This window comes from Streptomyces sp. OR43, assembly GCF_008042275.1.
Lineage (GTDB): Bacteria > Actinomycetota > Actinomycetes > Streptomycetales > Streptomycetaceae > Streptomyces.
Window position 1 is genome coordinate 815,026 of the sequence record NZ_RDBK01000043.1, and the last position, 46,384, is coordinate 861,409.

The following is a 46,384-nucleotide window of genomic DNA, read 5'->3' on the forward strand; positions in this document are numbered from 1 at the left end:
GCGCGCCGCTTCCTCGCAGGCCCGGGGCTTCGGATACTTCGCCGCCAAGGTGCATCCGGACGTCCGGGTCCTCGACGAGGGCGGCAGCATGCTGCACGACCGGATCGACGCGGCCCGGCGGGCCGGTGCCAGTGCGCTGATCTGCTTCGCGCCGCCGCCCGCGCGTCGAACTCCTCCAGCCTCGCCTGTGCGTCGGGCAGGTCGTCGCACATGGCCTCCAGCAGTACCCGCCCCAGCAGCATCGGCGCGCAGGCGGTGTCGAAGGCGAGCCCCGTTCCCACGGCGGCGGGGATCAGCAGATCGCTGTACGCGGCCACCGGCGCGAACGCGGAGTCCGCGACCGAGACCACGGCCAGCCCCTGGTCCCCCGCGTGGGCGAGTGCGTCCACGACCTCGCGCGGGTGGCGCGGCAGCGCGAAGCAGATCAGCGCACTGGCACCGGCCCGCCGGGCCGCGTCGATCCGGTCGTGCAGCATGCTGCCGCCCTCGTCGAGGACCCGGACGTCCGGATGCACCTTGGCGGCGAAGTATCCGAAGCCCCGGGCCTGCGAGGAAGCGGCGCGCAGCCCGAGCACGAGCAGGGGCCGCGAGGCGGCGAGGAGCCGGCCGGCCCGTTCGACGGGCCCCGGGTCGGCGAGCAGTTCGGCGAGGTGGCGCAGGTTCTCGATCTCGCCGAGCACCGCCTGCTGGTACTCGTTGTACGTGTCCTCCCCGTCGCCCTCGGCGGGCCCGGCCGGGGCGACCTCGCGCAGGTGCTTGCGCAGCGCGGGGTAGCCGTCGAACCCGAGGGCGACGGCGAACCGGGTGACGGAGGGCTGGCTGACCCCGGCCAGTTCGGCCAGTTCCACGCTGGAGAGGAACGGGGCGTCGCCGGCCCTGCGCACCATCGAGTGCGCGATGCGCCGCTGCGTGGGCGTGAGCCTGCGCCCCTCGAACAGCTGCTGCACCCGCGCGGCCGGGCTGCTCCCGCTCATGCTGTCCCCTCGGTAGACCGGCCGTGCCGGGATCCGGCACCGCCGAATCCATTCAGCCAGCAAGCCGTCTGCATGTCCATATGCAGCCGCTCCGTGGACCGGGTAGCCGGCCCACCCCTCAGGGGAAACAGGGGGGCTAGCCCCACTGACCCGGCCGCTCCCGCTTCGTACCGTGGAACCATGGACGCACCCGACACCGAGCTCAAGAAGGAGCTCAAGGCCACGCTGGAGGCCCGCAGCGAGCTGGGGGCCGAGTACGACTCCGCGCTCGTCGATTCGTTTCTCGAGAAGGTCGAACAGCGTCTCGACGGCACGCTCGACCGCCGGGTCCGGCGCCATCTCGCCGAACAGCAGATCAGCGTCGCGCGCGGGGCCCGCGCCCCGCAGCTGCCCCTGGGGAACTTCGGTGAGCGCTTCGGGTTCGGGATCATCTCCCTGATCCTGGCGATCCCGCTGTCCGCCATCGGTGTCGCGAACGCGGGGATCGAGGGGCTCGTCGTGGCCTGGCTCGGCATCGTCGGCGTCAACGTCGTCCAGGCCGCGCACAGCGGGCGGGTGTTCAGGCGCCGGGAGAACGAGCGGCGGACGACGTCCGACTGGGAGGACTGAGCGTCTCAGGCCTGGCGGGTCGGCAGCACGACGACCTGGCGCAGGTTGATGTGGCGTGCGCGGCTGGTCGTGTACGCGATCAGGTCGGCGATCTCGTCACTGGAAAGCCCGCCGAGCGCGTCGAACATGCCGTCCAGCTGACCGCTGAGTTCCGCGTTGTCGACATGGCCGGCCAGTTCGGAGTCGGTGAGGCCGGGCTCGATGTTCGTGACGCGGACGTCGCGCGGGCCGAGTTCGGTGCGCAGCGAGGCCGACAGGTAGGTGAGCGCGGCCTTCGTGGCCCCGTACACGGCGTAGTTGGGGAACGTGACGTGCGCGCCGATCGACGAGATGTTGACGAGATCGGCGGTGCGGCCCCCGGCGGCGGCCGCCACCAGGTCGGCCGTGAAGGCCCGGATGATGCGCAGGACACCCGTCACGTTCGTGTCGAGCATCCGCTGCCATTCGTCGGCGCGCCCCGCGTCCACCGGGTTCGGCAGCATCACACCGGCCGCGTTGACCACCAGGTCCACCGGGCCGAACTCCGTACGCACCCGCTCGGCGGCGGCGTCCACGGACGCCTGGTCGGTGACGTCGGTGACCACGACGAGTGCCTGACCGCCGTCGGCGGTGATCTTCCCCGCGAGTTCCGTCAGCCGGTCCTCGCGGCGGGCCAGCAGCGCGACCCGTACCCCGTGGGCGGCGAGCAGCTGTGCCGTCGCGTTCCCCATGCCGCTGGCGGCTCCGGTGATGACGGCGGTGCGGCCTGCGAGCGTTGCGTACGTCATGTCCGAACTCCTCGGTGCTGTCGTCCTCCGGGGTGCTTCCCCGGCCCGGCCCCCACTCTGTGACGGCGCGCGGCGGCTACCCAGGGGTGCGTCTTTCCTGGGTCCGCCAGTACCAGGCTGGGAACCGGCCGGTCTTCTACGATCGGCGGCATGGACGGCGACCTCGGAGACTTCCTCCGCTCACGACGTGCCCGAATCCGGCCCGAGGACGTGGGGCTGAACTCCTACGGCCGCAGGCGCGTCCCCGGGCTCCGGCGCGAGGAGGTCGCGCAGCTCGCCGGGGTCAGCGTCGACTACTACATCCGGCTGGAACAGGGCCGGGGCCCGAGCGTCTCGGACGCCGTGCTGGACGCGATAGCCCGGGTGCTCCGGCTGGACGGGACGGAGCACGCCTACCTGCGCACGGTGGCCCGCCCCGCACCACGCAAGGCCGCTCCGCCCGCCGCGCAGCGGGTACGGCCGGGGCTGCGGCTGCTCCTGGACACGCTCGACCCGGCGCCCGCCTTCGTCCTGGGCCGCCGGATGGACGTCCTGGCGTGGAACGCGCTGGGTGACGCGGTCGTCGGCTTCTCCCGGATGGCCGCCGCCGAACGGAACATGCCGCGGCAGACGTTCCTGGAACCGGCGGCGCGGGAGCTGTACCCGGACTGGCCGGCCGTGGCGGCGGAGACGGTCGCGTATCTGCGCCTGGACGCGGGACTTCACCCCGACGACAAGCAGCTCGCCACCCTGGTCGGCGAACTGTCCATGAAGAGCGAGGACTTCCGCCGGCTGTGGGCGGACCACCAGGTGAAGGCGAAGACGTACGGCGTGAAGCGGATCGACCACCCGGTCGTGGGCGGACTGACGCTTCCGTACGAGACGCTCGGCGTGCCCGGCGACCCGGACCAGTCGCTGGTGGTCTACACCCCGGAGCCCGGTTCGGAGACGGCGGAGCGCATCGCCCTGCTGGCGAGCTGGGCGGCCGCACCGCGGACGGGGGAAGGGGAGGACGGGAGTCAGGAGGACGCGCGCGGTCTTCGCGCATAGATGTGTCGCGGGGACCGCCGCACCCCCGGTTTCCCAGGGGGCGGGACGACGGCGGTCCCCGCGAAGGACGCGATCCGGGTCAGGGCCGGATCTCGCATCCGGGCGACGGTGGAGGTCCGGGAGCCGCTCCGTAGTCCGTGTCGCCGTTCGGGTGCCGGCGGGTTTCCCTGCCGACACCCACTAATCTGCCCGAGCCGTGTTAAGCCGGTGCTGCGGCCACGTGTCGCGCTCGTACCGTTTTCGCGAAGCGCGCGTTCCGTTCCCGGGCCGCGCGTCCGGCCGCACGCCGGGGCCTTCCGTCCCGGGCCCCGCGTCCGGCGCTACGGCTGCGCGGGCGTGGCCGAGGCGTCCTTGGCGAGGAACGCCAGGAGGTCCTGCCGACTGACGACGCCCTTCGGCTTGCCCTCCACGAGCACGATCGCGGCGTCGGCCGCGCCCGTGCCGCCGAGCACCGCCATCAGGTCCTCGACCGGTTCGCCGGAGCCGACCTGCGGCAGCGGCGGCGACATGTGCTTCTCCAGCGGGTCGGTGAGCGAGGCCTGCTGGGCGAAGAGCGCGTTCAGCAGCTCCCGCTCGACGACCGAGCCGATGACCTCGGCGGCCATCACGTCCGGGTGTCCGGCCCCGGGCTTCACGATCGGCATCTGCGAGACGCCGTACTCGCGCAGCACGTCGATCGCCTCGCCGACGGTCTCCTCCGGGTGCATGTGGACGAGCGTCGGGATCGGGCCCGCCTTGTAGTCGAGGACGTCGGCGACCCGGGCGGACGGTCCGGTGTCCTCCAGGAAGCCGTAGTCCGCCATCCACTCGTCGTTGAAGATCTTCGAAAGGTAGCCGCGGCCGCTGTCCGGCAGCAGGACGACGACCACGTCGTCGGGTCCGAGCCGCTTCGCGACCTCCAGGGCGCCCACGACGGCCATGCCGCAGGAACCGCCGACCAGCAGCCCTTCCTCCTTGGCGAGGCGGCGGGTCATCTGGAAGGAGTCCTTGTCGGACACGGCGACGATCTCGTCGGTGACCGTCCGGTCGTACGCCGACGGCCAGAAGTCCTCGCCGACGCCCTCGACCAGATACGGCCGGCCGGAGCCGCCGGAGTAGACCGAGCCCTCCGGGTCCGCGCCGACGACCTTGACGGCGCCGCCGCTGGCTTCCTTCAGGTAGCGGCCGGTGCCGCTGATCGTGCCGCCGGTGCCGACCCCCGCCACGAAGTGCGTGATCTTCCCGTCCGTCTGCTCCCACAGTTCGGGACCGGTGGTCTCGTAGTGGGAGCGCGGGTTGTTCGGGTTGGAGTACTGGTCGGGCTTCCAGGCTCCGGGCGTCTCACGGACCAGCCGGTCCGAGACGTTGTAGTACGAGTCCGGGTGCTCCGGGTCCACCGCCGTCGGGCAGACGACGACCTCGGCACCGTAGGCGCGCAGCACGTTGATCTTGTCCGTGGACACCTTGTCCGGGCAGACGAAGACGCACTTGTAGCCCTTCTGCTGCGCGACGATCGCCAGGCCCACGCCCGTGTTGCCGCTGGTCGGCTCGACGATCGTGCCGCCGGGCTGCAGCTCGCCGCTCTGTTCGGCCGCCTCGATCATGCGCAGGGCGATCCGGTCCTTGACCGATCCGCCGGGGTTGAAGTACTCGACCTTGGCCAGGACCGTCGCCTGGATGCCGGCCGTCACACTGCGCAGCCTCACCAGCGGGGTATTGCCTACGAGACTGATCATCGAATCGTGGAATTGCACCGTGTACTCCGGGGTCTCCGAGATGGTGCCGCAAGAGTATGCGTACGGGCACGAGATTGGGCGAAGCGATTGAACGACGGCCACTTGGGGGCAGTTAGCACTGTGTACGGCGGTAGGGCAGTACGGCAAGGAGGAGGTGGACCGGACTGTGTCGAGAGCGAGGGTGGCACGGCGGATCGCGGCGGGCGCGGCCTACGGCGGTGGCAGCATCGGGCTGCTGGGCGCCGCGGCGGTGGGCGTCCTGCTGGCGGAGGTCCAGCTGGCGAAGCGGCAGGTGGGAGGCGGCACCGCACCGGTGCCGCCGAGCGCGGACGGGCGGTACGGGGTGGCGTTCACCGGCCCCGCGGACCCGCTGAGGTTCGGGCTGCTCGGGGACTCCACGGCGGCCGGGCAGGGGGTGCGCCGGGCCGGGCAGACTCCGGGGGCGCTGCTCGCCTCGGGGCTCGCGGCGGTGTCGGAGCGGCCGGTGGATCTGCGGAACGTCGCGCAGCCGGGGGCCAGGTCGGACGATCTGGAACGGCAGGTCTCGCTGCTGCTCGCGGACCCGGCCCGGGTGCCGGACGTCTGCGTGATCATGATCGGCGCCAATGACGTGACGCACCGGATGCCCGCCACCCAGTCGGTGCGCTGTCTCACGACGGCGGTGCGCCGGCTGCGTACGGCGGGGGCCGAGGTCGTCGTGGGCACCTGCCCGGACCTGGGCACGATCGAGCCGGTCTACCAGCCGCTGCGGTGGATGGCCCGCCGCGTGAGCAGGCAGCTGGCGGCGGCGCAGACGATCGGTTCGGTGGAGCAGGGCGGGCGCACGGTGTCGCTGGGCGACCTGCTGGGCCCTGAGTTCGAGGCGAACCCGCGGGAGCTGTTCGGCCCGGACAACTACCACCCGTCGGCGGAGGGGTACGCGACGGCGGCGATGGCGCTCCTGCCGACGCTCTGCGCGGTGCTCGGCCTGTGGCCGGAGACCGACCGGCTGGACGGGGCACGCCGCGAGGACATGCTGCCGGTGGCCAAGGCGGCCTCCCAGGCGGCCAAGGAGGCCGGTACGGAGGTCACGGGGGCCCGGGCGCCCTGGGCACTCCTCAAGCACCGCAGGCGGCGGCGCCTGCCCGCGCCGACGGAGCCGCACCCGCACCCGGAGATGCACGGCGAGGCGGGCGGCTCGACGCGGGTGGAACGGCGCCCCGGCACCGGCACCGGCACGGACACCGCGCCGCGGCACGCCTGAGATGCGCCGCGCGGGGCTGCGGGATGCGCCGTGCGGCACGCCTGCGGATGCGAGGCGCGGGGCCCCCGCAGGACGCGCCGTGCGGGGCCCGCAGGAGGCACCGTGCCGGGCCCGCAGGACGCGCCGTGCGGGGCCCGCAGGAGGCACCGTGCCGGGTCCGCAGGACGCGCCGTGCGGGGCCCGCGCCCTGCTCGCGCCCGGCCCACCGCCAACGAACTGAGCGGTTGCTTAGAAAAGAGGCCCGCATCACACGCCCTGTCGGGTGACCTCAGCAGTACGTCCGGGTAACTTCCAGAGCAGTCCTGCCAGACAGCCTTCCAGCCCTCATGGAGCCGCGTGATGCCCGAAGCCGTGATCGTCTCTGCTGCCCGTTCGCCCATCGGCCGGGCCTTCAAGGGTTCGCTGAAGGACCTGCGCGCGGACGACCTGACCGCCACGATCATCCAGACCGCCCTCGCCAAGGTCCCCGAGCTGGACCCGAGGGACATCGACGACCTGATGCTCGGCTGCGGCCTCCCCGGCGGCGAGCAGGGCAACAACCTGGGCCGCATCATCGCCGTACAGATGGGGATGGACCACCTTCCCGGCTGTACGGTCACGCGCTACTGCTCGTCCTCCCTGCAGACCAGCCGCATGGCGCTGCACGCCATCAAGGCCGGCGAGGGCGACGTCTTCATCTCCGCCGGTGTGGAGATGGTGTCCCGCTTCGCGAAGGGCAACTCCGACAGCCTGCCGGACACCCGCAACCCGCTCTTCGCCGACGCCGAGGCCCGCACCGCGGCCCGTGCCGAGGAGTCCGGCGCGAGCTGGCACGACCCGCGCGAGGACGGCCTGGTCCCGGACGCGTACATCGCGATGGGGCAGACGGCGGAGAACCTGGCCCGGATCAAGGGCGTCACCCGTCAGGACATGGACGAGTTCGGCGTCCGCTCGCAGAACCTCGCCGAGGAAGCCCTGAAGAACGGCTTCTGGGAGCGCGAGATCACTCCGGTGACGACGCCGGACGGCACGGTGGTCTCCAAGGATGACGGCCCGCGTGCGGGTGTCTCCCTGGAGGGCGTGCAGGGCCTGAAGCCGGTCTTCCGCCCCGACGGCCTGGTCACCGCGGCCAACTGCTGCCCGCTCAACGACGGCGCCGCTGCGCTCGTGATCATGTCCGACACCAAGGCGCGCGAGCTCGGCCTGACCCCGCTGGCGCGGATCGTCTCCACCGGCGTCTCCGGCCTCTCCCCCGAGATCATGGGCTACGGACCGGTCGAGGCCAGCAAGCAGGCGCTGAAGCGGGCCGGACTGACGGTCGACGACATCGACCTGGCCGAGATCAACGAGGCGTTCGCCGCCCAGGTGATCCCGTCCTACCGCGACCTCGGCCTGCCGCTGGACAAGGTCAACGTCAACGGCGGCGCCATCGCCGTCGGCCACCCCTTCGGCATGACCGGCGCCCGGATCACCGGCACGCTGATCAACAGCCTGCAGTTCCACGACAAGCAGTTCGGCCTGGAGACCATGTGCGTGGGCGGCGGCCAGGGCATGGCGATGGTCATCGAGCGGCTGAGCTGAGCCGGGCCGGCCCCGGTCGTCGCGGGGCGGGCCGATGCACCGCGGGCCCGCCCCCGCAACCGCTCACCTTCTCGTTACGCTCCGGATCCGCCGGATCACCGGCCATCGGCGTCCGCCGGGCCCACACCGCCTTCCGGGCCCTTCGGCCGGACAAAGTGGCCGGTTCCGAGCCCCGACCGTGACCGAATCTCCCCCAGGATGTGACCTATCTCCTGGGGGAGAGTCATTCCCGCAGGTCACACCCGCATCAGGGTTAAACCCCGGGCCCAAAGACCTGTCCAATTCGTGACGTAATGCACTGACACAGGGCGCCGGTACAGGACAAGCTGATGTAGGAAGTCGGGGGATCGATTGAAACCGGGAGTATGTCAGTGAGCGCCATGCCTCTTGCCCTGTTGCTGACCACCGCCGCCGCCACGGCCGTGGGCGCTGCCGCTCTGCACGCCGCTCACGGGCTGCGTCAGCAGGTGGCCGCCCTGCGGAGGGAGCTGGCCGACGGCCGCGCCCACAGTGCGGCCGTACCCGCTCAGAGCCGTAACGAAGCCACCCCTGCCGCCGAAATACGCGCGGCGGTCGCCGAGGCGCTGGCCGAGGAGCGGGAGCGCGAGCTCGCCGAGGCCCGGGCCTTCTGGGCCACGCAGGAGGCGCGCGACGCCGCCGACGCCCCGTCCCTGCTGGGCGGCCTGGCCGGGCTGGGCGAGGACGCCCCGTTCTTCATGCCGCGCCAGAGCGACTTCGCGGGGCTGGAGCCGATGGACCTCGACGCCACGGAGGCGTTCGAGGAACTGACGGAGCTGGCCGAGCTGACGGAACTGGCCGACATGGCCGAGCTCCCGGAGACCGCCGAGTTCGCCGAGGACTCCCCCGAGCTGGCCGCGGCACGCCGCCGCCACCCCTCGCACCCCGACTTCGTGCCGGTGCAGACGCCCGTCGTCACCGACCACGAGCGCACGGTGAACCGCCTGGAGGAGCTGGCCGACAGCCGGACCGAGCTCTCGGACGTGCGCCCCGGCCCGCTGGGCACGCTCGACGTGTACGTCTTCGCCGACGGCACCACGCTCTGTATGACCCCCGGCCACCGCGAGACGGCCGAGCAGCTGGCCGCGTCACTGCGGGCCGGTGAGCACCCCGTGCTCCTGGGCGGTTCCGGCGTCTCCGGCGCGTACGCGCTGACGTTCTCGTGCGGCAAGGACAACGTCTACATACTGGCCGACCGCGTCATCGCGAGCTTCTAGCCCGCGGGACCGGTCTCCGGCTCCACTCCCGGTGCCCAGCGGCTCTCGCCGGCCGCTGCCCCAGGACAGTGCGCTCTCGGCGCGCCCCTGACGAACGCCCGCGCGTGCCCCCTACGCGAAAGCCCGCGCGGCCGCTTCCTCGACGAACTGCACGGCCTCGTCCAGCTCCACGGACGGGGCCATTTCCAGTGCCACGGCCAGGTCCCGCCCCGCGACGGCGAGCTGGTCGCCGATGGCGAAGATCCCGGCGTCCGGCATGATCCGCGGCTCCCTGCCCGGCGCCTCGGCGCGCTGGGCCCGCACCGCCAGCTCCCGCGCCACGGCCAGCCCCTCGGCCGCCGCTCCCCGCTTCAGCCTGCTCTGCGGGGCGGCGCGCAGCCGGTCGGCGAATCGGTCCACGGCGGTGATCAGGGGCGTCGTATCGAGCACCCCGCGACCCTACGCGTACGGCCCGGCGAACAGGAAACGGCCCGCAGGCTCCGTCCTTCCGGAGCCTGCGGGCCGTCGCCGCGATCAGATCGGCGTGACTAGTCGTCGCCGCTGAGGATGGAGAGCAGACGCAGCATCTCCAGGTAGATCCACACCAGGGTCATGGTGAGGCCGAAGGCCGCCAGCCAGGACTCCTCGCGCGGAGCGCCGTACGCGATGCCGTCCTCGACCTGCTTGAAGTCCAGGGCCAGGAAGCACGCGCCGAGGATGATGCCGATGACACCGAAGAGGATGCCGAGACCGCCGCTGCGGAAGCCCAGGCCGTCACCGCCACCGAACGCGGCGAACAGCAGGTTGACCACCATCAGGAGCATGAAGCCCATGGCGGCGGCCATCACGAAGCCGTAGAACCGGCGGGTGACGCGGATCCAGCGCATCTTGTACGCAAGCAGTACACCGGCGAAGACACACATGGTGCCCATCACGGCCTGCATCACGACGCCCGGCGAGATGTACGTGCTCACCGCGCTGGAGATGACCCCGAGGAACACGCCCTCGAAGGCCGCGTACGCGATGATCAGCGCGGGGACGGGCTTGCGCTTGAAGGACTGGACGAGCGACAGCACGAAGGCGATGATCGCGGCGCCGATGGCGATGCCGTACGACTTGCCCAGGTTGGCCTCGTCGACCGGCAGCAGGGCCCACGCGAGCGCGGCGCCGAGCACGACCGTGCCCAGCGTCAGCGCCGTACGGGTGACGACGTCGTCGATCGTCATCACACCGGAGCGCGCCGGCGCCTGCGGGGCGCCGTACTGGGCGTCCGGCTGGGCGTACGGGTTGGTGGCGTACGGGTTCGGGGCGGTGCCCTGTGCGTACGGGTTGGCACCCGCTACGGGGGCCCCGGCCTGCGGTGACGCGTTGAAGCCCGCGTGACCGTTGTCGCGGCTGAAGCCCCGTCGCGAGAAGACCGGGTTGCTGCTCCTCATCTCACTCCTCCATGGCCACCCAGCGTGGCCTTGCCACAAGAGTAATGGGTAGGCAAAACAATCTCCCTAGTGCCAGGGGAGGATCTTTCCGCGATCGGCCGGCCGGCCCACGCTCACCCCGCCTCCCGCGCCGCACGCTCCACGCGGTCGCGATGGCCCGCCCACCACGCGGCGTCGCCGGGGGCCGTGTTGCGGCCCTTCTCCCGCTGGCCCGTGGCCCCGTCGACCAGCTCCCGTACGACGTCGGCGTGGCCCGCGTGGCGCTGGGTCTCGGCGACCATGTGGACGAGAACCCGGTGGAGGGTCAGTTCCTTGCCCTCTCCCCCGGGGAGCAGGCCCGTCGCGTCGAGGTCCAGCGCGTCGATCGTCGCGTCGGAGTGGGCCCACACCCGGCGGTAGCGCGTGATGATCCCGTCACGGGTCTCCTCGGCCGTCGCCCACAGGTCCGCGTTCGGCTCGGCGTCACCGGCGATCCAGAGCTCCGGCGCGTCGGCCGGACGTCCGAAGACGTCGCCGAAGTAGAAGCCCTCGGCTCCGGTGACGTGCTTGACCAGGCCCAGCAGATTGGTGCCCGTGGAGGTCATGGGCCGCCTGATGTCGTACTCCGGCAGTCCTTCCAGCTTCCACAGGAACGCTTCGCGGGCATCCTGCAGATACAGGTGCAGGTCCTTCTTGTAGCCGGTCTCCCGGTCTGCCTCGTGGCCCGTCCTGGTCATGACGCCACTCTGCCCGGGCACCCCGCCAGCGCCCAAGGGATTTTCTCCCCTGCCCCGGGTACGGGGAGAACCGCTCGCCACGCTCGCTTGACCTGGAGCGCGCTCCAGATCCCAGGATGGGCGGCATGGATACCAAAGACACCCGGATCGTCCTCGGCACCATGGACTTCGGCACCCGCGTCGCCCCGGACCGGGCCTTCGCGATCCTCGATTCGTTCGTCGCAGCCGGCGGTGTCTGGCTCGACACCGCGAACTGCTATTCCTTCTGGACCGACCCCGCCGGTGTCGGCGGCGCCAGTGAACGTGTCATCGGTGCGTGGCTGCGGGCCCGCCCGGGCGTGCGCGACACCGTGCGGATCGCGACGAAGGTCCGCCACAACCCGCTCGTCCCGCACGCGCCGGAAAGCGCCGAAGGGCTCTCGGCGCGCGCCGTTCGCTCCGGTGCGGAGGAGAGCCTGGGGCGTCTCGGAGTCGATCACGTCGACTTGCTCTGGGCTCACGCGGAGGACCGTGACGTTCCGCTGGAGGAGACGGTCGGGGCCTTCGGCGAACTCGTCGGCAAGGGAGTGGCCCTGCGGGTCGGGGCGGCGAACCACGCCGCCTGGCGCGTCGAGCGCGCCCGGTCGCTGGCCCGGGAGCAGGGCGTCGAACCGTGGACGTGCCTGCAACTGCGCCACTCGCTCGTCCAGCCGCGCCCGCTCACCCCCGTCGCGGAGGGCGGCCACCGCATGCTCACCGCCGAGGACCTCGACCTCGCGCGCGCGGAAGAGCTCGCCGTGTGGTCGTACAGCTCCCTGCTGTGGGGTTCCTACGTGCGCCCGGACAGGCCGCTTCCCACGACCTACGATCATCCTGGGACCACCCGGGTGCTCGCGGTCCTGGACGACATCGCCGGCGAACTCGCGGCTACGAAGAACCAGGTCGTCCTCGCGTGGCTGATGCTTCAGGGGATCGACCCCATCGTCGGCGCAAGCCGGGTGGAGCAGATCGAGGAGGCACTCGCCGCACGCCGTGTGCGGCTCGGTGCCGAGCACCTGGCACGCCTCACCGAAGCCCGGTAGCGGCGGTCACGGAAGGAGCACCATGACGGCCATCACCCCGGCCACGGCCGCCGACCGCACCGGCGTGTCCATCGACACCCTGCGCTACTACGAGCGCGAAGGGCTCATCGGCCCGATCCGGCGCTCAGCCGGCGGACGCAGGGAGTACACCGAGGACGACGTCTTCTGGATCGGTCTCGTCTCGTGCTTCCGCGAGGCCGGTCTCGGCATCGCGGACCTGCGGGGGTTCGTCGCCATCCTGCGCGCCGAACACCCTCCGCAGGAGCGCGTCGCCTTCCTGCGCGAGCGCCGTACCGCCCTGGAACAACAGGTGGCGGCACTCCACCGGGCCATGCAGGTCCTCGACGACAAGATCGCCTACTACAGCTGAGCCGGACGCCGGCAGCCGCTTAGTCCCGCGACCCGGCCGCCGACGCCTCGGCCAGGCGCTCGAACGTCTCGTTGAGCACCGCTCGGCGTTCGTCCTTGTACTCCGGCTTCGGCTCCAGGCCGTCGATCGTCGCCTCCCACACCCCCAGGAACGTCTTCTGCCAGCCCCGGATCACCTCGGGCGACGGGAGCGTCACACCGACCCAGCCCTGCCGGTCCAGGACGAGGAGCAGTTCCAGGTTGCAGGGGACGGTGACGCCCCAGTACTCGTCCGGTTCGAGCTCCACGGGGTCACCGGCCATCGCCTCCGTCACTTCGGCCACCAGCCGGCCGGCCAGGTCCCCGAGGTGGTCCGCCGCCGTGTCGCTGTCGAAGTTGCCCGCGCCCCATGTGCCCACTGTTCCGCCTCCGCGCCGTGCGTCGTCGATTCCGTACGCAGATCACAGCAGAGGGCACTGACAATCGCGGGGACGGCCGGTCAGGAGAACAGGTTCTCCGGGAAGTCCGTGAGGAACATCAGCAGCACCAGCGCCATGAGCAGCAGCGAGACGGCTCCCTCGGACAGCGCGGCGCGCGGGCTGCCCGCCAGGGTGGCCGTCCGGTGCGGGTCGGCCGGGTCGTAGCGGACCGTGACCCGTGCCCCCTCGTGGAATCGCTTGTTGCCGCTGTTCCGGAACTCGACCCACTCCCCGTTCTGCGCGGTGAACGCGAACACGTGCGAGGACCGCCGGTCGCCCGAGGAGCCCGTCGCCGTGTCGCGCTCGTCCACCCGGACGCAGCGCGCCGGGGCAGAGACGCCGGAGCGTGCGCCGCGCAGCTGCTGGACGGTCCGGCCCAGGGACCTGAGCGCCACCAGCGCGACGACACCGGTGAGTACGAGCGACGTGTCCATGGAGACCTTCTAACCGTTGCGCAGCCTGTCGACGAGGAAACCCACCGCACAGCCAACCACCAGGACCACCAGCTGCACCAGGAACGTGATGACGGTGAGATCACTTCCCTGGGACAGGAAGATCACCAGCTGGAGGACGACGGCGGGGGTGAACGCCGCGATGAAGTGCCGTACCTGCGACTCCCGTGACGCGCCCTGGTGCACGGCCGCCGCCGCCCACACGCCCAGCGCGACGCAGGCCGCGGACGGCAGGTGCAGCAGCAGGACGGTGCGGACCGGTGAGGCCATGGTGGAGACGTCGTCGCCCGTGATGACGTCCCAGACGAGCACGGCGAGGACCAGCTGCGTCACCAGCGTCACCACGATGCCGGCGGCCCAGGGCAGCATGAGGTTCATCAGCCGCGGCCGGTCGTGGGCGGGTGCGGCGTACCCGCGGTGTGCGTCGTATCTGGACATTCGGCTGCCTCTTCGTCGTCGCCCGGCGTTCGGGCGCTACTTCACCTGGATGCTGTCGACGATCTTCGTCCGGTCCGCGTCACTGAGCTTGCCCGCCTGGGCGTCGATGCGGACGGAGTAGATCTTTCCCTCGGAGTCGACGCCCGTGATGACCACGCCGTCGACCGTCGCGCCCTTCGGGGGCGACTGCGGCACACCCGTGCCGGTGTAGGTGAAGTCGATGCGCTTGGCATCCTTCGCCCCCTTGATGCCCGCGTCCTTCGTGCTCTTCACCTCGGTGGTCGCCATGAGGAGCGCCCGGCCGACCGAGGCGGCGTCGTCGCCGGTCGAGGCCTCGGCGAAGCCGCTCTGGATCGACACCTTCACCGTCGGCCGGCCCCCCTCGCTCCGCAGGGCCGCGGCGTCGTTGAGATTGCCGCGCTCCGCCTTGCTCTGCTCGGTGAGAACCGGCGGATAGGCGAGCGACACCGTGGGTCCCGCGAGCTTCTTCCAGCCGCTGGGCGCGGCGGGCGCGGCCGCGTCCGATCCCTTCTCCCCGCCGCAGGCGGCGAGCATCAGACCGGCGGTGAGGACGGCGGTCGTGACGGCGGCAGTCCGCACCGTCCGCCGGACGGAAAGCTTGGTCATGATCAGGTCTCCTTGTACCGGTGAATCACTTGGCACAGTAGCTGTACGGGAAGAACGAGCGCTGGCCTCCGGAAGGAGCCCCGAGGAACTCGGCCTTCGTCAGGCTCTTCTCCGACTCGGAGGTGGTGTAGGCGCCGTTGATGCCGGCGATCTCCAGGTTGATGTCGAGGCCGATCTCCTCGGACGAGGACGATCCGTCGTACTCCTGCTTGCTGACCTGGCCGTGGTTGAACGCGTAGTGGCCGAACGGGTCGCCCGCGCCGGGGTCCTTGGTCGGCACCGGCGTCCCGGTGAACAGGTAGGTGAAGGCGCTGTTCATACCCTGGCCGGAGAACATCTGGGCCTTGATGGCGTCGGACTCGGCCTGGGACATGTTCTTGTCGTCCAGGGGGACGGTGGTGGTGATGACCTGGGTGGTCGTCCCGCCGCCCTTCTTGTTGCCGTTCACGTCGCCCTTGAGACCGGCATTGGCCTCCGCCTTGCCCTCCAGGGTCCGCGTCATCGTGATGCTCTTCACCTTGCCGGTCTTGCTGTCGACCGTGACGGTGATGGCGCCCGCCGCCGACCCGGCGGCCTCCGCGCCCGCCTTGACCGGTCCGGCCTCGCCCTTCGCGTACGCACCGCCGGTGGCCTTGGCCTGGTACGTGTACGCGTCGGTGTTGTTGATGTGGTTCTGCGTCAGCGTGACTTCGTGCGACCCGGAGATCTTGACGCCGGCCTCGACGGTGGCGCCGGGCTTCGGGGCCGGGGTGGTCGTGCCGTCCGCGTTGGTCGTGTCGGGGGCGTTCATCCCCGCGCCGAACTGGAGACCGGCCTGGGCGGCGACTTCGAGGCTGATCTTCTGCGTGGTGATGTGCTTGTTGCCGAGCTTGTCCTCGATGTTCTTCTTGAGGCGGCTCTCCTTGGCCTTCGGCCCCTTGCCGAACCAGCTGGCGATCTCGGTGGACCCGCCGACGATCGGGCTGAGGTTGGAGAGCTTGTTCAGCCGGCTGAGCTTCTTGTACTCCTCCAGGTCCTTGCGGAACTGGTCCGCTTCCTCCTGGCTGTCGAAGACCCAGGTGTCGCCCGTGGTGACCGTGAGGCCGGCGCCGATCTCGACCTTGTCCTTGCCCACGTCACCGATCTTGATACCGGCCTTGGGCTTCTCCGTGCCCTTGACCGAGCCGGCGTCCGTGAAGGTGAGGGAGACCTGCTCGTCGTTGTCGTCGATCTTGCCGTCTTTGTTGACGTCCGTCTTGGCCTTGGTCGTCGTCTCCTCGAAACCGAACTCGCCACCGAACTCGATCCCGAGCGTCTCGAACGAGACCCCGAACTTGCCGCCCTGCGTGCCGGACTTGGTCACGGTGGCGCAGGTGAGGGGCTCGAACTCGGCGTTGGGATCGCCGCTCGCCTCGCCTTCCTTGCCGCCGCCGCAGCCCGCGCTGCCGCCGCCCACCGACGAGACGAGGCACTGGATCCGGTCGGTTATCCGCCCGCCGACGCCGGCCGCCGCCATACCGCCGATCAGGGCGACGACGACCAGAATCGTGCCGAGGTACTCGAACGCGGTGGCTCCCCGGTCACCCCATCTGCTGCTGGGTATGGGCTCCCGGTACCTCGTCCGCGGCATGGCTTGTCCTCCCGTATGGCCTTAGGGCAGGGAGGCTATGAGAGGTGCGGGTGTTCCGGCACGGGCCCGTGGGCCCAAATGCGGGGCCTCATTCCGGACGTACGAGCGAACGGCAGTGGGCCCAGTGGGTCCGGGCGGGCCCTGCGGAGATCTCGCGGAGCCGGACCGGACCCCGGCCCTACGGCGCCCGGTGCGGTGCACGGCGTACGGCGAGGACGGCCAGGTCGTCCTGTTGCACCCCGGCGGTGAACTCCCGCACATCGTCGACGAGCGAGCCGACCAGCCGGCCCGCGGTGATGTCGACGCGGCCGCCGAGACGTGCCTCGAGCGGATAGAAGTCGCCCTCGCGCGATCGGGCCTCGGTCAGGCCGTCGGTGCACAGCAGCAGGGTGGCCCCGGCGGGAAAGGCGAACCAGCCCACCGTGCGCGGTGCGTCGACCAGACTCGCCAGGCCCAGCGGCACGTGTTGGTCCTCCTCGCCGACGACGGTGACGGCGCCCTCGTGCAGCAGGTAGGGCGGGATGTGGCCGCACCCCACGACCTGGGTGTCGGTGCCCGCGCCCACGCCCAGGACCAGCGCGGTGACGAACCGTTCGGGCTCGCCGCGCTGTCCGGCGTAGTCGTTGTGCCGGACGACCGCCGCTTCCAGCGCGTCGACGAGCGCGGTCACCGTCGGCTCGCGGTGGGCCGCCTCCCGGAAGGCGCCCACCACGTCGATGGCCATCCCGATGGCGGCCAGGCCCTTGCCCTGGACATCACCGATCAGGATCCGGGTGCCCCAGGCCGTGGCCACCACGTCGTAGATGTCGCCGCCGACGAGTTTGTCCTCCTGCAAGGGCTCGTAGACGCCGTCCACCAGAACGTCGTCGGTGAGCAGCGGCAACGGCCGCAGGATCTGCCGCTGCATCGCCGCCGCGGTGGACCGCAGCCGCACCAGGGCGCCCTCACGCATGACGCGCACCCGGGCGCCGTAGACGGCCAGCGTGCCGAAGCCCAGGGCGAACACCGCCAGAATCAACCGGTCGAGGATCCGCTCCCCGGGCTGGAAGACCAGCGGCTCGATGACGACGAGGATCACCCACGCGGAGACCATCGCCGTCTGGCGCGGGCTGCACAGGGCGGCGGCGAACGCCGGGAGGTACACGAGCAGCCCGAGGAGGAGCACCGCGGTCCCGGTCAGCAGGCCGAAGACGACAACCACGGCCGTCGCCGCCAGGGTGGCCAGGACGACGCCGCGGGTGGAAGGCGTACGGATGGCGGTGCCGTCGCCGCTGTCCGACGCGGTCTGCGCCGAGGACCTCGCCGCGCGCAGCGGACCGGACATGCGGGCATCCTCCAGCGGCGATGGGCTCGCGCATGCGTGTACATGCGCGGAACGGGACGGGGCCCTCGATCATCCCTGCCCGTCACGGGACCGCGGGGAGGCTGGCCGTCACCCGGCCGAAGTGCGCCCGCACGGAGGGGAGAGCCCGGATCGCTCCTGGCCCGTGCCCGCCGCGGCGGGCGTTCCGAGGGGCGGATCCGGTGCGAGGAATCTCGGACGGCGGACCGCCGGAGGCCGGCCCGCCTCCCCTGGACGAGCCGCGCGGTGGTGCCCGGAACCGGACTCGAACCGGTACGCCCCCGAGGGGCAGCGAGGTTTAAGCTCGCCGTGTCTGCATTCCACCATCCGGGCTTGGCGCGCGGCTCCGCGTTGGCACATGACCCTATCCGGGGGCTCCCCCCGGCCGGACGGACAGTGGCTCGATGTTGTCTTATTTTATTGATCGCTTGAGGGTCCGTCAGCACACGTGGGAGGCATAGTCACATGGCTGGGCGGGGTGGCGGGTGCGGCGGACGCGTATCCGAATTGACGGAAAGTCGCCGCACCCACACAGCCGATTCGCCAGGGGCGCGCCACGGATCGCCAGGGGCGCGCCACCCCTACCGGGGAAGGCCGTCGTTGACGCACCGCAGCACCGGGTGCGCGCCCAGTGCCTCCGGGTGGGCCAGGACCGCACCTGTGATCATGAACACCCTGCTCTCCCCCGGCAGCAACGTGACGAGCATCTCGTCCACCTCGGCCGCCGGGTCGAGCCGGTCGGGGAAGAGCGCGAGGTCCCGCAGGAGGGTGCGGGCCGTCACCTCGACGCGGTAGCCGGGCGCCTCGGCCCCGCTCTCCGTCACCGTGACGTCGTACCGGGCCGGCGGCAGCGCGAGGCGGGTGTCCTCCTCGTAGAACTCCACCGCCCGGGTGGAGCCGAGACGCGCGGCCAGGAGCTCGCGGGTCCGGTCGCCCGGCTCGGCGACCGACGGCGGCAGCGGGACCCGGGTGACCGCGCGGGCGGCCGTGCTCACGACCACCTCCTCCTCGGCCAGCACCGCCCCGTCCAGGCCGTGCCGGGTCAGCCGCAGCGTGCCGGTCCAGGGCTCCGGGGCGTCGTTGACGAGATGGACGGCGCCGTCGCGCACGGCGATCAGGCGGTCCGCGTACACGGCCCGCAGGGCGTACCAGAGGGGCTTGCGGCGGCCGTCGCCGTCGACGGCCGACCAGGAGACGACCGGCCAGCAGTCGTTGAGCTGCCACACGATCGTGCCCATGCAGTACGGGGTGTGGGAGCGGAAGTGGCGGATGCCGAAAGCGACGGCGCGGGCCTGGTTGAGCTGGGTGAGCCAGTGCCAGTCGTCGAAGTCCGCACCGGGCCGCGGCAGGTGGTCGCCCAGGCCCCGGAGCAGCTTGGCGTTGCCGTCCTCGGCCTTCTGGTGGTGGGCCAGGAGCGGGGCGTCGGGGGTCAGCGGGCCGCTGACCGCGCGACGCAGGGTGGCGTACGCGGGCGGGCCCTGGAAGCCGAACTCGGCGACGAAACGGGGCACGCGGTCGGCGTAGGCGCGGTAGTCGGCCCGGTTCCACACGTCCCAGATGTGGATGGTGCCGTGCGCCGGGTCCTGCGGGTGGATGTCCTCGGTGCCGGAGTAGGGCGAGCCGGGCCAGTAGGGCCGGGTCGGGTCGGTTCCGGCGACGATCGCGGGGAGCAGCTCGTGGTAGTAGCCGTGGCCCCAGGTGCGGTCACCCAGTTCCTTCTGCCATCCCCAGTCGGCGTGGCCCTCCAGGTTCTCGTTGTTGCCGCACCACAGGACGAGGGAGGGGTGCGGGGAGAGGCGGGTGACGTTCTCCCGGGCCTCGGCAGCCACCTCGTCCCACAGCGGCTGTTCCTCGGGGTAGGCGGCGCAGGCGAAGGGGAAGTCCTGCCAGACCAGCAGGCCCCTCTCGTCGGCCAGTTCGTAGAAGTCGTCGCTCTCGTAGAGGCCGCCGCCCCAGACCCTGACCAGGTTGACGCCCGCCGCGACTGCCTGGTCGAGGCGGTCGGAGATCCGCTGCCGGGTGACGCGGGCGGGGAAGCAGTCCTCGGGGATCCAGTTGACGCCGCGTACGAAGACGGGTTCACCGTTGACGACGAACCGGAACGCGTCGCTTTCCAGCACGACCCCGCGGAAGCCGGTCCTGCCCTGCCAGACACGGGCGCCGAGGCGGACGGTGACGTCGTACAGGGGCTGCTCGCCGTGGCTGTGGGGCCACCAGAGCTCCGCCCCGGGGACGGAGAGGGTGACGGTGGCCCGGTTCTCGCCGGCGAGGACGGTGAACGGGGCGCGCTCGCCCGCGACCTCCACGACGGCTTCGAGTGCCTCCTGGCCGGACCGGTCGACGTCCAGCTCGGCGGTCAGGCGCGGCACCCCGTCCGCGTCCAGATCCGGCAGCAGCTTCACGGACGCGATGCGCGGCCCGCTCCAGGTCTCCAGCGCGACCGGCCGCCAGATGCCGGACGTGACCAGCGTGGGCCCCCAGTCCCAGCCGAAGTTGCACGCCATCTTGCGGATGAAGGCGTACGGCTCCGCATAGGCGCCGGGCCGGTCGCCCAGCCGGTCGCGCAGCTCCTCGGCATAGGTGTACGGGGCGGTGAACCGTACGTCGAGGGTGTTGGCGCCCTCGGCCAGCAGGGCGCGGACGGAGAAGCGGTAGCCGCGGTGCTGGTTGGCGGTGCGGCCCACCTCGATGCCGTTGAGCAGGACGGTGGCGACGGTGTCGAGGCCCTCGAAGCACAGGTCGGCGTGGTCGTGCTCGTCCGGCGTCCAGTCGAACGTGGTGCGGTACGTCCAGTCGGTGCGGCCGATCCAGGTCAGCCGGTTCTCGTTGTCGTCCAGGTACGGGTCGTCGATCAGCCCCGCCGCGAGCAGGTCGGTGTGGACGCAGCCGGGCACGGTGGCGGGGACGCCCCCTGTGGGGAGCCCCACGGGCACGGGGCCGTCCGCGCTGAGCGTCCAGCCGTCGTGCAGGGGCAGGTGGCGAAGGGTCACGCGGAGGTCCTTCCGCAGTCGGGGAGCTGGGCGCAGGCGACGAAGTGGTCCGGCTCGGTCTCGTACAGGTCGGTGTCCGGCGAACCCGCCTCGTGGAAGGCGCAGTGCTCCACCGGCTCGGGCGGGTCCCACGGGGTGTTGAGGCGGGGCACGGCGGCCAGCAGGGTGCGGGTGTAGGGGTGGAGCGGGTTGCCGAACACCTTCTGGGTGTCGCCGCGTTCGACGATCCGGCCGCGGCGCAGCACCACGGTCTTCTCCGCCAGGTAGGTGCCGAGCGCGAGGTCGTGGGTGATGTAGAGGACGCCGAGGCCGCGTTCCTTGAGGGCGGCCAGGAGGTTGAGGACGTCGATGCGGGTGGAGGCGTCGAGCATGCTGGTGATCTCGTCGGCGACCAGGAAGCTCAGGTCGAGCAGGAGGGCGCGGGCGATGAGGAGGCGTTGCAGCTGGCCGCCGCTGAGCTGGTGCGGGTAGCGGCCGAGCACCTGTCCGGGGTCCAGGCGGACGTCCCGTACGGCCTTCTCGACGCGGTCGGCCCACTCCTTGTCGGAGACGCCCGGGTGGTAGGCGCGGCGGATCATGTCGAAGACGCGGTCGGCCCGGAAGACGGGGTTGTAGCAGGAGAAGGGGTCCTGGAAGACGCCCTGGACGCGGCGGTAGAAGTCCTTGCCGGGACGGACGGGGCGGCCGTCCAGGGTGAGGCTGCCGGAGCTGACTCCGGTCAGGCCGAGGATCATCCGGCCGATGGTGGACTTCCCGCTGCCGCTCTCGCCGATGAGGGAGACGACCTCGCCGGGCTCGGCGGTGAAGGACACCCGGTCCACCGCGGTGACGGAACCGCCGCCGAAGGCTCCGGCGCGGTAGGTCTTGGTGACGTGGTCGAGGGTCAGCATCAGGCCTTCCAGCATGCGACGGAGTGACGGGGGGCGATCTCCACGACCGGGGGTTCCTCGGCGCACTGCTCGTCGGCGAGCGGGCAGCGGTCGCGGAAGCGGCAGCCGGCCGGGGGGTTCAGCAGGGAGGGCGGGGCGCCCGCGATGCCCTTGAGGGGCTTGTCGGCGTACCGGGCGCCGACCTCGGGGAGCGAGCCGAGCAGCAGCTTGGTGTACGGGTGGCGGGGCGCGGTCGTCAGGACCTTCGTGGGCGCCTTCTCGGCGAGCTTGCCCGCGTACATCACCATGATCGAGTCGGCGATGTGCGAGGTGAGACCGAGGTCGTGCGTCACGAAGATCATGCTGGTGACCAGGCCCTTGTCGCGCAGCCCGGTGAGCGCGCCGACGACGGCCCGCTGGGTGGAGACGTCCAGGGCCGAGGTGACCTCGTCGGCGATGAGGACGGACGGGTCGAGGAGGGTGGAGATCACCATGACGGTGCGCTGCTTCATGCCGCCGGACAGCTCGATCGGGTAGCGGTTCAGGACGTCGTGGTCCAGGCCCACCAGGTCGAGGCGGCGGTGCAGTTCGGGCGTGTCCACGCTGACGCCGCGGGAGGCGAGCAGCTCGCGGATCATGCGTCCGATGCGCCGGGTCGGGTTGAGTGCGCTCATCGAGTACTGCGGCACGAGCGATATCCGGTGGAAGCGGAAGGCGTTCATCGCGCGGTCGTCGGCGACCGGCACGTCGTCCCCGTCGAGGGTGACGGTGCCGCCCGCGTGCCGCATCCGGCCGTCGAGGCGGATCAGCGACTTGCCGAGCGTCGTCTTGCCGCAGCCCGACTCGCCCGCCAGGCCCAGGATCTCCCCGTCGGCCAGGTCGAACGAGACGCCGTCCAGGGCCCGGACCTCGCCGCGCAGGGTGCGGTAGTGGACCCGCAGGTCGGTCACGGTCAGGGTCATGTGCTCAGGGCCTCTCCGGGATCGGTCACGGTGGAAGTCATCTCTCAGGCCTCCCGGAGCTTCGGGTTGAAGACCTCGTCGAGGCCGACGTTGGCGACGTAGAGCGCGCCGACGATCGCGGTGATCCCGGCGCCCGGCGGGACGAACCACCACCACATGCCGAGTTGGAGCGCGCTCCACTGCTGGGCGCTCTGCAGCATCATCCCGAGCGAGACGCCCTCGGTGGGGCCGAGCCCGATGAAGTCGAGGGAGGAGGCGATCAGGACGGACCCGCCGAAGAGCAGGATGAACATCATGAAGAGGTACGAGCTCATGTTGGGCGCGATCTCGCGGAAGACGATCCGCCAGGTGCCGCTGCCGCTGAGCCGGGCCAGGTCCACGAACTCCCGGGTGCGCAGCGAGAACGTCTGCGCACGGATCGCGCGCGCCGCCCAGGGCCAGGAGGTGAGCCCGATGAACAGGCCCTGCACGGGAACCGAGCGGACGCCGAGGTAGGCGTTGATGATCAGCAGCACGGCGAGCGCGGGCAGCACCAGGACCACGTTGGTCAGCATGTTGAGGATCTCGTCGACCGCTCCGCCGCGGTAACCGGCCAGGAAGCCGACGAGCATGGCGATGACGGCGGCGATGGCCCCGCCGACGACCCCCACCAGGAAGGTGGCGCGCAGCCCGTGCACGAACTGGGCGTACACGTCCTGGCCGAAGGTGGTGGTGCCCATCCAGTACGTGCCGTCCGGCGGCGCGGCCTGCGGGCCCACGTACTCGTTCGGGTCGGCGTTGTCGAGCAGCGGCGGTCCGATGATGCCGGTGAGCAGGAGCAGCACGACGACGGTGAACCCGATGATGAGTTTCGGGTTGCGCACGGCGTAGTGGAGCGTCTCTCGGCCGGGGCGGGCCGCGGCCGCGGTGGGTGCGGCGGTCGGCGCGGCGGTCTCGGTGGCCGGTTCGGGCACGGTGCTCATGACTGGCCTCCTGCCATGCCGGTACGGGTCCGGGGGTCGACGACGACGTACACGATGTCGATGAGGAAGTTGGCGATCAGTACGCCGATGACGATGAACAGGAACGCGCCCTGGAGCAGGAAGAAGTCCTGGTTCTGGATCGCGGCCAGGATCAGCGAGCCGAGTCCTGGATAGGCGAAGACGATCTCGGTGACGAGGGCCCCGGCCACCAGGACGCCCAGTTGGAGGGCGAGTCCGGTGATCTGGGGCAGGACGGCGTTGCGGAAGGCGTAACGGCGGATGAGCCGCTGCGGTGCGCCGAGGGCCGACAAGTAGGAGGAGTAGTCGGACTCCAGCTCGTAGATGATCATGTTGCGCATGCCGATGGCCCAGCCGCCGAGCGCGACCAGGAAGAGCGAGAGGAACGGCAGCACCCAGTGCTGGAGCAGGTCCCAGACGAAGGCGCCGGACCAGCTCGGCTGGATGTCGAGGCTGTAGCCGCCGGAGAGCGGGAACCAGCCCGCCTTGGAGCCCAGCGCCCAGGCGAGGATGACGGCGATCCACATGTACGGCATCGCGGTCAGCAGGTAGCCCACCGGCAGCACGGTGTTGTCGAGCACCTTGCGGCGGGCGGCCAGCGCCCCGGCCCAGTTGCCGACGAACCAGCTGAGCAGGACCGACGGGATCATCAGCCCCAGCGTGTACGGGAGCGCGTCGAGCAGCACGTCGGCGACGGGCTTGGGGAACACCCAGATGGACAGCCCGAAGTCGCCCTGGAGCAGGGCGCCCCAGAAGTGCAGGTACTGCTGCCAGACGGGCTCGTCGAACCCGAACAGGTTGTTGTAGTAGGCGCGCATGGCCTCGACTGCCTCGGGCTGCGAGACCCGGGCCCTGGCCACCATGGCGGCGACGGGGTCGCCGGGCATGAAGCGCGGGATCATCCAGTTGACGGTGACGGCGACGACGAACGTCAGCGCGTAGATCAGAAGTTTGCGGGCGAAGTAGCGGCGCAAGGGAGCTCCCCGGAGAGAGCCCCGCCGTACGGGCGGCGGTCAGGGCTGCGTGCGCACGGCGGGGCGGTCATGGAATCGAGAACGGCCGGCACACGGCCGGCCGCCCCCACGGAACGGCCGGCACGGGGCCGGTCCTTCTCGGCGCGACCGGCGCGGAGCCGGTCCTTCTCGGAACGGCCGGCGCGGGGCCGGTCCTTCTCAGAACGGCCGTGTCACTTGACGGGCTTGATCTGGGTGAGCGCTTCGAAGCCGCCCATCTCCAGCCAGTTGCGCCACAGCGCCGGTGCGTACTTGGGCGCACCCGCGGCGTCCGACGGCCAGTTCGTCCAGCTTCCGGTGGTGGACTGGGCCCAGAGGCCGTTGTACCAGAGCGGAATGACCGGCATCTCCTTGAGCTGGATCGCCTGGATCTTCGAGATGACCTTCTTCATGCCCTCGGTGTCGTCCGTCTTCACCCCGCCGAGCTCCTGGACGAGCTTCCAGGCCTCCTCGTTCTCGTACCGGCCGAAGTTGACGGTGTTCTGCTGCTTCTGGACGGGCAGCTGGAACATGTACTCGTAGTACGTCCACGGGGTGCTGGAGAGCTGGCGCTCGTTGTTGACGACGAGGTCGAAGTTGCCCTTGCCGCGGGTCTCGTTGAGGGCGTTCGCGTCGGGGAACTCGGTGGTGATGCTGATGCCCGCGTCCTTGGCGGACGAGGCGATGACCTTGGCGGCCTCCATCCAGTCGGTCCAGCCGGTGGGCACGGCCAGCTTCAGACTGATCTTGGAGCCGTCCTTGTTCTCCACGAGGCCGTCGCCGTCGGTGTCCTTGTACCCGGCGTCCGCGAGGATCTGCTTGGCCTTGTCGGTGTCGAAGGAGAAGCCCTCACGGGAGACCAGGTCCTGGTCGACGAACTTGTCCCACTGCGGGAGCAGGCCCGTCGGGTTGGCGGGCTTGACCAGCTCCCCGTACACGCCCTTGACGATCTTCTCCGTGTCGACCGAGGCGGCGAGCGCCCGGCGGAAGGCCGCGTCGTTCATCGGCTTCTTCGTGGTGTTGGGCACCAGCCAGGCCGTGTTGGCGGAGAGCATGTAGGGCGGCTTGTCGTAGTACGAGACGACCTTCTTGCTCTTGATGAGCGAGGAGGCGCCGGGCAGGAAGTTGTTGCTGAGGTCCAGCTGGCCCTGACCCAGCTGACCGATGACCACCTCGTTGCTCGGGTTGGACACGTCGACGATGTAGCGGGGCGCGGGCTTCATGGAGAGCGCCTTGACGCCCCACCAGTCGTCGCGCCGCTGCCACACGACCCGGTCCTGGGAGTGGCTCTTGAGCGTGTACGCACCGGAGCCGACCGGCTTGTCGTTGACGCCGTCGAGGATCTCCTTCTCGGAGCGGGTGCTCCAGATGTGCTCCGGGACGATCGGCTGCCCGTAGAGGGTGAAGTCCCACTCCTGGTAGCGGGCCTGCTTGAAGGTGAAGCGGACCGTCGTGGCGTCCACCGCCTTCGCGTCCGACAGCCAGCTCCACAGGGTGTGGAAGGACGAGGCCTCGATCTTGCCGAGCCCGTAGGAGTACGCGACGTCCTTGGCGGTCAGCGGCTTGCCGTCCGACCAGGTGATGCCCGGACGGAGCTTCATCTCGTACGTCTTGTCGCCGGTCCAGCTGCCCGACTCCGCGAGCCAGGGCGTCAGCTTGCCCTCGTTGGGGTCGAAGTGGAACAGCGTCTCGTAGACCAGTCCCTTGGTGCCGGTGGCGTGGTCCCAGTTGTGCAGCGGGTTGTAGTTGGCCGGCGGCCCCCACTGCGTACCGGTGGTGTAGAGCGTCTCGTTGCGCGGGAGCGCGCCGCCCCCTTTGCCGCCCGTGCCGCCGGAGCCGCCCGCCGAGGAGCCGCCCCCCGTGCACGCGGTGGCGGCGAGTGCGATCACGGCGAGCGTGGCCGCGGTCCGTCCCCCGAATCCCGTGCCCATCGTCCCTCCTTCTCCCCGCCGTCCTTGCCGAGCGGAGTTACTGAACCGGGTAAGTGCCGTGAAGCTAAGGCCGCCCGGAGAGCATGTCAAGGGTGCGGGAGCGCTCCCATCCCTTTATTTTCAGGGCCAGTTGAGCGATCATCGCTCCAGGAGAAGAGCCGCACGCGAGAGGGCCGGAGTCCAAGGCGTTTCATGTAATACGAACCGGTTAAGCGAGGTCGCATTGCCCAGGCACCGCCCCACGATCGCCGATATAGCCCGCCGGGCCGGGGTTTCCAAGGTCGCGGTGTCCTACGCCCTCAACGACCGTCCGGGCGTCTCCGCCACGACCCGCGCCACCATCAAGGCCATCGCGCAGGAGATCGGCTGGCAGCCCAACAGTGCCGCCCGCGCCCTCACCCGCGCCCGGGCCGACACCGTGGGCCTCGCCCTCTGCCGGCCCGCCCGGCTGCTCGGCGTAGAGCCCTTCTTCATGGAGCTGATCAGCGGCATCGAGAGCGAACTCTCGCCGCGTGGCTGCGCCCTGCTCCTCCAGGTCGTCACCGATCCGGCGCAGGAACTGGAGGTCTACCGCCGCTGGTGGGGAGAGGGCCGGGTGGACGGCGTGTTCCTCGCCGATCTGCGCAGCCCCGACCCGCGCATCGAGGGCGTCGCCGAACTGGGCCTGCCGGCCGTGGTGATCGGCCACCCCTCGGCGGCCGGACCGCTCCCCTCCGTATGGTCGGACGAGTACACGGCGCTCCGGGACACGCTCACGTACCTGACCGCACTGGGCCACCGGTCCATCGCCCGGGTCGCCGGGCTTCCCGGCCTCAACCACACGGACCTGCGCGACCGGGCCCAGGCCGGGATCTGCGCCGAACTCGGGCTCGGCGAGCCCGTCATCGTCCACACCGACTACTCCGGCCAGGACGGGGCGCACGCGACGCGACGCCTGATCAGCTCGCCGCGACGGCCCACCGCCGTCGTCTACGACAACGACATCATGGCCGTCGCCGGTCTGTCCGTGGCCCAGGAGATGGGCCTGGACGTACCGGCCGACCTCTCTCTCGTCGCCTGGGACGACTCCCAGCTCTCCCGCGTGGTCCGCCCGCCGCTCACCGCACTGAGCCGCGACATCCCGGCATACGGGGGCCATGCCGCACGCATCCTGCTGTCCCTCGTCGCCGACGGCGCGGCGACGGGCTACGAGGACGCGGCGGCCCGGCTCGTCCCGCGCGGTTCCACGGCACCACCGCGGTAGGGGGCGGTGTCATACCGCAGGAGGACACCGGGCCCTGCGCGGTGCGACTCAAGGCTGCCCCCGGAACGGGCATCGGGAGTGACGACCGGCGGCCGGCCGGCGGAGAGGATGGAGCAGTGCCCCTGCCCCGGGCCCCCGCCGCCCGGCGTGGCCGCCGGGCGGGCCCCCGTCCCGTACGCACCCGACCCTGGAGTCTCCCGTGACCACCATGTCCACCGCTCACCGCGCCACCGCGGTGGCCGCCCGCGCCACGGAACTGTCGAAGGTCTACGGGGAGGGCGAGACCAAGGTGACCGCCCTGGACCGGGTCACCGTGGACTTCCCGCAGGGCGAGTTCACCGCGATCATGGGCCCGTCCGGCTCCGGCAAGTCCACGCTGATGCACTGCGTCGCCGGTCTCGACAGCTTCACCGGCGGTTCCGTGCGCATCGGCGAGACGGAGCTGGGGGCCCTCAAGGACAAGCAGCTCACCCAGCTGCGCCGGGACAAGATCGGGTTCATCTTCCAGGCGTTCAACCTGCTGCCGACGCTGACGGCGCTGGAGAACATCACGCTGCCGATGGACATCGCGGGCCGCAAGCCCGACCAGGCGTGGCTGCACAAGGTCATCGAGATGGTGGGCCTCGCCGACCGGCTGAAGCACCGCCCCACCGAGCTCTCCGGCGGCCAGCAGCAGCGCGTCGCGGTCGCCCGCGCCCTGGCCTCCCAGCCCGAGATCATCTTCGGCGACGAGCCCACCGGAAACCTGGACTCCCGCTCCGGCGCCGAAGTCCTCGGCTTCCTCCGCAACTCGGTGCGCGAACTGGGCCAGACCGTGGTGATGGTGACCCACGACCCGGCCGCCGCCTCCTACGCGGACCGGGTGATCTTCCTCGCGGACGGGGCGATCGTGGACCAGATGCTGCACCCCACCGCGGACGGGGTGCTGGACCGGATGAAGGCGTTCGACTCCAAGGGCCGCACCAGCTGAGCCCCGGCCCCTTCCCGGGCCCCGGGTCCTGTCCGCAGTTCCCGGCAGGACCTCGCCGCCACCCCATCCGGAACCCCTCCCCCTCCCAGGACTGACAGACATGTTCCGTACCGCCCTGCGCAATGTGCTCTCGCACAAGGCCAGGCTGCTGATGACCGTCCTCGCCGTGATGCTCGGCGTGGCCTTCGTCTCCGGCACCCTGGTCTTCACCGACACCCTCGGCAACGCCTTCCGCAACCAGTCGGCGAAGAGCTACGACGACATCGCCGTCGCCGTCACCACCTACGCCGACCCGCGCGACGAGAAGACCGCCGCCATCGACGCCGCCACCCTGAAGAAGATCCAGGACCTGGACGGCGTCGCCTCCGCCACCGGCCGCGTCGACGGCTTCGCCGGAGTGGCCGACCCCGACGGCAAGCTCATCGGCAACGGCTGGTCCAACACCGGGTCCAACTTCGCCCCCGGCAAGGACGGGCAGGACGCCCAGTACACCTTCACCGACGGCTCCGGACCGACCGCCGCCGACAGCGTCGCCCTGGACAAGGACACCGCGAAGAAGGGCGAGTACGAGGTCGGCGACAAGGTACGGGTCGCCACCAACGGGCCGGTGAAGGAGTACACCCTGTCCGGGGTCTTCACCACCGAGGACGGCGCGGTCAACGCCGGCGGCAGCCTGGTCCTGTTCGACACCCCCGTCGCCCAGCAGCTGTTCCTGCGGCCCGGCGAGTTCAAGGACGTCGCCGTCACCGCCGCACCCGGTGCCTCCGACGAGCAGCTGCTGGCCGCCGTCAAGCCGCTGCTGCCCGAGGACGCCGAGGCCAAGACCGGCCAGGTCCGCGCGGACGAGCAGGCCGACCAGACCGAGTCCGCCCTGAGCAGCCTCAACAAGCTGCTGCTCGCCTTCGCGGGCATCGCGCTCTTCGTCGGCGTCTTCCTGATCGCCAATACCTTCAGCATGCTGGTCGCCCAGCGCACCAAGGAGCTCGCGCTGCTGCGCGCCGTCGGCGCCTCGCGCCGCCAGGTCAAGCGCTCCGTCCTGCTCGAAGCGGCCGTCGTCGGCCTGATCGCGTCCGTCGTCGGCTTCGCGCTGGGCCTCGGCCTCGCCACCGGGCTGCGCTCCGCGATGAGCCTGATCGGCGGGAAGATCCCGGCCGGGCCCCTGGTCGTCGCGCCGGCCACCGTCATCGCCGCCTTCGGCGTCGGCGTCCTGATCACCGTGCTGGCCGCCTGGCTGCCCGCCCGCCGCGCCGCGAAGATCCCGCCCGTCGCGGCGATGAACAGCCAGTACGCCGTGGCCACGGTGAAGTCCCTGGTGCTGCGCAACTCGATCGGTGCCATCATCACCCTGCTCGGCGGGGCGGCGGTCGTGGGCGGCGCGGCACAGGCCGGGTCGAACGGCCAGCTCCTCATCGCGGGCGGCTCCTTCCTGGCCCTGATCGGCATCATCATCCTGATCCCACTGCTGTCCCGGCCGGTGATCGCCCTGGTGCGCCCGCTGCTGCGACGGCTGTTCGGGGTCTCCGGCAAGCTGGCCGCGCAGAACGCGGTCCGCAACCCGAGGCGTACAGGCGCCACCGCCTCCGCGCTGGCGATCGGCCTCACCCTCGTCACCGGCATCTCGGTGCTCGGCGTCACCCTCGGCCAGGCGGTCGACAAGATGACGACGGACAACATCAGGGCCGACTACATGATCTCGATGGCCAGCGGCGACGCGCTCGACGAGTCGGCGCTCACCGCCCTGGAGAAGGCCCCCGGCGTCACCGCCGTCTCGCCGCAGCAGGCGGTCTGGCTCGACATCGGCGACACCTCGCTCTCGGCGTCCGGCGTCACCCCCGGCGATGTGGAGAAGGTCCTCACCGTCGACACCCGCTCGGGCTCCCTGGACTCCCTGGCCGAGGGTCAGATCGCCGTCTCGGACAAGACCGCGAAGTCGCACGGCTGGAAGACCGGCGACACCGTCCCGGTCACGTACGAGGACGACAAGAAGGGCAGCCTGAAGATCGGCGCCCTCTACAAGGACAACGAGTTCCTCTCGCCGGTCCTGATCCCCCGTGACATCGTGGCCCCGCACCAGGCCCGTGCGGACATCCGCGAGATCTGGGTGAAGACGGACGGCGGCGCGAGCGCGGCCCACGAGCAGGCGCTGGTGGACGCGCTGGGCGACAACCCCGGCATGAGCGTCATGGACCGCAAGGACATCCGCGACATGTTCGGCGGCTCCATCAACCTCGCGATGAACATCATGTACGGCCTGCTGGCCATGGCGCTGATCATCGCGGTGCTCGGGGTCGTCAACACCCTCGCCATGTCGGTGTTCGAGCGTCAGCAGGAGATCGGCATGCTGCGCGCCATCGGCCTGGACCGGCGCAAGGTCAAGCGCATGATCCGGCTGGAGGCGGTGGTCATCTCGCTGTTCGGCGCGGTGGTCGGCATCGGGCTCGGCATGTTCCTCGGCTGGGCGATCGGGCAGACCGTGGCGTCCGAGATCCCGGAGTACGTCCTGGTCGTGCCGTGGGGCCGGATCGCGGTCTTCCTGGTCCTGGCCGGGCTCGTGGGGGTCCTGGCCGCCCTGTGGCCGGCCCGCAGCGCCGCGAAGCTGAACATGCTGACGGCCATCAAGACCGAGTAGCGGCACCCGTACGACAGAGGGGGCCGGTGTCCGCAGTCGCGGCACCGGCCCCCTTCCGCTGTGCGGCTCAGCCGGTCGCGTCGGCCTTCCAGTCGCGGGCGCGCAGCGGCATGCGGGCGCCCCCGCCGTCGGCCGGGCGGACCGCGAGGATCTGGTTCACACCGATCTTGTTGTGCTCGAAGGAGAGGGCGGAGGCGGCCATGTAGAGGCGCCAGACCCTGGCCCGGCCGGGCGAGGTCATCTTCACCGCGCGCGGCCACTCCTTCTCCAGGTTGGCGACCCAGCGGCGCAGGGTCAGGGCGTAGTGCTCGCGGAGCGACTCGACGTCGCGGGCCTCGAAACCGGCTTCTTCGAGGGTCGCGACGGTCCGGCCCACCGGGGCCAGTTCGCCGTCCGGGAAGACGTAGGCGTCGATGAACTCGTCCACGTGGTACGCGGACTCGTCCTTCTCCGGGCGGCGGGCGATCTGGTGGTTGAGGAGGCGCCCGCCGGGCTTGAGGAGTGCGTAGAGGTCGTCGGCGTACTCGCGGTAGCGGACCGAGCCGACGTGTTCGGCCATGCCGATCGAGGAGATGGCGTCGTACGGGCCGTCCCTGACGTCCCGGTAGTCCTGGACCCGGATCTCGATCCGGTCGGTCAGGCCCTCCTCGGCGATGCGCTTCCTGGCGAAGGCGGCCTGCTCGACGGAGAGGGTCACTCCGGTGACGCGGGCGCCGTACTCGCGGGCGGCGTGGATGGCCATGGAGCCCCAGCCGCAGCCGACGTCCAGGAGGCGGTCGCCCTCCTTCAGGGCGAGCTTGCGGCAGACCAGGTCGAGCTTGTCGCGCTGGGCGTCCTCGAGGTTGCCGCCGTCCTCCCAGTAGGCGCAGGAGTAGACCATGGACGGACCGAGGACCAGTGCGTAGAAGTCATTGCCCACGTCGTAGTGGTGGCTGATGGCCTCCTTGTCGCGGCGCTTGGTGTGCAGCGTGCCGCTGCGCCGGCGTACCTCCTCGGGCGGCGGCGGGGGCGGGGGCCACGGGCCGGCCAGTTGCAGCAGCCCCTTGGCCGCGGCGCGCAGCTTCGGGTCGCGGACCGGGTGGACGCTGTCCTTGGCCTCCCCGCCGCGCTCCCAGATCAGCCCGGCCATCAGGTCCAGGGCCGCGTACAGATCGCCTTCGATATCGAGTTCTCCGGCCACCCAGGCCCGGGCGAGGCCCAGTTCGCCCGGCTTCCAGAGCAGCCGGCGCAGGGCACGGCGGTTCCTGATGACGAGGACGGGGGCGCCGGGCGGGCCGGACTCGCTGCCGTCCCAGGCCCGGATGCGGACCGGTAGGGGTTCTCCCAGCAACTCCTGGGCTAGAGCGGTCAGCCGCAATGCGGCGTCTGCCATGGCGCACACCTCCGTGATGGTGTTTCCCAACGTGCCCAGACATGCCCACGCATGCCTCGGACCACGCCCCGGCACCCTTGGCGCCACGGCGAGGTACACCCCTTCAACAGTTTCCGGCGGCCTGGCCATCCCGCTACTGCGCAACGGAACGGCAAAATACCTGTACGGCACATGCATCCGCCGGGGCGCTGGCCCCCGCGCTCCCGCACCGGTTGCGGCGCCGGCCTGCGCCGATACGCCGAAGGGGCCGTCCGCACCACGGATGGCGGACGGCCCCTTCGGGCGTCGTGCGACTGTCTGTCGCGGATCCGGGGATCCGCGACAGACAGTCGCACGACGCCCGAAGGCCCTTCCGTCCGGGCGGGGCTAGGAGGCCTTGGCCTTCTCGCTCACGGGCTTCGCGGCGGCGGGGGCCGGCGCGGGCTTGGCGGCCTCGTAGAACTCCTCGCGCGGAGTCTCCATGGCACCGAGCGAGACGACCTCGCGCTTGAGGAACATCGCCAGCGTCCAGTCGGCGAAGATCCGGATCTTGCGGTTCCAGGTCGGCATCGCCATGCCGTGGTAGCCACGGTGCATGTACCAGGCGAGACGGCCCTTGAGCTTGATCTTCACCTTGCCCATGACGATCATCGCGACGCCCTTGTGCAGGCCCAGACCGGCGACCGCACCCTTGTTGGCGTGGCTGTACTCGCCCTGCGGGAAGCCGCGCATCCCGGAGATGACGTTGTCGCCGAGGACCTTGGCCTGACGCAGCGCGTGCTGGGCGTTCGGCGGGCACCAGGCGTTCGGGTTACCGGCCTTGCGGCCGACCATGTCCGGCACCTGGGCGTTGTCGCCTGCGGCCCAGATGTAGTCGGTGCCCTGCACCTGGAGCTTCTCGGTGGTGTCGACGTGGCCACGCGGGCCGAGCGGCAGACCGAAACGGGCCAGTGCCGGGTTCGGCTTCACACCGGCGGTCCACACGATGGTGTTGGAGTCGACCTCCAGGCCGTTCTTCAGCACCACGTGACCGTCGACGCAGGAGTCCATGGAGGTCGAGAGGAAGACCTCGACACCGCGGGACTCCAGGTGCTCGCGGCCCCAGGTGCCCAGCTTCGGGCCGACCTCGGGAAGGATCTTGTCGGCGGCGTCGACGAGGATGAAGCGCATGTCCTCGCGCTTCACGTTCGTGTAGTACTTCGCCGCGTCGCGGGCCATGTCCTCGACCTCGCCGATGGTCTCCGCGCCGGCGAAACCGCCGCCCACGAAGACGAACGTCAGCGCCCTGCGGCGGACGTCCTCGTCGGTCGTCGAGTCAGCCTTGTCCAGCTGCTCGAGGACGTGGTTGCGCAGGCCGATGGCCTCCTCGATGCCCTTCATACCGATGCCCTGTTCGGCCAGGCCGGGGATCGGGAAGGTACGGGAGACGGCGCCCATCGCGATGACCAGGTAGTCGAAGGGCAGCTCGTAGGCCTCGCCGACGAGCGGCGCAACCGTGGCGACCTTGCGGTCCTGGTCGATGGTCGTGACGCGGCCGGTGAGGACCTCGGCCTTGGGCAGCACGCGTCGCAGCGGGACGACGACATGCCGAGGCGAGATGCTGCCGGCAGCAGCTTCGGGGAGGAAGGGCTGGTAGGTCATGTACGACCGGGGGTCGACGACCGTGACGGTCGCCTCGCCGTAGCGCATCTTCTTCAGAATGCGCCGAGCTGCGTACAGGCCTACGTACCCACCGCCTACTACGAGGATCCTGGGACGCTCCGTGGTGCTCATGCCATCGAGTATCCACCCCCCTCGGGGGGCACGCTCGTGAGCCCCTTCACAAGGTATGGCCCACCCTCTGCTACACTTCGCCGCCCACGTGACCCAGGTCATGGGCCGACAGGGGAACCACGGCACCCTGGCGAACGTTGTTCACCGCTTGTGAGCTGGCCCTTGAGCCGCCGAGCGGGGTGAACCACCCCTCCGATTCACACACCCGCAACACACCCGGAACCGCCCCGTACGCGAGGCGGGCGACCCCGCACACCCTCCCGCGGGCCCGTTCGGAGCAGAAGTCCGCCCCCGGGGGCGCAATTCCTTGTGAAGAAGTTCACGAACTTCGTGGCGACGTGTCGCCGAAGGCACCCGCGGGGCCCTCCGGAGGGGCTCAGAAGTGCAGGCCGGAGTGCTGATGAGCAGGATCCACGGCACTCTGCGGACCTGCCCTAGCGGGCCGCGTAGAAGGCGATGCCGTCGAGGATGTCGTGCTCGCTGACGACCACCTCGCGCGCGCCGCTCCGCTCCATCACGGCCAGCAGGATCAGCGCCCCGGAGGTGATCACGTCGACCCTGCCCGGGTGCATCGCGCCGATCGCCGCACGCTCGGCGTGGGTCGAGGCGAGGAGCCGCCCGGCGATCTCCCGGACCTGCTCCAGGGAGATCCGGGAGTGGTGGATCGCCTCGGAGTCGTACTCATCGAGCCCCAGCGCGATGGCGGCCATGGTGGTGACCGTCCCGGCGAGGCCGACGAGCGTGCCCGCCGAGGTGAGCGGCACGGTCTCCTCGGCCAGGTCCAGCGCGGCTGCGACATCGGCACGGATCGCGTCCGCCTGCTCCGGCGCGGGCGGGTCAGTGACCACCCCGTCCCGCGTGAGGTGGCGCTCGGTCATCCGGACGCAGCCGATGTCCACGGACCGGGCCGCCCGGACCCGGTCGTCGCCGACGACGAACTCGGTGGACCCGCCGCCGATGTCCACGACGAGGTACGGCTTGGCGAGGTCGTCCCGCCCGGCGAGCTCCTTGGTGGCCCCGTCGAACGAGAACTCGGCCTCCTGGTCTCCGGTGATCACCTCGGGCTCGACGCCCAGGATGTCCAGGACGCCACGGACGAAGTCGTCCCTGTTCTCCGCGTCCCGGGAGGCGGAGGTCGCGACGAAGCGGACCTTCTCCGCCCCGTGCTCCTTGATCACCGCGGCGTACTGCCGACAGGCGGCGAACGTCCGCTCCAACGCCTCCGGGGCGAGCCGCCCGGTCCGGTCGACGCCCTGCCCCAGCCGGACGATCTCCATCCGCCGGTCGAGCTCGACGAGTTCCCCGGTGATGGGGTCGGCGTCCGCGACGAGCAGACGGATCGAGTTGGTACCGCAGTCGATGGCGGCCACGCGTGTCATCTCTTCAGCCTCTCCAGCAAAACAAGCCCCTGGGGGTCCCCCCGGACGAAGTCTGGGGGGAGATCGAGGAGCGGGGTCCGGGGCGGAGCCCCCGAATCAAGCCCCTGCGGCGATTGAGTAGCAGGGGTCCGGGGGCGGAGCCCCCGAGAGGGACCTCAGCCCTCGTCCCCGTCCGGCGCGCCGCACGGCGACACGCACGGCCCCTTGCGCCACCATTCCGGCAGCATCGCGATCGCCTCGTCCCCGAGCGGGTTCACCCCCGGTCCCGCGGCCAGCGAGTGCCCGACGAGCACATGCAGGCACTTCACCCGGTCCGGCATGCCCCCCGCGCTCGGGAAGCCCTCCAGCACCTCGATGGCGTCACGCCGCGCGAGGTAGTCCTCGTGCGCGGCCCGGTACGCCGCGGCCAGCTCGGGGTCCGTACCGAGGCGCTCGGTCATCTCCTTCATGACCCCGTTCGCCTCCAGCGTGCCGATCGCGGACGCCGCACGCGGGCACGTCAGGTAGAACGTCGTCGGGAACGGCGTACCGTCCTCCAGCCGGGGCTGCGTCTCGACCACGTCCGGGTTGCCGCACGGGCAGCGGTGCGCGATCGCGCGCAGCCCCCGCGGCGGGCGCCCCAGCTGCTGCTGGAACGCGGCGATGTCCGCGTCGGTGGGCGCGGTGGACTCGGTCTGGGGAGGGGGCGTTTCCATGCCTGCCTAGGGTTCTGATCGGACTGCTCGAACTGCGGTTCTGCAGAGGTGGAAGGGCGTGCGGTGGCTCAGCCGCGGTCGGCGCTGTCGACGCCGTCCCACAGGTTGGAGTGCCAGGGCCGGTCGGTCTCCTCCGGCGTCCCGTTGCGCTCCTTGACCGCGTCGGGGTCGACCACGGTGTAGCCGGTCTCCCCGGGAAGAAGGTAGTGCAGGTGCTGGCGGGCCAGCCGCTTGATGTACGCGTCGTCCTGGAGCCGCGCCTTCTCGTCGCGCAGCTCCTCGGTGCGGGCCTCGGCCTCCTGCGCGAGCCTCTCCTGGTCGGCGATCTCGTCCCGCTGCGAGACGTACTGCCGCATCGGATACGCGAGGGCGACGATCAGCGAGCAGACCACCAGGGCCAGGAAGGCGGCCCGGCCGGTGAGCCGGGAGCGACGGGCCTGACGGCGGTTCTGGGAGCGGTAGACGCGGGCTGCGGTCTGCTCACCGAGCAACCGCAGCCGGGTCGCGGTGGAGAACCGGTCCCGGTCCTTCGCGGCCATGTCTCCGCCTCCCCATTACGCACGTCCGTCCCCGCACACGGTACGGGACCGAGTGCGGGGACGGACGGAGGCCGGGGCACTTGAGCCCGCCGGGCTTTTCCGGGCCTGCTGTGCGGGTCAGCCCTTGAAGCGCGGGAACGCCGAGCGGCCGGCGTACACGGCGGCGTCGTCGAGGATCTCCTCGATGCGCAGCAGCTGGTTGTACTTGGCGACGCGGTCCGAGCGGGCCGGGGCGCCGGTCTTGATCTGGCCGCAGTTCACGGCGACCGCGAGGTCGGCGATGGTGACGTCCTCGGTCTCGCCGGAACGGTGCGACATCATGCACTTGAAGCCGTTGCGCTGGGCCAGCTCGACGGCGTCCAGGGTCTCGGTCAGCGAACCGATCTGGTTGACCTTGACGAGCAGGGCGTTGGCCGAGCCCTCCTCGATGCCGCGGGCCAGACGCTCCGGGTTGGTGACGAAGAGGTCGTCGCCGACGATCTGCACCTTGGCGCCGATCTTGTCGGTGATGACCTTCCAGCCGGCCCAGTCGTCCTCGTACAGCGGGTCCTCGATGGAGACCAGCGGGTACGCGGAGACGAGCTCCTCGTAGTACTCGGTCATCTCGGCGGCCGAGCGGGACTTGCCCTCGAACTCGTACGTGCCGTCCTTGTAGAACTCCGAGGCGGCGACGTCGAGCGCGAGCGCGATGTCCTTGCCCGGGGCGTAGCCGGCTTCCTTGATGGCCTCGACGATGAGGTCCAGGGCGGCGCGGTTCGACTCCAGGTTCGGCGCGAAGCCGCCCTCGTCACCGAGACCCGTGGACAGGCCCTTGGTCTTCAGGACCTTCTTCAGCGTGTGGTAGACCTCGGCGCCCCAGCGCAGGGCCTCGGAGAACGACTCCGCGCCGATCGGCGCGATCATGAACTCCTGGATGTCCACGTTGGAGTCGGCGTGCGACCCACCGTTGAGGATGTTCATCATCGGAACGGGCAGCAGGTGCGCGTTCGGGCCACCGAGGTAGCGGAACAGCGGCAGGTCCGAGGCCTCGGAGGCGGCGTGGGCCACGGCGAGGGAGACGCCGAGGATGGCGTTGGCGCCGAGCGAGCCCTTGTTCTCCGTGGCGTCCAGGTCGAACATCGCCTGGTCGATCAGCCGCTGCTCGGTCGCGTCGTAGCCGACGAGCTCCGGGCCGATCTGCTCGATCACGGCGAGGACGGCCTTCTCGACGCCCTTGCCGTGGTAGCGGTTGGGGTCGCCGTCGCGAAGCTCAATGGCCTCGAACGCGCCGGTGGAGGCGCCGGACGGAACAGCAGCACGGCCCGTGCTGCCGTCGTCGAGGCCGACCTCGACCTCGACCGTGGGGTTTCCGCGGGAGTCGAGGATTTCCCTGGCTACGACGACGTCGATGGACGGCACGAGGCATCTCCTTCTGGGATGTGACGCTTGTGGTGCAGGGTCGCTTTGGCCTTGCGACAAGAGCCTAACCGGCCCGGCCGCCCCAACCGGCCGACCGCCCGTCCCCTGGGACGAAAAAGGACCCAAGGGCAGGCACAGCGGGGCAAAAGGCCAGAAATTTACTGGTCAGTAACGACAACAGTTGAACGATCGACGCAGAAACCGGCCCACCCCGGACCGGCACGCACGGGGGGAGGGTGCGCACCGGGCCGGGGCGGCCGGGGTCATCAGCGAGGAGAGATCGCGACTACTTCGTCAGGTGGAGCTGCTGACCCGGGTAGATCAGGTCGGCGTCCGTGACGATGTCCTTGTTCAGCTTGAAGAGCTGCTCCCAGCCGCCCTCGACCTTGTGGTCGGCGGCGATCTTGCTCAGGGAGTCGCCGGTGACGACCTTGTACTCGCCGTCACCCTTCGCGACCTTCTTGCCGGTCGGGGTGGTGACCGTCTTCTTCGGGGCCGCGGCGCGGTCCGAGCGGTTCGTGGCGGGGGCCTCGGTGCGCTCGGCCTTCTTCGGTTCGGCCTTCTGGACCGGCGCGGACTCCTGCTTCGGGGCGGTCTCGGTCTTGGTGGCGGAGGAGCCGGTGTCGACGCCCGGGTCGACACCGTCGTTGCTCAGGTTGCCGGCGCCGGCGCAGGCCCAGGCGCCCGGGCCCTGCAGGGCGAGGAGCTTCTCGGCGGTGGCGATCTGCTGAGCCTTGGTGGCCAGGTCGGCGCGGGCCGCGTACTGGGTGCCGCCCGCGGCCGCCCAGCTGGACTGCGAGAACTGCAGGCCACCGTAGTAACCGTTGCCGGTGTTGATGGACCAGTTGCCGCCGGACTCGCACTGGGCGACGGCGTCCCACGTGGAGACGGAGGCGGCGGAGGCGCCGGTCGCACCCATCAGGGGGACGGCGATGGCGGCACCGGTGACACCGGCGAGCGTGGCGATACGGACGGCCTTGGACGGGCGACGGTGCTTGTTGCCCTTGCTGTTGAGCAGCATCGAGACTTCTCCTCACCGACGCCTGCGAGGTGAGCTGTCGGGTTCGGGCCAAGTGAGTTGCCCGGTCGCACGTCCTAGCACGCGACTTCACCCCAAGCCGGTCCTGATGCGTCTTGCGACGATCGGGCCCGGCGCTTACCTGGGTCCCCCGCTCCTGCCTACGGCGCTTTACGCGTCTGTTCCCTTCGACCGACGGCAGGATTCGGCGTGACGATCGACGGGGCCCGCGGTGCGAGCGGTTCCGACCGTAAACACAACCAACCCGCATATCCAAAGATGGACATACCGTATAAACAGCCCTTACTTGCACCCGAGGAAGCATCGTTTGCGCAGGTGAGGACGGCTGCGGCGGGACCTCCCCAACAAGACGCGCCAGTTCACGCAAAGAGACCCATGTCTCACTTGGTCAAAAGTGGGACATAGGCCTCTTAACTACCCCAATATTTGGGGTGTTTTCAGCTGATCATCAGACTGCGCTCATCCGGCCTTCACGCCGAGATCGAGGCTCTGGCCAGGCAGGATGAGGTCGGGGTCGGAACCCACCTCGGCCTTGTTGGCCTCGTACAGAGCCGTCCACCCGCCGGGCAGCTGCTGTGCATCAGCAATCGCCCAGAGGTTGTCGCCCGCGCGGACGGTGTACGCACCGTCAGCAGCCGGGGCTCCGGTGCCGCGTGCGCCACCGTCACCGCGCGAGGCGTGCCTTCCCGCGTCCCGGTCGCCACCGCGGCCGCTCTCCCGGGTCTCCTCGGGGGCCGGCGTCCCGCGGTGCTTGCCGCCCTTCTCCTGCCCGGAGGAACCCTGCTCGGCGCCCGAGGCGTCACCCGAGGGCGTCGTGGAGGGGGTGGCGGAGGGCGTGGCCGACGGGGACGCCGACGCGTCCGGCTTCGCGTCCTCGTCCTTCGCGTCGCCCGACGGTGCCTTCGTCTCCGGGGACGCATCGCCCGACGGGGTCGCGTCCCCGGACGGGTCGGTGCTCGCGGACGGATCGGCGCTCGCGGACGGGTCCACGCTTTCCGTCGGGTCGGCGGACGGCGCACTGCCCGGGTCCACGCCCGGCAGGCCGCTGTCCACGACGAGCCCCGAGATGACGGCGCAGCTCGGCCACGCCTTCGGCCCCTGGTCCTCCAGGACCTTCTCCGCCACGGCGATCTGCTGCGAGCGGCTGGCGAGGTCGGCGCGCTCGGCGTACGACTCGCCGCCGTACGACTTCCAGACCTCCTGCGAGAACTGCAGGCCGCCGTAGTAGCCGTTGCCGAGGTCGGCGCTCCACATACCGCCGCTCTCGCACTCGGCCACGCGGTCCCAGGTCGAGGCGTCGGCGGCGTGCGCGCCTGCCGCGCCGAGCAGCGGGATGGCGATGGCCGAGCCGGTCACGCCTGCGGCGACGATGATGGCGGGTGCCTGCCGAGGGCGACGGTGTCTGCCGTTAGCGGAGCCCATGGGGATGCCTTCCGTGTGACTGACGAGTGACTGGTGAGTCGAACGGTGAACCTAGCGGGACTCGAACGCATGTCACAAGTCGATGCAGCGCAGATCACGTGAAAGTCACAGAGTTGACAGCGTGTCACCTTCCTTGTGCGCCGGCCCCGGGGTGAACTCCACCGGCAGCGTGCGCAGTCCACGCATGATGAGCCCGCCACGCCAGCGCAAATCGGCAGGTTCTCCCGCAAGTCGCAGGTCAGGAAGGCGCTTCAGCAGAGTGGCGAGCGCGGCCTGCCCCTCCAGCCGGGCGAGCGGCGCTCCCAGGCAGTAGTGGATTCCGTGACCGTAACCGAGGTGCTGATTGTCACGCCGTGCAAGGTCCAGGGTGTCCGGCCCGTCGAAGCGTCCGGGGTCCCGGTCGGCGGCTGCGAGCACCACGAGGACGGGGTCGCCCTCGCCGACCCGCTGCCCGCCGATCGTCAGCGCCTCGGTGGCGTACCGCCAGGTCGCGAGCTCCACCGGGCCGTCGTGGCGCAGCAGTTCCTCGATGCCCGTGGCCAGCAGATCCGTCTCCCCGGCGGCCAGGGAACGCTGGAGCCGCGCACGCTGCTCCGGGTGCCCCAACAGGGTGTGGACGCTGTTGCCGATCAGGTTCACGGTCGTTTCAAAACCCGCGAACAGGAGGATGAAGGCCATCGCCGCGGCCTCGTTCTCCGTCAGGTGCTCACCGTGGTCGCTCGCCCGGATCAGACCCGAGATCAGGTCGTCCCCCGGGTTCTCGCGCTTGCGGTGGATCAGCTCCAGGAGATAGCCACGCATCTTCTTCACGGAACGGGCCACCCCGCCCCGCGGGCCGCCGCCGTGGCGGATCATCATGCCGGCCCAGTCGCGGAAGTCGTCCTGATCCTCGCGGGGCACGCCGAGCAGGTCGCAGATCGCGTAGATGGGGAGCGGGAAGGCGAACTCGTGGATGAGGTCCGCCTCTCCCTTCTCGATGAACCCGTCGATGAGCCGGTCGGTCAGCTCCTGCACGCGCGGGGCGAACTCCGCGATGCGCCGGGGCGTGAACGCCTTGGACACGAGGCGGCGCAGCCGGGTGTGGTCGGGCGGGTCGATGTTCAGCAGATGCGTCATCAGCTCCGCGTTGCGCTCGCCCGGGATCCCCGTCTTCCCCTTGGCGTGCGCGGGCCCGGCATGGTGCGCCGGGTTCTTGGACAGCCGGCTGTCGGCGAGCGCCTCCCGGGCGTCCGCGTACCGCGTCACCAGCCAGGCCTCGACCCCGCTGGGCAGCGTGGTGCGGTGCACGGGGCTGTGCTCGCGCAGCCAGGCGTAAGCGGGGTACGGGTCGGTGGCGAACTCCCACGTGAAGAGTTCGGGTGCGGGCGGCGTCGCGTGGGCGGGGCAGCCGGCGGGGGCGTCGGCGGGTCGGTCGTTCACCCCCCGACGTTATCCGCTGCTTGCTGCCGCTACCCGACGCCCTCCGCCGCCCTGATGGCGTCCCGGTACACGCGCCCCGCGGCCCTCAGCGCCGCCTCCGGGTCGATGCCGTCCTCCTGGGCGCGCACGGCCAGGGCGAGGAGCCGGTAGCCGATGTCGTCGCCGCTGGGCAGCGCCACGTCGAGTCCGGCGGTACGGGCCCGGCTCGCGAGCTTCGCGGCGAGTGCCAGGCCGGGCTGTCCGAGCGGCACCCCGTCGGTGACCGACTCGCGCTGCTTCTCGATCGCCTTGGTGCGCAGCCAGTGCGCGTGGACGTCCTCCGGTGTCTCGGCGGTCTCGTCGCCGAAGACATGCGGGTGGCGGTGGATCAGCTTCTCGACGAGGGTGGCGGCGACGTCGTCGACGGAGAAGGGCTCCTCCTCGTCCTCCTCCGCGATGCGCGCGTGGAAGACGACCTGGAGCAGTACGTCCCCGAGCTCCTCGCGGAGCTCTTCGCGGTCGCCGTCCTCGATCGCCTCGACGAGTTCGTACGCCTCCTCGATGGCGTACTTGGCGAGGCCCTTGTGGGTCTTCTGCGAGGTCCACGGGCATTCGAGGCGGATCCGGTCCATGACCTGGACCAGGTCGAGGAGCCGGGCGCCGGGAAGGTCGTACGAACCAGGCAGCAGCTCCAGGTCCGGCATGTGCACCCGCCCGGAACCGGCCAGGCGGGCCAGTCCGTCGGTCAGCGGCTGGTTGCCCTCGCCGCCGGTGAGGACGACGACGGTCCGGCCGCCGGCGCACGCGTCGACGAGTTCCTGCGCGCCGGGCACGCCGGGCGTGACGGTGATGCCCGCCTCGCGGAGGTACGGCAGCTGCGGCTGGTCCTGTTCACCGCAGTGCACCCGGTCGGCGGCGTGCAGGGTCTGCCAGGCGGGCCAGGACAGGAGTCCGGGCGCGACGCGGTGGCTGGCGGTGAGCAGGACGATGCGGCCGGGGTCTTCAGCGTTCACACCGCCGAATCTACCCCGGCCGTCGGACAGTCCTCAGGCCCCGGCCTCCGCGGCCGACTGGGCCGGCTTGGTGACCTGGTTGATCCAGGGGGCCTTGTAGTCGGCGAGCTGGATCTGCTGGTTGTTCCAGGTGCCGAAACGCGGGTTGACGTCGACCTTGAGCGCCTTGGACGCCTTGCTCAGCGCGTCGCCGAGGACCTTCGTGCCGGCCGGGGTCGTCGGGTCGGCGCCGAGTGCCTGGCCGAGCTTGGTCAGCTGGATCTGCTCGCGCAGGAAGGCGTCGATCTGGTCGGGGGCGATCCAGCGCTCCTGGAGCACCGCCGCGCGCAGCCCGGCCTCCCCCTGGTACTGGGCGACGGCCTGCTGCCGCATCTGCTGGATCTCGGCACGGGTGACGGTCACCCCGGCGTCGGCGGACGCCTTGTCCAGGACGCGGTCCAGGATCAGCCCGTGCAGCTTGGCGCGGCCGAGCTGGCCGGACTGGCTGGTGACCTGGGCGGCCTGCTTCGAGCTGTCCTGCGCCCGGCGGACGTCCGCCACCTGGCCCTGCACGGTGGCCACCGTGATCCGGTCCCCGCCCACGACGGCCGCGGCACCGGGGTGGGCCTGGTTGCCGCAGGCGGCGAGGAGTGGCGCTGCGCCGAGCAGTGCGGCGGAGACGGTGAGCGCGGTGCGACGGCGGCGGTGCAAAGGAGCCTCCCGAGGAGATTGTGCGGCGGTGCACAAAGCCTTGCGGTGATCGATGTTAAGGAGTGAAACCGGTCCGGGCCACTGATTCGACCAACGATTCGGGAGGAGTTGGGGATGTGGGGTGGGGGCGGCGTGGCTCAGCCGACCCGTTCGGCCGGTTTCGGCGGGGTGTCGGGCCGCAGCATGATCGTGCGCGAGACGACGAAGGTGATGGGGATGGCGGCCGCCGCGGCGACCAGCGGTGCGTAGCGGCTGCTGAATCCGGCGAGGTCGACCAGCAGGTAGACACCGCCGGTGGTGATGACGAAGTTGGCTGCGTTGGTGAGCGGGAAGAGCAGGAACTTCCGCCAGGTGGGCCGGGTGCGGTAGGTGAAGTAGGAGTTGAGGAAGAACGAGCCGGTCATGCTGAGCGCGAAGGCCAGCACGTGTGCGGCTATGTACGGCAGCCAGTGGAGCAGGACGAGGTAGCAGCCGTAGTACGTACCGGTGTTCACGGCGCCGACGAGGGCGAACCGGGCCAGTTGTGCCTTGACCGTCATCGGCGTACGAACTCCAGGGGTTCCGGCTCCCGAGCGGGCCGGTGTGCCTGGGTGTTGGTGGCCTTGACCAGGAAGTGCGGGCGGCGCTTGACCTCGTAGTAGATCCGGCCGACGTACTCCCCCACCACTCCGACCATCACCATCTGGACGCCGGCGAGCGCGGTGAGCACCACGAGCAGGGTGACGTATCCGGGGGTGTCGACGCCCTTCACCAGGGCGACGCCGACGATCCAGGCGGCGTAGACGAAGGCGAGGGACATCAGGAGCATGCCGAGGTAGAGCGCGGCGCGCAGCGGCTTGTTGTTGAAGGAGAGGAGTCCGTCGAGGCCGTAGTTCAGCAGTTTGCCGAAGGTCCAGGCGGAGCGGCCCTGTTCCCGGACGGCGTTTTCGTAGCTGAAGGTCGTGGTGGGGAAGCCGACCCAGGCGAAGAGGCCCTTGGAGAAGCGGTTGTACTCGGTGAGTTCGAGTACGGCGTCGGCGGCCCGCCGCGAGAGGAGCCGGAAGTCGCCGACCCCGTCGACGAGTTCGACATCGACGAGGCGGTTGATCAGCCAGTAGTAGGCGCGGGCGGTGAGGGTGCGGGTGACTCGGTCGCCCTTGCGGGTGCGGCGGGCGATCACCTGGTCGTAGCCCTGTGCGTGTTCCTGGAGCATGCGGCCGACGAGCTCCGGCGGGTGCTGGAGGTCGGCGTCCATGAGGACGACGGCGTCGCCCTCGGCGTGCTGGAGGCCGGCGAGCATGGCGGCTTCCTTGCCGAAGTTGCGGCTGAAGGAGACGTAGCGGGCCCGGGGGTCGGCCGCTGCCAGTTCCTGGAGGATCGGCAGGGTCCGGTCCGTACTCCCGTCGTCCACGTACACGAGCTGGAAGGCATGGCCCAGGCGGGTCATCTCATCCGTCACGCGTTCATGGAAGCGTTCGAGGATGTCTTCCTCGTTGAAGCAGGGCACCACCAGCGAGATCAGCACGAAAGTACATCAGCCGGTCAACGTGACGGGCGCGGATGGCGGGTGTGGCCCGGGGGCGACGATTGGGTGAACGGGCCCGTGCGGGCCCGCGGCGGAGGTCTGGGCCGGTTCAGCCGCCTCTGACCTTCAGCTGGCGTTCCAGTTGCCGGCGCAGTTCGACGGGCAGTGGGTGGTGCGGTCCGTACATCCGCTCGGTGTCGTACAGGAGTGACTGGAGCTGGCCGCGGGCGCCGGCGTGGTCGCCCAGGGCCAGGAGCAGCTGGCCGATGCGGTGGCGGATCTCGTAGGAGCGTGCCGGGTCGTTGTTCGTCGCGTACTGGTTCTCGTAGTACGGGAGGACCGCGCGGTACTCGGCGAGGGCGGCGGCGGGTTCGCCGAGTTGTTCCAGGCACTGTGCGGCGTCGTAGCGGAACTGCAGGGTCTGGAGGTCGGCGGGTCCGGCCTCGGCGGCGCGGTCGTCGGCGAGGCGGCGCAGTTCGGGCAGGGCGCGGCGGTACTGGCCGTCGTCCATCAGGGTCGCCGCGTACTGCTTGCGCAGGATGCGGACGACCGGGGAGCCTTCTCCGTGCTGTTCGGCGGCGGCGGGGAGGATGCCGCCGAGCATGTCGACGGCCTGCGTGATGCGGCCTTCGCCGAGCAGCCTCTTGACCTCGTCGACGGSGKCGGCGACGTCCGGCCGCGCGGACATCGGTGCGGGCTGGGCGGCCGACGCCGTACTCGAACTCACCGAGTACAACCGCTTCTCCAAGGGCCTCTTCGCCTGGGTCGGCTTCCCCACCACGACCTTCAGCTACGAAAACGCCGTCCGGGAACAGGGCCGCTCCGCCTGGACCTTCGGCAAACTGCTGAACTACGGCCTCGACGGACTCCTCTCCTTCAACAACAAGCCGCTGCGCGCCGCGCTCTACCTCGGCATGCTCCTGATGTCCCTCGCCTTCGTCTACGCCGCCTGGATCGTCGGCGTCGCCCTGGTGAAGGGCGTCGACACCCCCGGATAC

General features: G+C 70.7%; 40 protein-coding genes, 1 tRNA gene, 3 pseudogenes and 1 riboswitch. Of the genes and pseudogenes, 11 read left to right on the forward strand and 33 right to left on the reverse strand.

Annotated elements, in window-relative coordinates; translation table 11 throughout:
* Positions 1-146: 146 nt before the first annotated feature.
* Positions 147-974: pseudogene (locus tag EAO72_RS22025) on the reverse strand (MurR/RpiR family transcriptional regulator); the annotation flags it as partial.
* 180 nt (positions 975-1,154) lie between these two features.
* Here EAO72_RS22025 and EAO72_RS22030 point away from each other — a divergent pair.
* Positions 1,155-1,583: a hypothetical protein gene (locus EAO72_RS22030; RefSeq protein ID WP_148019009.1), complete on the forward strand. Its 429-nt coding sequence runs from the start codon at positions 1,155-1,157 to the stop codon at positions 1,581-1,583.
* Between the two features lie 5 nt (positions 1,584-1,588).
* Here the strand turns inward: EAO72_RS22030 and EAO72_RS22035 are convergent, their stop codons facing one another.
* Positions 1,589-2,350 carry an SDR family oxidoreductase gene (locus EAO72_RS22035; RefSeq protein ID WP_148019010.1) on the reverse strand — a complete coding sequence of 254 codons (762 nt, stop codon included), beginning with the start codon at positions 2,348-2,350 and terminating at the stop codon, positions 1,589-1,591.
* A 150-nt stretch (positions 2,351-2,500) separates the two neighbouring features.
* On the opposite strand from EAO72_RS22035, the gene EAO72_RS22040 reads away from it, so the two are divergent.
* A complete protein-coding gene (locus EAO72_RS22040) occupies positions 2,501-3,379 on the forward strand; it encodes a helix-turn-helix transcriptional regulator (protein WP_148019011.1) in 879 nt (292 codons plus the stop codon).
* A gap of 320 nt (positions 3,380-3,699) precedes the next feature.
* On the opposite strand, the gene EAO72_RS22045 is transcribed toward EAO72_RS22040, so the two are convergent.
* The gene (locus EAO72_RS22045) at positions 3,700-5,112 is read right to left on the reverse strand and encodes a cystathionine beta-synthase (protein ID WP_148019012.1); all 1,413 of its coding nucleotides are present in this window, start codon (positions 5,110-5,112) and stop codon (positions 3,700-3,702) included.
* A 163-nt stretch (positions 5,113-5,275) separates the two neighbouring features.
* Between EAO72_RS22045 and EAO72_RS22050 the strand changes: the two genes are divergently transcribed.
* The 3 genes from EAO72_RS22050 to EAO72_RS22060 all read left to right on the forward strand — a co-directional run bounded on the left by EAO72_RS22050 (position 5,276) and on the right by EAO72_RS22060 (position 9,132).
* Positions 5,276-6,337: an SGNH/GDSL hydrolase family protein gene (locus EAO72_RS22050; RefSeq protein ID WP_148021964.1), complete on the forward strand. Its 1,062-nt coding sequence runs from the start codon at positions 5,276-5,278 to the stop codon at positions 6,335-6,337.
* Between the two features lie 339 nt (positions 6,338-6,676).
* Positions 6,677-7,897 carry an acetyl-CoA C-acetyltransferase gene (locus EAO72_RS22055; protein WP_148019013.1) on the forward strand — a complete coding sequence of 407 codons (1,221 nt, stop codon included), beginning with the start codon at positions 6,677-6,679 and terminating at the stop codon, positions 7,895-7,897.
* A gap of 365 nt (positions 7,898-8,262) precedes the next feature.
* Entirely contained in the window at positions 8,263-9,132 is an 870-nt protein-coding gene (locus tag EAO72_RS22060; RefSeq protein ID WP_261991600.1) for a hypothetical protein, read from the forward strand.
* 111 nt (positions 9,133-9,243) lie between these two features.
* Here EAO72_RS22060 and EAO72_RS22065 read toward each other — a convergent pair whose 3' ends face one another.
* The 3 genes from EAO72_RS22065 to EAO72_RS22075 form a co-directional block, all read right to left on the reverse strand.
* Positions 9,244-9,561, reverse strand: coding sequence for a hypothetical protein (locus EAO72_RS22065; RefSeq protein WP_148019014.1), 318 nt, complete (start codon positions 9,559-9,561; stop codon positions 9,244-9,246).
* 98 nt (positions 9,562-9,659) lie between these two features.
* Positions 9,660-10,547 carry a Bax inhibitor-1/YccA family membrane protein gene (locus EAO72_RS22070; RefSeq protein ID WP_148019015.1) on the reverse strand — a complete coding sequence of 296 codons (888 nt, stop codon included), beginning with the start codon at positions 10,545-10,547 and terminating at the stop codon, positions 9,660-9,662.
* 113 nt (positions 10,548-10,660) lie between these two features.
* On the reverse strand, positions 10,661-11,263 hold the full coding sequence (locus EAO72_RS22075; RefSeq protein WP_148019016.1) for a DinB family protein: 603 nt from the start codon (positions 11,261-11,263) through the stop codon (positions 10,661-10,663).
* A 125-nt stretch (positions 11,264-11,388) separates the two neighbouring features.
* Here EAO72_RS22075 and EAO72_RS22080 point away from each other — a divergent pair, with 125 nt between their 5' ends.
* Together EAO72_RS22080 and EAO72_RS22085 are read left to right on the forward strand one after the other, a co-directional pair.
* On the forward strand, positions 11,389-12,324 hold the full coding sequence (locus tag EAO72_RS22080) for an aldo/keto reductase (protein ID WP_148019017.1): 936 nt from the start codon (positions 11,389-11,391) through the stop codon (positions 12,322-12,324).
* A gap of 22 nt (positions 12,325-12,346) precedes the next feature.
* Entirely contained in the window at positions 12,347-12,694 is a 348-nt protein-coding gene (locus EAO72_RS22085; protein WP_148019018.1) for a MerR family transcriptional regulator, read from the forward strand.
* A 19-nt stretch (positions 12,695-12,713) separates the two neighbouring features.
* Here the strand turns inward: EAO72_RS22085 and EAO72_RS22090 are convergent, their stop codons facing one another.
* From EAO72_RS22090 to EAO72_RS22150, 13 genes are all read right to left on the reverse strand, one after another.
* A complete protein-coding gene (locus tag EAO72_RS22090) occupies positions 12,714-13,091 on the reverse strand; it encodes a DUF4259 domain-containing protein (RefSeq protein WP_148019019.1) in 378 nt (125 codons plus the stop codon).
* Positions 13,092-13,171: 80 nt separating this feature from the next.
* Positions 13,172-13,585, reverse strand: coding sequence for a DUF3592 domain-containing protein (locus tag EAO72_RS22095; RefSeq protein ID WP_148019020.1), 414 nt, complete (start codon positions 13,583-13,585; stop codon positions 13,172-13,174).
* A gap of 9 nt (positions 13,586-13,594) precedes the next feature.
* A complete protein-coding gene (locus tag EAO72_RS22100) occupies positions 13,595-14,041 on the reverse strand; it encodes a hypothetical protein (RefSeq protein ID WP_148019021.1) in 447 nt (148 codons plus the stop codon).
* Positions 14,042-14,077: 36 nt separating this feature from the next.
* Positions 14,078-14,668, reverse strand: coding sequence for a hypothetical protein (locus EAO72_RS22105; RefSeq protein ID WP_148019022.1), 591 nt, complete (start codon positions 14,666-14,668; stop codon positions 14,078-14,080).
* Positions 14,669-14,693: 25 nt separating this feature from the next.
* Positions 14,694-16,277 (reverse strand): hypothetical protein, encoded by a 1,584-nt coding sequence (locus tag EAO72_RS22110; RefSeq protein ID WP_148019023.1) that lies wholly within the window; start codon positions 16,275-16,277, stop codon positions 14,694-14,696.
* A gap of 178 nt (positions 16,278-16,455) precedes the next feature.
* Complete coding sequence (locus tag EAO72_RS22115) at positions 16,456-17,601, reverse strand: PP2C family protein-serine/threonine phosphatase (RefSeq protein WP_148019024.1); 1,146 nt, start codon at positions 17,599-17,601, stop codon at positions 16,456-16,458.
* A gap of 265 nt (positions 17,602-17,866) precedes the next feature.
* Positions 17,867-17,952: transfer RNA gene (locus EAO72_RS22120), tRNA-Leu, on the reverse strand.
* Positions 17,953-18,200: 248 nt separating this feature from the next.
* Positions 18,201-20,609 carry a glycoside hydrolase family 2 protein gene (locus EAO72_RS22125; RefSeq protein WP_148019025.1) on the reverse strand — a complete coding sequence of 803 codons (2,409 nt, stop codon included), beginning with the start codon at positions 20,607-20,609 and terminating at the stop codon, positions 18,201-18,203.
* Entirely contained in the window at positions 20,606-21,514 is a 909-nt protein-coding gene (locus EAO72_RS22130; protein WP_261991601.1) for an ABC transporter ATP-binding protein, read from the reverse strand. Before EAO72_RS22130 ends, EAO72_RS22125 begins: the two co-directional genes overlap by 4 nt.
* Entirely contained in the window at positions 21,499-22,440 is a 942-nt protein-coding gene (locus tag EAO72_RS22135; RefSeq protein ID WP_148019026.1) for an ABC transporter ATP-binding protein, read from the reverse strand. The genes EAO72_RS22130 and EAO72_RS22135 overlap by 16 nt, the downstream gene beginning before the upstream one ends.
* A gap of 44 nt (positions 22,441-22,484) precedes the next feature.
* Positions 22,485-23,402, reverse strand: a complete 918-nt coding sequence (locus EAO72_RS22140; protein WP_148019027.1) for an ABC transporter permease — start codon at positions 23,400-23,402, stop codon at positions 22,485-22,487.
* A complete protein-coding gene (locus EAO72_RS22145) occupies positions 23,399-24,394 on the reverse strand; it encodes an ABC transporter permease (RefSeq protein ID WP_148019028.1) in 996 nt (331 codons plus the stop codon). The genes EAO72_RS22140 and EAO72_RS22145 overlap by 4 nt, the downstream gene beginning before the upstream one ends.
* 212 nt (positions 24,395-24,606) lie before the next feature.
* Entirely contained in the window at positions 24,607-26,343 is a 1,737-nt protein-coding gene (locus EAO72_RS22150) for an ABC transporter substrate-binding protein (RefSeq protein WP_148019029.1), read from the reverse strand.
* Positions 26,344-26,566: 223 nt separating this feature from the next.
* Here EAO72_RS22150 and EAO72_RS22155 point away from each other — a divergent pair, with 223 nt between their 5' ends.
* From EAO72_RS22155 to EAO72_RS22165, 3 genes are all read left to right on the forward strand, one after another.
* Positions 26,567-27,586, forward strand: coding sequence for a LacI family DNA-binding transcriptional regulator (locus EAO72_RS22155; protein WP_148019030.1), 1,020 nt, complete (start codon positions 26,567-26,569; stop codon positions 27,584-27,586).
* 199 nt (positions 27,587-27,785) lie between these two features.
* A complete protein-coding gene (locus tag EAO72_RS22160; protein ID WP_148019031.1) occupies positions 27,786-28,556 on the forward strand; it encodes an ABC transporter ATP-binding protein in 771 nt (256 codons plus the stop codon).
* A 100-nt stretch (positions 28,557-28,656) separates the two neighbouring features.
* Positions 28,657-31,185 carry an ABC transporter permease gene (locus EAO72_RS22165; RefSeq protein ID WP_148019032.1) on the forward strand — a complete coding sequence of 843 codons (2,529 nt, stop codon included), beginning with the start codon at positions 28,657-28,659 and terminating at the stop codon, positions 31,183-31,185.
* Between the two features lie 67 nt (positions 31,186-31,252).
* Here the strand turns inward: EAO72_RS22165 and EAO72_RS22170 are convergent, their stop codons facing one another.
* The 14 genes and pseudogenes from EAO72_RS22170 to EAO72_RS22240 form a co-directional block, all read right to left on the reverse strand.
* Positions 31,253-32,557, reverse strand: a complete 1,305-nt coding sequence (locus EAO72_RS22170; RefSeq protein WP_148019033.1) for an SAM-dependent methyltransferase — start codon at positions 32,555-32,557, stop codon at positions 31,253-31,255.
* Positions 32,558-32,923: 366 nt separating this feature from the next.
* Complete coding sequence (locus EAO72_RS22175; RefSeq protein ID WP_148019034.1) at positions 32,924-34,309, reverse strand: NAD(P)/FAD-dependent oxidoreductase; 1,386 nt, start codon at positions 34,307-34,309, stop codon at positions 32,924-32,926.
* A gap of 434 nt (positions 34,310-34,743) precedes the next feature.
* The gene (locus EAO72_RS22180) at positions 34,744-35,688 is read right to left on the reverse strand and encodes a Ppx/GppA phosphatase family protein (protein WP_148019035.1); all 945 of its coding nucleotides are present in this window, start codon (positions 35,686-35,688) and stop codon (positions 34,744-34,746) included.
* A gap of 155 nt (positions 35,689-35,843) precedes the next feature.
* Entirely contained in the window at positions 35,844-36,383 is a 540-nt protein-coding gene (locus EAO72_RS22185; RefSeq protein ID WP_148019036.1) for a DUF501 domain-containing protein, read from the reverse strand.
* 68 nt (positions 36,384-36,451) lie between these two features.
* Positions 36,452-36,922, reverse strand: a complete 471-nt coding sequence (locus EAO72_RS22190; RefSeq protein WP_148019037.1) for an FtsB family cell division protein — start codon at positions 36,920-36,922, stop codon at positions 36,452-36,454.
* Positions 36,923-37,039: 117 nt separating this feature from the next.
* Positions 37,040-38,320, reverse strand: a complete 1,281-nt coding sequence (gene eno, locus EAO72_RS22195; protein ID WP_024491435.1) for a phosphopyruvate hydratase — start codon at positions 38,318-38,320, stop codon at positions 37,040-37,042.
* 286 nt (positions 38,321-38,606) lie between these two features.
* Positions 38,607-39,341: a transglycosylase family protein gene (locus EAO72_RS22205; RefSeq protein ID WP_148019039.1), complete on the reverse strand. Its 735-nt coding sequence runs from the start codon at positions 39,339-39,341 to the stop codon at positions 38,607-38,609.
* Positions 39,342-39,345: 4 nt separating this feature from the next.
* A riboswitch (cyclic di-AMP (ydaO/yuaA leader) is annotated at positions 39,346-39,517 on the reverse strand.
* A 301-nt stretch (positions 39,518-39,818) separates the two neighbouring features.
* Positions 39,819-40,781, reverse strand: coding sequence for a transglycosylase family protein (locus tag EAO72_RS22210; RefSeq protein WP_148019040.1), 963 nt, complete (start codon positions 40,779-40,781; stop codon positions 39,819-39,821).
* Between the two features lie 105 nt (positions 40,782-40,886).
* Complete coding sequence (locus EAO72_RS22215) at positions 40,887-42,200, reverse strand: cytochrome P450 family protein (RefSeq protein ID WP_148019041.1); 1,314 nt, start codon at positions 42,198-42,200, stop codon at positions 40,887-40,889.
* Positions 42,201-42,229: 29 nt separating this feature from the next.
* A complete protein-coding gene (locus EAO72_RS22220) occupies positions 42,230-43,192 on the reverse strand; it encodes a nucleoside triphosphate pyrophosphohydrolase (RefSeq protein WP_148019042.1) in 963 nt (320 codons plus the stop codon).
* 33 nt (positions 43,193-43,225) lie between these two features.
* Positions 43,226-43,882, reverse strand: coding sequence for a SurA N-terminal domain-containing protein (locus tag EAO72_RS22225; RefSeq protein ID WP_148019043.1), 657 nt, complete (start codon positions 43,880-43,882; stop codon positions 43,226-43,228).
* Positions 43,883-44,019: 137 nt separating this feature from the next.
* The gene (locus tag EAO72_RS22230; RefSeq protein ID WP_148019044.1) at positions 44,020-44,421 is read right to left on the reverse strand and encodes a GtrA family protein; all 402 of its coding nucleotides are present in this window, start codon (positions 44,419-44,421) and stop codon (positions 44,020-44,022) included.
* The gene (locus EAO72_RS22235) at positions 44,418-45,386 is read right to left on the reverse strand and encodes a glycosyltransferase family 2 protein (RefSeq protein WP_148019045.1); all 969 of its coding nucleotides are present in this window, start codon (positions 45,384-45,386) and stop codon (positions 44,418-44,420) included. Before EAO72_RS22235 ends, EAO72_RS22230 begins: the two co-directional genes overlap by 4 nt.
* A 109-nt stretch (positions 45,387-45,495) precedes the next feature.
* Positions 45,496-46,089, reverse strand: a pseudogene (locus EAO72_RS22240) (serine/threonine protein kinase); the annotation flags it as partial.
* Between EAO72_RS22240 and EAO72_RS22245 the strand changes: the two are divergent.
* Positions 46,088-46,384: pseudogene (locus tag EAO72_RS22245) on the forward strand (glycosyltransferase); the annotation flags it as partial. The pseudogenes EAO72_RS22240 and EAO72_RS22245 overlap by 2 nt on opposite strands.

Bases quoted from the DNA above. Each gene is read 5' to 3' on its own strand.
- EAO72_RS22085 (WP_148019018.1), top strand. From the start codon at position 12,347: ATGACGGCCATCACCCCGGCCACGGCCGCCGACCGCACCGGCGTGTCC.
- EAO72_RS22080 (WP_148019017.1), top strand. From the start codon at position 11,389: ATGGATACCAAAGACACCCGGATCGTCCTCGGCACCATGGACTTCGGC.
- EAO72_RS22035 (WP_148019010.1), bottom strand. From the start codon at position 2,350: ATGACGTACGCAACGCTCGCAGGCCGCACCGCCGTCATCACCGGAGCC.
- EAO72_RS22175 (WP_148019034.1), bottom strand. From the start codon at position 34,309: ATGAGCACCACGGAGCGTCCCAGGATCCTCGTAGTAGGCGGTGGGTAC.
- EAO72_RS22095 (WP_148019020.1), bottom strand. From the start codon at position 13,585: ATGGACACGTCGCTCGTACTCACCGGTGTCGTCGCGCTGGTGGCGCTC.
- EAO72_RS22190 (WP_148019037.1), bottom strand. From the start codon at position 36,922: ATGGCCGCGAAGGACCGGGACCGGTTCTCCACCGCGACCCGGCTGCGG.
- EAO72_RS22140 (WP_148019027.1), bottom strand. From the start codon at position 23,402: ATGAGCACCGTGCCCGAACCGGCCACCGAGACCGCCGCGCCGACCGCC.
- EAO72_RS22185 (WP_148019036.1), bottom strand. From the start codon at position 36,383: ATGGAAACGCCCCCTCCCCAGACCGAGTCCACCGCGCCCACCGACGCG.
- EAO72_RS22130 (WP_261991601.1), bottom strand. From the start codon at position 21,514: ATGCTGGAAGGCCTGATGCTGACCCTCGACCACGTCACCAAGACCTAC.
- EAO72_RS22075 (WP_148019016.1), bottom strand. From the start codon at position 11,263: ATGACCAGGACGGGCCACGAGGCAGACCGGGAGACCGGCTACAAGAAG.
- EAO72_RS22040 (WP_148019011.1), top strand. From the start codon at position 2,501: ATGGACGGCGACCTCGGAGACTTCCTCCGCTCACGACGTGCCCGAATC.
- EAO72_RS22135 (WP_148019026.1), bottom strand. From the start codon at position 22,440: ATGACCCTGACCGTGACCGACCTGCGGGTCCACTACCGCACCCTGCGC.
- EAO72_RS22115 (WP_148019024.1), bottom strand. From the start codon at position 17,601: ATGTCCGGTCCGCTGCGCGCGGCGAGGTCCTCGGCGCAGACCGCGTCG.
- EAO72_RS22055 (WP_148019013.1), top strand. From the start codon at position 6,677: ATGCCCGAAGCCGTGATCGTCTCTGCTGCCCGTTCGCCCATCGGCCGG.
- EAO72_RS22060 (WP_261991600.1), top strand. From the start codon at position 8,263: ATGTCAGTGAGCGCCATGCCTCTTGCCCTGTTGCTGACCACCGCCGCC.
- EAO72_RS22165 (WP_148019032.1), top strand. From the start codon at position 28,657: ATGTTCCGTACCGCCCTGCGCAATGTGCTCTCGCACAAGGCCAGGCTG.
- EAO72_RS22210 (WP_148019040.1), bottom strand. From the start codon at position 40,781: ATGGGCTCCGCTAACGGCAGACACCGTCGCCCTCGGCAGGCACCCGCC.
- EAO72_RS22110 (WP_148019023.1), bottom strand. From the start codon at position 16,277: ATGCCGCGGACGAGGTACCGGGAGCCCATACCCAGCAGCAGATGGGGT.
- EAO72_RS22150 (WP_148019029.1), bottom strand. From the start codon at position 26,343: ATGGGCACGGGATTCGGGGGACGGACCGCGGCCACGCTCGCCGTGATC.
- EAO72_RS22105 (WP_148019022.1), bottom strand. From the start codon at position 14,668: ATGACCAAGCTTTCCGTCCGGCGGACGGTGCGGACTGCCGCCGTCACG.
- EAO72_RS22030 (WP_148019009.1), top strand. From the start codon at position 1,155: ATGGACGCACCCGACACCGAGCTCAAGAAGGAGCTCAAGGCCACGCTG.
- EAO72_RS22180 (WP_148019035.1), bottom strand. From the start codon at position 35,688: ATGACACGCGTGGCCGCCATCGACTGCGGTACCAACTCGATCCGTCTG.
- EAO72_RS22170 (WP_148019033.1), bottom strand. From the start codon at position 32,557: ATGGCAGACGCCGCATTGCGGCTGACCGCTCTAGCCCAGGAGTTGCTG.
- EAO72_RS22205 (WP_148019039.1), bottom strand. From the start codon at position 39,341: ATGCTGCTCAACAGCAAGGGCAACAAGCACCGTCGCCCGTCCAAGGCC.
- EAO72_RS22070 (WP_148019015.1), bottom strand. From the start codon at position 10,547: ATGAGGAGCAGCAACCCGGTCTTCTCGCGACGGGGCTTCAGCCGCGAC.
- EAO72_RS22230 (WP_148019044.1), bottom strand. From the start codon at position 44,421: ATGACGGTCAAGGCACAACTGGCCCGGTTCGCCCTCGTCGGCGCCGTG.
- EAO72_RS22100 (WP_148019021.1), bottom strand. From the start codon at position 14,041: ATGTCCAGATACGACGCACACCGCGGGTACGCCGCACCCGCCCACGAC.